Here is a 57,671-nt window from a genome sequence, read left to right as displayed (position 1 = left end):
TGAAGCTTGATATACCTTCTTTAAATCGCTCAAAAAACTCTTCGCATCTTTACTGGCCACATACTTCAGTGAGTTGCGTATCTGATGCACTATACACATCTGCACTTCCGCATTAGGAAAGACACTGTTTATAGCTGCAGGAAAGCTTTTCAGCCCATCAACGCAGGCAATAAGGATATCTTCTACTCCTCTTTCTTTGAGGTCATTTAGCACTCCCAACCAGAAGTTAGCTCCTTCACTTTCAGCCAAATAAAAACCTAATACTTCTTTTTTGCCATTTTGATCTATGCCTAATATGTTATACATGCATTTACTTACGCAATGCCCGTCCTCTTTGACTTTAAAAAACCATGAAAACTATCGGATATACAGACTGCAGCGGGCGACTACGCCATTCGTTGATTACTGGTAGCAATTTGTCAGTAATACTTGATATCTCTGCCACCGATATTTTGTGATCATAAATTTCCTCAACATGTGACACTATATCTCTATAGCCCATACCACTGGCAAATGTGCTCAAAATCTTCGTTTCAAGCTCTGGATGTAAGTTTGTTTGCCTTTTTTTGACTATTTGTGGTTCGAAACTTCCTTCCCTATCTCTTGGCGTCAAAAGCTCAAATGACCCTGCGCTTGTACGTAAAGTCTTTGCATTCCTCCCATTTCTTCGATTATTCTCTTCGCTTTCAGCCGACAAGTGGTTTTCTATTTCACCTTCCAGGCTTACCTCCAGCAACTTTTTTATAAACGGTGTTAATGCTCCATCTCTTCCTGTCAACGGTCTTCCTTCTCGTATAGACGACAGGATATTTGTTTCTAATTCTTTATAATCTACCAAACCGGTAGTTCTGTTTACTACTTTCTGACTCATTGTCAAACCTCCATTTTTTTATATCAATTTATTACTTTTTTTTCGGTTTGACACAGTTTATTTAACACTCCCTTTACCTCTTAATAAATGGTACTTCTGTGTCCTATTTCTGTGATGATTACTGTGTTCTCTAATTTATCTACTTTATAAATAATCCGATAATCGCCTACTCTTAATCTTTTACTTCCTACTAATCTACCACTTAATGGTTTACCAAGATTAATTGGATCAATTGTAAGCCGCTCGTCTATAGCTCTTCTAATTCTTGATCTTATTGTTGGTGGTAAAGTAAGGAAATCTCTCTCAAGAACCTTTTCTGAATAGATAATATTGTATTTCACTCATCTTTAATTGTCTTTGCAGATAATATTTTATCCCAATCGACATCCTCACTTCTGACCGTCTTTGCATCTGGCACATCACGTTCTTTTATAATTTCAGCCATCTCTTTCTCTGCTTCAAATTCTTCTTTCACAAGACACACTAAAACTTCTGGTATAGTTTTATTCCATGCTTTTGCGACCTCTGTAAGATACTGAGCAAATTCCCCCTCGAAACTTACATTAATATTGAGCTTTTTTTGACTTTGAGCCATATGATTAACCAGAAAACATCAACTATAGACTATAACATTTTTACACAATTTTGTCAATCCCCTTACTCGTTGAAATAACAATCTTTCTCTTTGGCTTCACACCTGCAACTTTTAACTCTGCTTTGATTCGTTGTCTTAAATCCAATAGATCTTTTATCTGAACTTCCCCATACCTAACCACATGATCGCCGTACGCAATTGATACTACTCTCTCTCCGCTCTGTAGCTTCTTTATCGCTTCTTCTACTTGAGTTAAATATTCTTGGTTGTACATCAACTTTTCTCACTCAACCATTGACTTCTTCTCACTCTCTTTGACTTTTTAGCTTTTTCACCTGCTAAACTTTCCCATTTACTCTCTGGCCAACGATCAATCCCCAGGGCAATAGACGCTGCTCTTGCGTAAATTCGGCAATCTAGTACTTCATTTCGGTCTCTTATCTTTTGCCACTCTTGTTTGGTATATCCTTTTACTACCTTGGTAATTAGTTGCTCTGCGGTTAGCTGCTTAAAATATTCAGGTGGATATTCGGGAAAATGACAATACCCCGGCGCCCCTTCTGTTAAAACATTAAGTAGCTGAAAAAGCTCGGACTTTAATATCGATACTCCAACTGGCCACAGCTTCATTCCTCTCTTTAGCTTTTGTCCGCTAACTGTTACATCTACTCTACTTGGGCTGCTAAGTGGCACTAGCGCTTTGTTTGCACCTTTCACTGCCATTACCCTCCCAGAGCCCTGGTGACCTCTTACCCAGTTGTATACTTCTTGTGTTGCATATCCAGCATCTACCGCCATCATACTTATCATGTATTCAAGCCCATTTTCACCGATAAAATGATGATTGAGTAGCTCCGAAAGTTTTCCCCATACTTCTTCTCCTCCCGGATCTCCCTCAAATACCTGGTAGTCTATTGACCAACTTTCTCGGTTTTTTCCCCATGCTACTACTTCTACTTCTAACCGATCTTTTTGTACATCAACCCCTGCCGTTAACACTATTTTTCCACCTTTTGGCACCGTACCTATCGGAAAATTTTCTCGACGCTCAAATAGTTGCTTCCAGTCTGGTACTTCTCCTTTATCTACCCAGGTTTCTCCGAGTGTTGTATTTATCCAAACTTTCAGTAATTGCTCATTTTCCTTTGCATGCAGATAATCTTCCACTGCTTGTTTCCAACTATACCAGCCTACTGGGCTATACAAGCTTGAAAGGTGGAATCCTATTTTTGCCCCTTCTTTTGCCTCTTTTTTTCCTTCTTTCCCTGTAGCTCTCCATTTTCCACGGGCTAGCATCTCTGTTTTCTGATGATTTTTTATTTCTCCCCTACACTCTATGCAAACGTAGTGGGCTGTTGAGGGATCTTTATCTTTCCACTTTATCTGTGGCCATTTTAACACCTGATAGTAATTACAATGCGGACATGGGAGAAAGAAATATCGTTTGTCTGAACTCTCAAATTCCTTCTCTATTCTGCTGATTCCATGAACCGTTGGTGTTGAAACTAAGAATATTTTTCGCCGCGTAAATGTATTAGTTCGCGCGATACTGAGAAGAACTGGATCTCCTTCTCCTCCTGAATCTCCTGGATATGCATCTACCTCATCTAAAAAAAGATATTTTACCGGCATTGAACGCAGACCTACTGGACTATTGGCACCTGTTACTACTACCGTTCCTCCCGGAAACTCTTTGCTCTGCACAGTATTCCCTGAATCTCTCGACCTTGGATCTTTTATTTTACTCCTTAAACATGGGGTATCTTCAATGAGCGGCGCAAATCTTCCCTTTGACCAACGCTTGCCCATTTCTACTGTTGGCTGTACTACCAGCATTGGCCCTGGCGTCTGATCAATAATATAACCTATCCAGTTATTCCCTGCTTCTGTTCCTCCAATCTGCGCTCCTTTCATGAATACCACCTTTTCAGCCGGTGAAGACGAAGATAGTGAATCCATTATTTCTCTAAGGTACGGCGTTCTCTCTGTTCTCCATTTCCCTGGCTCTGATGATGCTATTGTTGAAAGTTGACGATTCCTATCTGCCCACTCTGATACTTTAAGTAGCGGATCTGGCTTTAACCCTGTATAAAAGCTACTGCTATAGATCATAATGTTATTTGCTGCAATTGTTGCACTTTTAAGGAGAAAAAGAGGTATTTTTTGTCTGCAGTAAGTATCTGCTGACGCTTTACTTAAAATCATTATTGCAACTAATATAGGCTCACTAAGGCGATAAGACGCTTTTTTAGTAATTTATATGTAGTCATTAAAATACACTTTGTGTTAGTTCTTCCAATGCAACTCTGATTTCCTCAGTCAGTGTCTCATGGATCTTCTCTGTGTCGTTCATCGATGCTAGTAATGCTGATACTCTGTCTGGGATATTGAGGAGATTGTTTCTCACTACTCTTGCCACGTTAAATGCTTCAGTCTTTACTTCCTCTACTGAGATAAGTTCACCAATTTCAGCTTTTGCTTTTGCCTCCAGCAGTTTTCCCCGCTCCATCTCGTTTTTTATCCGGGTTTTAAGCAACATCGTGGAAAGTTCATTATTTCCTCTTTTTTCCCCTTCTTCTCCACCTTTTCTCCTCAGTGGTTGACTTGGATCTCTAATTGCTTCTATTGCTCTATTTGCTTGTTCTCGGTCAATCAAACCATCCTCCAGCTCAACTATTCCTTTCTTTACTAAGTAACAGACGTACTGCTTTGAAACTCCCAGTTCTCTTGCCCATTCCGTCTGCGTGATTTTTCCTCTTTCCACCTTTCTTTCCCCTCTTTTTTCCCTTATTTCGTCCCTTACTGTCTTGATTCTTGAATTTGTGCGAAAGTTTTACCAGAACCAAAAAGGGTGGAATCTCTTCCCGTATACACCTGCCAACGCTTTATCGTTACATCTACAAACGTAGGATCTAGCTCTATCGTCCTACAGATTCTTCCTGTCCTCTCACAGGCAATTAATGTACTCCCAGAACCACTAAATGGATCAAGAACTATGTCTCCTGGTCTACTGCTGTTTACTATCGCTCTCTCCATTAACTCCACTGGTTTCATCGTTGGGTGCAGCGAGTTGTACGTTGGCTTATCGTAAAACCATAGGTCACTTTGATTGCGTCCTCCATGCCACTCACGTTTATTGCCGTTTTTCCAACCGTAGAGTATTGCTTCGTATTGTCTTTGGTAATCAGATCTTCCTAGCGTAAAATGATTCTTTGCCCAAATGATGAATGTCGACCATCTTCCACCTGCTTCTTCAAATACTTTTTGCAAGGTCGAAAGCTCAGATGATGATGCACAAATGTAAATTGCCCCTTTGGTGTATGCTAAAACGTGAGTACAAATGTCATACAGAAAAAGTTCGTATTTTTCACCTTGATCATCGTTTAATATCTTCTTGTCTTCTCTCTCTTGACTGTCACCATATGCTACGTTATACGGAGGGTCACACACCGTAATATCTGCCATTTTATCGTCTAATACCGCTTTAAACGATTCAACCAGACAACTATCACCACAGTAGATTCGATGACCACCTAAAATCCACAGATCCCCTGGTTTTGTTATTTCCACTTTTTTGTCATCACCAGCTAAATCAGAAAATTTTTCTCCCTTTTCCCCTTGTTCTTCCCTTCCATCAAGATTATCAAGAAAGCGTTGGACTTTTTCTAGCTCAAATCCGGTCATTTTGAGGTCAAACTGTAAGTCTTCTAATTCTTGAATTTCTACCTTTAAAAGATCATCGTCCCACTTTGCCCAGTTAGCTGATTGATTTGCTAGTAACCGAAAAGCTTTGGTTTGGGCATCACTTAAATTATCACTGAGCACCACTGGAATACTCTCCATACCCAGTTTTCTTGCTGCTTTAAGCCTTAAATGACCATCTACCACAGTGCCATCGCTTTTTGCAACTATCGGAATACGAAAACCAAACTCCCGAATTGAAGCGCACATTCTGTTTACTACATCGTCATTCTTGCGAGGGTTGCGATCATATTCGACAAGATTTTCAATAGGATAGTAGTGTATTGCTAAATTCATATTCTTAATATTTTATTAAATTGCTATATTTAAATTCTTAACAACTAATTAAAAAGTTAATAATCAAAATACGTCTGACGCTAGAGAAGGTTTGGGCTTTTTGCTACCAAGTCAGCCTGGCTGGCGGGAAGGACCCATATTTCACTCTGGTCCTTTGTTATGAAAATCGTTATTTATAGTAGAATTAGTATTAAAACTCATTATGTAAAATATTAATATCACAGCATTCGCTAAAACTCATTATGTAAAACATTAATGCCAAAGCATCTGCTTCATTATCGTCTTGAGGAAAAAAACCTTTGCCTTTCACAGCTTCAATGACTTCACCCTTACTTGCATTGCCTTTGCCTGCTATGAAACGTTTTATCGTCTTCACCGGAACACCTTTGTATGGAATTTTTTCCCTCTCACACCAAGCAGCTAAAACGGCAAAGAAACCACCATAACAATGCGCAGCATCAGTTCCAAGGTGTCTTCTTACTTCTTCAAAATACACCACAGAAATGTCTTTCAAGGAATTAAGCCAATTACTAAAACTTAAGAAGCACATGCCACCTCCGCTGAAACGGCTACCATGAAAATTTTTGCTCCCACTTTGAATTACTCCATCTGTAAGAATAGCCCAGCCAGTTTGTTTGCCGAGGTCGAGTGTTAAAATAGACATCCTAAATTACAAAGACCCCATCTTGATAACGCAAAAAATGACTAAATCCTCCGAACTGTAGAACACGTTCATCACTTGCTTCTTCTGATCTAGATAAGTAAAATGCCCTATTATGCCACATATCTATATTTGTATCGTGTTTACACAGCAAAACAGCACAATTTAACGTTTTTGCTACAGCAACCCTGCATAAACTGCTTAAGGTGAGAGGAATTACTTTCATCTCCTCCAAATAAATCTAAAGCTGTATCTAACACCACAAGTTTTGATTGAAATAATTTAATATCTTCAAATAATTCATGAAAGAAAGGGCTATACCCTTATCGTTAAAAGTCATTAAGAGATTATCTCTTCTCCATCTCTTGCCAGAATCTGTATTTGGCTTTCAAATAAAGTTTCTTCAACTTGGTAAAGACATACACTGACGACGTATTATATCTCGTTTACTGCTCTCACAAAATACACCATATGCTTTAACCTGTTTGACATCCATATTGAGCAATGAGTAGCAACCGATGTCATTAATTGTTGAGCAAGAAGTGATTTACCAACTTCATGTTCACCTTTAAGAAACGATACTTCTCCTAGGGAAAGCCAATCTTGTACTATAAACTCTTTTTCAGGAGGTGAACCAACCCACTTTTACTCTTGAACAATCTATTGCATTTATCATAAAATTACCAAAACATTGACTACGAGCAGCACTAAATATCGTTTGGTTCCTTCAAAATACACTAGCAATTTATAGTTTTTTGCTGACCAACAACGGAAATCCAAGAATCATCCTACAAGGTAATCTGTTTCATTGCCCCTATACTAATGTATTACCGTGTTTCTCATGGTTTTTTATGATGAATTTGAAAAAAAAGTTAAAATAATTTTAAATTGCAAAGTTGATTGTCGGCTACGTAGCTGTGTTTTTACAATTTTTTCAAATTTTTCTTTACAAAGCATAAAAACCGTGGTAAACTTACAGGTAAGTTTATTTTGTAATAGCAAGGCTACTAAAAATACCTTTTATTCGGATTATAAGGGGTATTACAAGCGTTCTTTGATCAGGGGAGGTAATTTCTTTATCCTTGAAGTCACATCTAGCTTTAAAACGTGTTTTTTTGCCCTTTCTAAAAATTGAAAGCTTCTTCTCAAAGCAATTTCAATACAACTGAAGCTTATTGCCTTACGCGCGCGTAACTTGTTTTCAATTTGAGCTATTCATTTAAATTTCAAATTCCTGAGAAACATATTATTAAAAAATTAAATAATATAAAAACAGCATATAAATAGTTAGAGTATGTATCTTAAAAGTACATACTTTATTATTATTTATAATAATAGGGGTTCTTTTCAAAACTGAGGTATGGATAAAGTCAGCCAAATACCAGCCTTTCACAGTAATTGGGTAGTTTTCTTGAGTTGTAATCTTAAATTGTACTAAATTCCTCTAGAGTAGCCGACTTTTTGATTTAGTAAGATTTTATTTTGCAATCTAAACTGGCCTAAACTGCCCAAAACCGGCGTAATCTCGAATCTGATTCCAAACTTTTTTCAACTTTTTTTTCGAATTTTTCATAAAATTGTATGAGAAACACGGTAATACATTAATATAGGGCAGTGAAAAAACCCTATCAACTTCACATTCTTTTCATTTCATTAAAAAATTAAGTTACGCCTGAAGAGAGCTAGAAGTAAGCACTTAATAAATTTCATAGTGAGCAGCTTTAGTAGTGTTTTGCAAATATCTTTATAGGAGTTAATATGTATATTGTGCATGACAAACAAGCTTTATTTGAGAGGTCAGCAGAAGTAAAAGCAGAACTACTTTCAAAAATAGATTTGTGTTTATCCTATTTACTACCAAATGGTACTTTTCACGGTGGTAAATTCTATGTTGGCAACATTAGGGGAGATAGGGAAAAAGTTTAGTAGTAGAAACAAGAGGAGAAAGAGCTGGATTATGGCACGATTTTTCTACAGGTGAAGGCGGAGATATACTTAATCTCTGGTGGGATGTTACTGGTCAGACCAAGTTTCTTGATACCATAGAAGATATAGAAAAATGGCTTGGTCGCTCAACATCTCAACCAAATAAGTTAGAATATTTAAATAAATCAGAAACATATTGGGATTACCGCGATGAAAACAACCAAGTAATAGCGAAAATCTATCGTTACAATGATACTGCAGGAAAAAAACGATATAGCTGTTTTGATGTAAAAAACTCAAGTGATACTGCTCCAAATCCAAGACCTTTGTACAACATTCCAGGTATAATTAAATCCGATAAAATTGTTTTTGTTGAAGGTGAAAAATGTGCTGAAAGTTTAATAAATAAGGGCATAACAGCAACAACAACGATGTTTGGAGCGAATGCACCTATTGATAAAACAGATTGGACTCCGCTAAAAGGTAAACATATTATCATTTGGCCAGACAATGATGAAGCAGGTAATAAATATGCCAAAAACGCTGAAAAGAAGCTTTTAGACCTTGGGGTTGCATCACTTTCTATTTTAAAAATTTCCCAAGATAAACCAAAAGGCTGGGATGCTGCTGATTGTATTCAAGAGGGAATAGATGTTGAAAAGTTTTTAACTACAACTATTCGCATACCATGCAGAAAGAACGTTACATTTTTCCTTGCCAATCAATACCTAAATGAAAAGTCTCCTGGGCCAGAAGATATCGTTGCACCAAGGATTTTAACTCCAGGAGGTCTTTTGGTATTTGGCGGGGCTCCTAAGGTTGGTAAAAGCGATTTTCTTATCTCGTGGCTCGCACATATGGCAGCAGGCAAACCATTTCTAGAGATGGCTCCAACAAGACCTTTACGGATTCTTTATCTCCAGACAGAGATTGGCTATTTCTACATGTGTGAGCGCATGAAACAACTTAAACTTGATCCAGAGATTCTTGAGTTAGTCTCCTGTAATTTAGCCATTACGCCACAAACAAAGTTGATTTTAAACGAAGATGGCATTAAGGACATTGTCACTGAAGCAGAGAAGATCTTTGCTCCAAATACAGTTGATATTATCGCTATCGATCCATTACGTAACATTTTTGATGCTGATGAATATGGTAGCGAAAATGACAACAATGCTATGCTCTTCTTTCTCCAGGAGAGAATTGAAAAGCTACGATCTCTAATTAATCCTGATGCAGGGATTATTCTCATACACCACACGAAAAAGATGCCAAAGAAGTTACTGGAAGAAGATCCATTTCAAAGCTTTAGTGGTGCTAGCAGCCTAAGAGGATTTTATACTACCGGAATGATCATGTTTAGGCCAGATGAAAAGAACAGCAACCGTCAACTGATGTTCGAGCTACGTAATGGTAATTCCATTTCACCAAAGTGTGTTGATAAAGTTAATGACCGTTGGTATGAAGTTGGTTCTGAGTCACATAGGCTGATAAATAAGGACTATGGAGAAAAGCTAGATGCTGAACGTTCTCGTAGAGATGACATCATCTTGGATTTAATTTATGCAGAGGGGCATAGAGCAACGTTTATACAATCAATCAATTTTGTCAGGCATTTGAAAACAAAGAAGGTTTAGGTAGCAGGCATTCTATTCGTGATCGTCTTGATGTTCTTGCCACGAAAGGTTACATAAAATTCAACAAAGAAGGCAAAAATGCTGCAAGAAACAAATACGGGATACTCTGTGTTGAAGGTATGGAACTCGGAGAGAAAGTATTTGATCAGCAAAAGAACAAAAAGATCATGGTTTACAATAGGTTACTACCGACGCACTACAAATCACCGCATTACGGGAGCGTCATTCCTGTCGAAAATCCAAACGTTTGGGTTTATCACGGCTGAACTTTCCAAACATTAACATCCTAAATTTCTCTTAAAATTTTTTTACCAAGAATCATTATGACTTCAAAAAATTCCTATACTGGCATTGATCAGAAAATTGTCAAAAATATAAGACATTATGCAAAACGTCTTAGAAGAGATAAAGCTTTTGTTCATGAAGAAATCGAAGATATTGAGCAAGAACTCTTACTTGATTGTTTACCTGGCTTGGAGAATTACAATGCACTTGAAGAGCGGTACGATGCTTTAATTACTCAGTATGTAAAATGTCGCGCTCTCAATCTAAAAGAGAAACAACTACGTAAAAAACGTATCATTGATTTTGTTGACGAGACTGATTATGCATCAGGTGAAGAAGAAGGTGAGGACTTTGAATACGACTCTGCGGTGCGTATTGATGTAAATGAAGCAATTGAAAAATTACCTCCAAAGGCAAGAAAGATATGTAAGCTACTCATGAAATATGAAGTTAGTGAAATTTCTAGAAAGACCGGAATACCAGAACAAACAATCTATAGCACAATTAAAGCATTACGTAAGAACTTTGCCCACTTAAAAACGTACCTATTTAGTTAAACACACCTTACAGGAAAAAAATATGAAAATAATAAACAGCGAAGAAAGGGCAAAGATGGTTACAGGTGTGAAGATAGTAATCTTTGGACCTTATGGAATCGGCAAAACCAGTCTACTTAAAACTCTTGATGAGTCAACAACACTGTGTCTTGATTTTGAAGCAGGGCTTTTAGCAGTTCAGGACTGGAAAGGAGATTCAATCAGCGTTCGTACTTGGAACGAGGCAAGAGATATAGCTTGTCTTATTGGTGGGCCTAATCCTGCATTAAACCTGATCAAGCATATAGTCAAAGGCACTATGAGCATGTATCTGGCAAGTACAAAGACCTTTCTTCGGAGTTTTTTAAATATCATTGCATTTTTATCGATAGTATCACTGTTGCATCACGTTTATGCTTTTCATGGGCAAGAATGCAACCTGAAGCTTTTTCCGATAGATCGGGAAGAGAAGATAAGAGAGCTGCTTACGGCACACTTGCTCAGGAGATGATGGCTTGGTTAAATCAGTTTCAGCACATCAGAGATAAGGACATCATTATAGTTGGCACATTAGGTCAGTATCTTGATGATTGTAATCGTTCAACCTGGCTGCCTCAATGTGAAGGGGCTAAAACTGCCAGTGAAATTCCTGGGATTGTTGATGAAGTAATCAGCATGGTTGGCATCAAGAAAGATGATGGCACAGAGGTACGTTCATTTGTCTCTGTCAGACGATTAATTCTTGGGGATATCCAGCTAAAGATCGAAGTGGCTGCTTGAATATGGTTGAAGAACCACATTTGGGTAAGCTGCTTACAAAAATTAAAACCAAGGCTTTTTCTACTGCTACTCAACTTGGAGCATAATTTATGACACAAAGCTTTTTAAATATTGGTCAAAAAATTCCTTTCTTTAGTGTTAAGGAATATTTAGATGATCAATTGCCAATACCAGAAGACATTGTCTCGCCAAGAATTTTAACCAAGAGAGGTTTACTAGTATTCGGTGGCCCTCCTAAGATCGGAAAGAGTGACTTTTTGATTTCTTGGCTCATTCATATGGCTGCTGGAGTTTCGTTCCTTGGCATGACACCAAGTAGACCTTTGAAGATCTTCTACATGCAAACTGAAATTGAATACGAATATATGAAAGAACGTTTGCAACAACTTCAACTTGATAACGGGCTTTTGGATATAGCTGCCAATAACTTAATTATCACGCCGAGAGTGCAATTATCGTTCAATAGTGAAGAAATAGATGAAATCAAAAACACCGTTAAAGAGCGTTTTAAACCTGATATTATTGCAATTGACCCTCTTCGTAACATCTTTAGTAGTGAATATGGCAACGAAAATGATAACAGCGCTATGCTATTCTTTTTACAAAAAACACTTGAAAAACTTCGTAATGCTATTAACCCAGATGCTGGCATAATACTTACCCACCACACTAAAAAATTATCCAAGAAAATGCTAGAAGAAGACCCATTTCAAGGCCTGAGTGGTGCAGGGTCTCTTCGTGGTTTTTATAGTACAGGAATGGTCATGTTTGCACAAGATGAAGAGAGCACAGCACGTCAAATAGTATTTGAACTACGTAATGGTGAACGTGTGCCAAACAAGCTTGTTGATAAGATAAATGGCCATTGGCAACTCGTAGACCAGTGGAACAGCTAATTCAACTTTATTATGGGAGTATTTATGTTACAGGATTTAACTGATTTTAATACTGCAAAATCACAAAGTAATTTAATACCAAAAGGTACAGCGGTAAAAGTCAAAATGGCCATTAAACCTGGAGGTTATGAAGATTGGTTCACTAAAAGCTACGCTACTGGCAGCATCTATTTAAACGCTGAATTTACTGTCACTGAAGGGCCATATGCAAAACGTAAGATTTATCAAGTAATTGGTATTAAAAGTGGCAAAGCAAGCGTTGAAAGAGAGGATGTTTGGGGAGAAATGGGTCGTGCTATGATTCGAAGCATTTTAGAGTCAGCACGCAATATTCACCCACATGATAATTCAGAGAAGGCGGTACTTGCCCGTAAGCTTGGCTCAGTTGCAGATTTAAATGGTTTAGAATTCAGAGCAAAGGTAGGTATTGAAGCTGATCGGTATGGGGAAAAGAACAAGATCACTACAGTTATTACTCCACAGCAGCATCAAAATACTGAAATCGACTGGATTCCGTTTTGAAGTACGACGAGGAGAAGCTCTGGATTGCTGTCATTGAGAGGGCTATGAAAGATGCAGTAGGAAAAAACATAAAACTGAAAGAAGAAGCGATAAAATGGTTAAATTCAGAGTCTTTTGAAACTGTTTGTGAACTAGCTAACCTTGATTTTAAACTTGTGAAAGAACGCTGTATAGGGGTTCTCAAAACCAAAAAGAGCTGAGCAAAACCGCTTCTATCCGTAGATGACGTGAGAAAAAGAAATTTATGAGTGCTTAAAAAATTTTTCCACTTTTTTCATAAAAACCCATGGGAAACACGGTATATATATAGTAGAGGGATCAAACATGTCAATTCTCACCCAAACGGGAAGAGCAGCAATAGCAGCAAGTATAAAAGAGCAAGTTATACATCTTGCCTGGGGAACGGGTGATGAAAGCTGGGAAAGTCACCATAAAGTAGAGAATTTTTTCACCCTTGATGGCGAAATAAAGCTTGATCACACCACTATTAAAAACGTAAAAGTTTTTACAGGACAGACAACTTATCAGCCAAGTATAGACTATACAGTTGATAGCAGTACTGGTGTAATTAAACGTACGGCAAATGGTTCTATTGCAGCAGATGGTGCAGTTACCATAGAGTATACTCAAGATACATCACCAGAACTCATTACTTCTGCAACATTACTCAAGGAAGTTGGACGTCGTGTTGTTGATGAGATACTCTTCTGTGTTGGTGATGAGAATGGAGAGCTTGTTACTCCCTCTGGAAGGTTTAAATCTTCCGCTGTACCAACCAACAATCTCTACCTTAAATTCACTTTCGATTTCACGGACGCAGCAAATCAAGTGATAAGGGAACTAGGGGTTATGGTTGGTACAAAGCTTAGGGAAAATTTATCTCCTGGGCAGAGATATTTTGAACCAAAGGACATAGAAGACCCGGGAATTTTGTTAGTTTTAGAACACACGGTACCACTTATTAGAACTGCAGCAACCCGTGAAACTTTTTCATTTGTTGTTACATTCTGACAATTTCTTGAGATAAAATGACCCTGAATAACTATTATAATCGCTCTGACAAAGAATACGAGAAAAGTTTATTCTTAGCAGGAAGAGGTTTGCAGTCAGCAGAATTAAATGAGATTCAAGATTATGCTCTTTTGAGGCTCAAAGGCATAGGAGATGCGATATTTCGTGATGGTGATATTATAACGGGAAGCAATTGTATCATAGACGGGGAAAAAGTTACACTTGAAGCAGGAAAAATCTATCTTCGTGGAGCGGTTAGAAAAGTTGAAAAAGAAGAATTTACTATTCCACTGAATACTACAGTTCGCATAGGTGTTTATTACGTAGAATCTACCATTACAGAACTTGAGGATGAAAATCTTCGTGATCCTGCAGTTGGTACACGTAATTATCAAGAAGTTGGAGCTGCAAGGCTTAAAGTTTCCACCATTTGGGGTTATCAATCTGAAGGTTTTTTTCCACGTTTTTCTACAGGAGAGTTTTATCCAATCTATAACATTGAAAACGGAGTGTTGGTAGAACATTCACCGCCACCACAAGCAAACATAGTAACTACAGCTCTTGCTCGTTATGACAAAGAGGCAAATGGTTCCTACGTAGTAAATGGCCTAGAAGTAATGTTTTTACAGAGGGAAGAAAAAGGGGGAGAAAGAGGGGCACAAATATTTGTGATTAATGAGGGAAAAGCTCATATTGATGGCTATGAGATTGAACTTCCTCACAGTATTCGTGTTTATTTTGATGAAGATCCAGACATAAAAACAGTTAAATCAGAATTTCACACCTTTCAGCCAAATAGCCAAAGAGTAATGGAACTGAAAGTTCATGATTTTCCGGTTAGTGAGATAAAAAGGATAGATATAACTGTTCAGAAAACATTTGCCGTTACTCACGGTTCATATTCTGGAGTTGTTGATCCGATACCTGACTCTGCAGTTCAGGAGATTATTCAAGTTAAGCAAGGAGATGTAATTTATGAAAATAGTACAGATTACAAGCTCAGTGGAGGAAATGTTGATTGGTCATTACCGGGAAAGGAACCAGCGCCAGGAAGCAGTTACCTGATAACCTACCGCTTTCGCACTCATGTTAGCCCTGAAGATGTGGATGAACAAGGATGTAAAATAAAGGGAGCAGTGGATGGCAGTTTAGTTTCAGTTGATTACACCTGGAAGATGCCCCGCTTTGATTTAATCACTCTAGATGCAAAAGGGGTGATAAGGAGAATAAAGGGAATTGCCCACCCTTGGAGACCATCAATGCCAAAAGCCCCTAGCGGACAATTGCTACTTTGCTACATTCACCAAACGTGGAAAGAAGGGGAAGAGGGGAAAATAAAAGTAGTGAATAATGCTATCCATGCAGTACCGATGAACGAATTGGAAGCAATGAAGAGTGGAATAAGAGATCTTTATGCACTCTTTGCAGAGGAGCGTCTACGCAGTGATGCAAATTCAAGAGAGCCTACCACTAAAAAAGGAGTATTTGTCGATCCCTTCTTTGATGATGATATGCGCGATCAAGGAATTGTTCAGTTTGCAGCAATAGTAAATAAGGAACTGATATTGCCGATAAACGTGGAAATTATTGATGTTGAAAGAGGTAAGGAACCTTATTTATTGCCGTATGAACTTGAGCCAGTGCTTGAGCAGCTTTTACAAACTAAAGAGATGAAGATAAATCCTTATCAGGCATTTGATCCAGTACCGGCAAAAGTTACCATGAACAAAAACATCGATCACTGGACCAAGGTAAAGACCAATTGGTCAAGTCCAGTGACAAGAGAATTTACTACTTCTGAAGTTTCTGAACTTTTATCCAGTAGTACAAAAGAGGAAGAGTTTATGAGAGAAGCAATACAAGATTTTGAGATCGAAGGTTTTGAGCCAAATGAGAAGCTTAAAGAGATAAAATTCGATGGCATCGTCATTCAACCCGTGGCATAGGGGAAAAAAAAGTGGAAGCTAACAACCAGGGAAAATTAAAGGGAAAGGTGAAAGTACCGGCAAATATTCCAGCAGGTACTAAATTAGTACAGTTTTATGGGGATAAAGGAAGCTATGGAGAAGCAACATATACTGGTAAAAAAACTATTACCATAGAAGAACGAAGAAGAGTTTTTTCCAGCAAACGTGTTGATCCTTTAGCACAGACATTTACCTTGGATGAGAGTAGGCATATAGGAGGTGTAGAGCTATGGTTTACAAATAGCGGCAAAAGACGTGTTGTTGTGCAGATTCGGGAAACAACAGTTGGAGTGCCCTCGCAAACAGTTATCGCTGAAAATTCCATCGAGCCAACTAAGATCAATACTGATGGCACAGCAACACGTATAACTTGGTCACCAGTATTTTGCCATGGAGGGCAAGAGTATGCGATAGTTTTACTGACTGATGATGCAGATACAGCGGTAAAGATAGCAGAACTCAGCAAATATGATGCAGTAAACAGCCGTTGGGTAACCAGTCAGCCTTATCAGGTGGGAGTATTACTGTCATCGAGCAATGCAAGTACGTGGACACCGCATCAGAATTTTGACCTTACCTTTCGACTTTTAGCAGCGAAATTTACTGAAAGTTTTCACGTTATTGATCTTGGCAAAGTTACTGCAAATAATACATCAGACTTAATCGCTCTAACCAACATAGAAAAAGTGGGTTTTGATACTAATGTAGAATTTATCTTAACAGATGAGAAAGGAGAAGAAAATTTTCTGTCTGATAATTTGCCGCTCGCACTGCGCGCAAGAATAAGTGGAGAATTAACGGTAAAAGTAGCGCTCAAAGGATCGGGAAAAAAAGTCCAGTTCTCTACCCTGGGTTACAGCTAGTTATGGGGAATATTTCAGAGTCCGGAGATTATGTAACTAGGAGCATTACAGCAGGTTCCAACACTAAGATAACAATTACCTATGATGCGCTGATACCTGGTACTGCAGACGTTAAAGCATATGTGCAGAAGGGGGTGGAAAAAGGAGAAAAATGGCAGTTAGTAAATTTAACAACAGGAAAACCAATCGGAGAAAATTGGGTGGAAAGAACTCACGTGCTATCAAATTTTAATGGTAATGAGACAAGGGTAAAATTAGTGCTTAGCGGAACGGTTGTCTATCGTCCAAAGGTGAAGAATCTACGAGTAATTATCACGTAATGCCAAACGAAGAGACCAAAAGAGGATATCCTTTGCCGCATCCAGAGAACATAGCTGTAGAAGATGTAGTACGTATACGCAGAGCCATAGAAAAGATAGATGAAGATATGAGTGAAAGAGAAGATGAACTTAAAAATAATTTTGAACGATTTAGATTTGAAACTTTTTTGAATTTTTGGGAATGAAAGAAGCAATAGAAGCATTACACCAAAGGATAAAGGATTTAGCAGCAAATAGCACACCCGATCAACTGGCGTATCTTGCGAAATCGTTGGAATTGATAATAGATAAAAAAGCTATTTCCAACGTTGTGCAAATGACCACAATAAAAGAAATAATTGATGCACTACAAGGAAGGCTTAAGGATTTAGCAGCAAATAGTACACCAGATCAGTTAGCATATCTTGCTAAAGCATTGGAATCAATAGTCGACAAAAGTGCAGTGTCTGAAATTGTGCAGATGACAGATGAAAAGTTGAAAGAACTTCTAAACGCTGCAAGATCGCACTTGAATGATATAAATACTAACAAGGAAAATTCAATATCAGCGATAACTGGAGCAAAGACAGAGTCTGTAAATGAGATCAATACGCTAAAAACTAATACCCTGGATACTTTAAAAGCGTCATCAGATTCATATGTATCGCTACTTGATACTCGTAAAAATACCAATATTGCGGCAATAAACAGTATTAGCAACAATCATAAAGATGGTCTTAAAGGTTTAGTAGAAGATTTTCGTGGTGTAAATGATGTGCCAGATGGTTCATCGATCATGAAGGAAATAAAAACCAGGGAAGACCAGCTAAAAACACTAACAACCAAATTTAACTCCATCAATGATTTGCCAAGCGGTTCATCAATTATGAAGGAGGTAAAAACCAGGGAAGACCAGCTAAAAACACTGACAACCAAATTTAACTCCATCAATGATGTGCCAAGTGGTTCATCGATTATGAAGGAGGTAAAAACCAGGGAAGACCAGCTAAAAACACTGACAACCAAATTTAACTCCATCAATGATGTACCAAGTGGGTCGTCAATCATGAAAGAAGTAAAAAATCGAAATATGGTTGAACCAGGGTCATTACCTTTCTTGTTTGGAGTACTAAGTAGAGGAAATAATTACTATGGTCACGGAATTTTCACAACTGAGTTAGGTGGATGGAGCGGTGATATAACAAAAACCGATTACATGTTGCAATTACTTGCGGGTAGCCATACATACGATACAAGTTACGTTAGTTTTTATCGGCCAAGACAATTGAGTTTTATAGAGGGAAGTAAAGGTACATTTATTTACGGAGAGTTGTATACAAACAGTTTTTCGAGTAGTCATAATCAGATATATTACTACCCGTGTGCTGCACTTGGAGTAATGTTTGTAAAAAACACCACAAGTAGGGATATAACAAGAACATTAAACTTTGTTGGTACATCTTATTGGAGTTCAGGATATGAAGGAGCAGGAGCATTTGTGGGAACCCCTGATAATACCAATGCTAGTAAATCAAGAATTTCAAAAATAATGTGGAAAAATGTTTACAAATATGCGAGTTCTAATAGCAAATTTGCCGCATCTGGCAATGTAGAAATTCCAGCAGGAAAAACGGTTGCAGTGTTACTTTATACATCATCTTATCTACATTCCAGAACAAAAGTTAGTGAAGGTGCGTTTTCAGGTGATGTATATACCTATGGTCAATTTATCCAGTGGGGAATTTATAACATACGTAACAACTTTTTAACTGCAGGGCTTGAAATCGATGTAGAAAGAACGCTACGAGCTTGGCAATGTCCAGGATTAGATGCCACCCACAAAATCTGGAATTGATACCAGAAAACGGAGAAAACCAATGCCAATTTATATTCATTTTGAAAACAACAAGCAAATTGAAACAACAACGCTTGAAAGCAAGCCAACTGGGAATGATTGGTACGAAGCGCCAAAGAATTTCGACTGGCAAAAGAGTTATCGGTTAACAGAAGGAGGGAAAATTGTTGAAAGGAGTCAAGAAGATATTGAGCTGGAATTATTGGAAAATGCGAAACATACTGTAATTGCTGTTGAATAATGGAGAGACATACTCCATTATTTTGGCGCGAAGTAACAAATTCAGTAGAATAAGTTCTTCAAAAATAATTTAAACTTTTATAGTAGGAGTAGTCTCATGAAATATTATAGCGGATTAGATGTCTCACTCAAAGAAACTTTTATCAGTATCGTTGATGAGAAAGGAAAAATTATTAAAGAAGAAGTTGTTGCAAGTGAGAGTGATGCAATAGCTAAGTGCTTGCTTGGCCAAGACAAAGAATATGAAGTGATAGGGATAGAAAGTGGACAGCTATCAATATCAATGTGCAAAGAATTAAGGAATTTTGGATTACCAGTAATTTGTGTAGATGCAAGACATATGGCAGCAGCATTATCTGCAAGGATCAATAAGAATGATAAAAATGATGCAAGAGGTATAGCACAAATGATGAGAGCTGGGTTATACAAAGAAGTATTGGTAAAATCAGACGAATCTTGCAAAATTAAGGTAGCGCTTGGAAGCAGAAGGCAGTTAATATGCAACAAGCAGCAAATCATTGGAACAATAAGAGGATTATTGAAGATATATGGAATAAAGCTCGGTAAAGGAGCAAAATTTGAAATTTTTGCCTTAAGAATACAAGATGCAATGAATAATTTGGATGAAATCAGTAGGAGTTCAATAGAAGCATTAGTTTGTAGTTTGGAAACAATAGAAGAATCAATAAGAAAACTTGACAAAATACTTTCAGGACAAGGCGAAAAAGACGAAGATTGCAAATTGTTAACTACTACCCAGGAGTTGGTATGATAGTAGCAATGACATTTAAAGCTGCAATAGATAATCCATATAGATTTGAAACATCTTATACAGTTGGAGCCTATATAGGATTGACACCAAGGCAGTACGCTTCTGGGGAGGTTAATCATCATGGCAGTATATCAAAAATGGGACCAGTGGAGTGCAGAAGTATGTTGTATGAGGCTGCACAAGTCTTACTTGTAGTCAATAAGAAGAAATTTAAGTTAAAAAGCTGGGGATTAAAGCTAGCAAAGAAAAAAGGGATGAAAAAAGCAATTGTAGCAGTAGCGAGAAAATTAGCTGTAATTATGCACAGGATGTTGGTTGATAAAACAGAATTTTGTTATCAATAAACAAGAGGAGTATAGAACAATAGTTTTATTGAAAGTGAAGATAGTAATGCCGATGGAAGGGACAAGCAAGAGCAGAAAGTGAAGCTTAGACTTCGTGCGAAACATGTTGCCGTCCACTTCCGCCTAACAAGTATAGTGCGGCTTGGCGAACTAAAGTTTTAGCCATATTGGACCGCGGAGAGAACTTTGGAAGCATGCTACTTTAACTTATGTAAAATCACTAGGATTATGAGGAAAGTATGACACCTTAATTTTTATGAGTTTAATGAATATGTGAATAAGTACTTTTAATGTGTGTGGACGTACTTATCCACATATTCATTAACTATATTGATTTAGAAAGGTCATTAAAAATTTAGTACAGGTGTTTTTTTGCCAATAAAGCGATTTGTAGTTGAGTAAGATAATATAATAGCAGATAAAATTTGTACTATAGCCAGGCTTGATGTCAGAAAATATTTTTAATGATATAAAAAATTATTATTGACTTTTATGCAATTAGAGAACTTTCTGCATTTTCTAGTCTTCGTGCTTATTATGATAACTATACTCACCAATACACAGGATATTCTCATCAGAAGTCTAAGTCGTATGAAATACAAGCAAAAGCCGCAGAGAACATTTTAGCAGCACCAGAATCTATAGACGAAAAAGATGCAGAAATCGTAGAACCTTTAGCAAAAGTCCGTGAAATTTCAGTAGTAGAAATGGCAAGAATAATTAAGGAAAAAGCAAAAAAAGCAATAGCCAAATGTGAAGAATTGGAAGATATAGCCAAGAGGAAAATTGAAGAAGTCAAAAGTGAAGTAGAGCTACAGGCTTTGCTCGACGATTTTAAACAAAGAATGCAAAAGGTTTTAGAAAAGGGCACTTCGTAAAGTAAGGGGAAAAAGGGGGGAAAGATGTTTTTACATGGGATAAATGTTATAGAGGTTACCTCTGGAGCAAGAACAGTATGCACAGCAAAATCATCAGTGATAGGTGTAATTGGTACTGCGCCTGATGCTGACGAGCAAAAGTTTCCACTCAATAGTCCAGTATTAATAGCGGGAAGCTTAAAAGAGGCAGCAAAACTTGGAAAAAGAGGAACTTTGCCGTCTGCAGTAAATGGAATATTTTCCCAAGCTGGTGCAACAGTAGTAGTTATTCGAGTTGAGGAATCAGAAGAGACGCTGAAAAACATCATTGGAGGAGTTGATGAAGAAACCGGGGAATATCAAGGGATTCAAGCATTCCTCAGCAGTGAAAGTATAGTCAATGTTGCGCCAAGAATACTGATTGCCCCTCAGTTTACTCATCAATTACCCGAAACAGATAGCGAAGGGTCTGTAAATCCAGTGATTAGCGCTTTAATTCCTATAGCAGAAAAGCTAAGAGCAATAATAGTAGCAGATGGGCCAAATACCAATGATGAAGAAGCAATAAAGTGGAGAAAAAGTGTAGGTAGCTCAAGAGTTTACGTAGTTGATCCATGGGTTAAAGTGTTTGAAGGGGAAGAAAAACCGCCAAGCCCATTTGTAGCTGGTTTAATAGCCAAAGTAGATAGTGAGCAAGGCTTTTGGCAATCACCTTCAAATAAAGAGATAAATGGTATTGTTGGGACAAGTAGGGCTATTGATTTTACCCTCGGTGATACAAGTTGTCGAGCAAACCACTTAAATGAAAATGAAGTAACAACGATAATCCATCAAAATGGCTACAGACTCTGGGGAAATAGGACATGTTCAAACGATGAAAGATGGGCTTTTCTGTCGGTGAGGCGTACTGCAGATCTAATCAATGATAGTCTACTGCGAGCTCATTTATGGGCAGTTGATCGAAATATCACCAAAACTTATATAGATGATGTGATTGAGGGGGTGAATTCTTATCTTGCCCATTTAAAAGCCCAAGGAGCAATTATCAATGGAAGATGTTATGCGACACCAGAGTTAAATACACCGGCAAATATTGCAAGCGGGAAAGTGTATTTTGACTTTGAGTTTACACCACCATATCCGGCTGAACAGATTACTTTCCGTTCGCATCTCGTGAATAGCGAAATATTGTAAATTTTACAAAGGGGAAAAGAAGGGGAAAAAGATGTTACCAAAGATTTTAAAGAATTTTAACGTATTTGTTGATGGCCGAGGATATGCAGGAAAAATAGATGAAGTAACCTTGCCAAAACTTACGATAAAAACCGAAGAATATAGAGCTGGTGGTATGGATATTCCAATAAATATCGATATGGGCATGGAAAAGCTCGAAGCTGATTTTACTTTTGCCGAATATGATTCAGAGCTTTTTAGGCTGTTTGGTTTAATAGATGGAAATTCGGTTTCTTTGACGCTAAGGGGTGGTCTTCAAGGCAGTGGAAGTAATGATATTGAAGGAGTAATTATCAACCTTAGGGGAATATTTAAAGAGTTTGATTTTGGCAGTTGGAAGCCGGCTGAAAAAGCAACGCTGAAGTGTACCGTAGCTGCGCATTATTACAAACTTACTATCGGTACTAGAGAACTTATCGAAATCGATGCTGAGAACATGATTCGCAAGATTAATGGTGTTGACCAGATGGCTTTGTTACAAGCAGTTTTAGGAATTTGATGTAGTTTACATATTTTTTTATTGAAAAATTCAGAGAAATGTTGTATAATTATTGTGGTATATTTTGGTAAAACATATGGCAGACTTAGGAATTAACATAGCACTTGACCCAAAAACTTCACATCACCTTACTAGATTAGCTGAAGTTACCAAGGAGCCTATTCAAGAATTAGCAAAAAGGCTAATCATAGAAGGAATTGAATGTGAGATAGAGGAGATTGCGTTATCTGATACTGTCAAGGAGAGTGATGTTCCAGACGCAGAAACAATTAAGTATGAAGACTTCAAGAGGGGATAAAGTATTTACGAAATTGAACTCTTAAAGAGGTATGCTAAAAAGGATTTTCCAGCTTTACCAGAAGAAATAAGATTGGGTATTGAAGAAGCTATAGAAAAGGAACTCAAAGTTAACCCAAATAAAGCTGGTAAACCATTACGTGGCAAGTTACGAGGATATAGAAGACTGAGATTTGATAACTATCGCCTTATCTATCGTGTGAATATTCCAAAACGCAAAGTATTTCTCGTTACAGCAGGACATAGAGATAACATTTATAAACGGGCAGGATTGTTAGACTTACTACCAAAACTTTAAATATATTTTTTGTTGAAAAAGTTTAGAAAAGGTGTGGTCACTTCAATAAAACACAACTTCTGCAATTCAAGTAAAAAATTAGTTATGTAAAAGCCACGAAGACTTTTATTTAATTAACTTTTAGGGGGAAACATGACAACAGTAAAACTTGATAACCCAATAACAGTAGATGGAACTCCGGTTTCGGAATTAACTTTTAGACCAGTCAAAGTAAGAGACTTCCTAGCAATGGAACGTGCCGGTAGTAGTGATTTTGAAAAAGAAGTTGGATTAATAGCAAACCTTGCATCTGTAACAAAAGAAACAATTTGGGAGTTATATTTTGCAGACTACATGAAAATACAGGAAGCGTTGAAAGATTTTTTTCCATCGGTTACACAAAGAACTTAAGATTAAATGTACTAATGCTCTGTTCTGTTGTAGGTGGCGGAATTGAGCAGGTACTTGAGATGGAAATAAACGAATTTATTTTATGGGCCAAAGCTGCGGGAGAGTTTAAATGTCAACATTATCAGTAAAAATAGGTGCAATACTAGATGGTAGCTTTAATAGCGCAATGGCAGGAAGTAGTGCTCAACTTTCCCGTCTTGGGGGTACAATAAGGCAACTTGATGCATCGATGAAATCGGTATCAAAATTTAAGGAGTTAAGTCGTAACACATTAGTTGCCAAGAGATCCTGGAAAGGCTTAGAAGTGCAAGTAACGTCCTTGGCTAAGCAAATGAAAACAACAGCAAAGCCAAGTAAAGATTTAAAGGCTCAGTTTGATAAGGCTAAGGAATCGGCAATAAAGGCCAAAACAGCGTACTTACAGAAGAGAGACACTTTACATGCGCTCAGTGAAGAATTTAAGAAAAGTGGAAAGAATATACAGTCTTTGATAAGAGATCAAGATAAACTAGGTGCTTCTGTAGGTAGGCTGAGAAGTCAATATAGTAAGTTAAACTTTGCTACCAAAGCATACCAGAGATTTTCAGCACAAAGGACACACTTTAAATCACAATTACTAGAAACAGGGGCACTTGCATTAACATTTGGAACTCCATTTAAAGCTGCAATTGATTTTGAAAGTGTTATGGCTGATATCAGGGCAGTGAAAAAATTTTCTAAAGAGAAGGAAGCCAATGATAGAGGATTTATGGAACTTGGCCAGGGAATAAAGGAGTTATCCCGTACAATACCACTATCTGCTGCAGAGTTAGCACAAATAACTACAAGTGGTGCTCGACTTGGTATTGAAGAAAAAAAGATCTTCTAGAATTTACAGAAACAGTATCGAAAATGGCAGTAAATTTTGGTATGACCGCAGAAGAAGTAGGAAGTGCTGCTAGCAAGCTCTATAAAATTTTTGGAACAAAAATAGAAGATCTAAAAGAGTGGGGAGATACGATAAATCATCTATCAAGTAATACTACTGTTGAGGCAAAAGATCTGATGGCAGCAATGACGATAGCTGGCGGGGCAGCAAAACAGTTTGGTTTGAATGTTGATCAGATAGCTGGTTTATTAAACGCCTTCATTAGTTTAGGAAAACAACCCAAAAAAGCAGCAGAAATGATAAGTGGTATGCTGGTTAAACTTCAAACGGCAGGGAAGCAAGAAGATGAATTTAGAGAAACACTAGAAGAAATCGGGATAGATATAGAAGAGCTTGAAGAGAGTATCAAGGAAAACCCTCACAAAGCACTACTAGATTTTTTTGAAATTTTAAAAAAAATAGATAAACATGATCGGGCTGGCATTCTGCTAAAGCTCTTCCAACAGGGAGCAGAAGATGATATAGCGCTACTACTTGAAAACTCAAAAGTATATGAAAAGGTGCTGGATTTATTAGCTGATGAAGGGGAACGTGCAAATTCATTGCAGGAAGAATTTAATGACCGTGTGAGTACTACAGCCAACCAATTGCGATTGCTAAAAAATTCAATAGCAGAAGTAGGAATGAATCTGGGTTCAGTGATGTTACCTATTTTAAAACCTATAGCTGAAAGGTTAAAATGGGTAAGTGAACATATAGCCTCATTTGCAGAAAAATATCCCACTGTAACTACAGCAATCATGGGTACCATAGCAGCACTAATAAGTCTTAAAGTTCTATTAGTAGGTGGTGGTTACATACTTAGTTTATTTATGGGAACAGCTTGGAGTTTAGCAGCAAAAGCAATAGCAGCATTTTCTGTTCTATCGACATACGCTATTCCAGCAGTAATTACTGGACTGAGTGTTTTAAAAGCTACGACTCTGAGCCTAGCAACATCAGCTATTCCAGCAGTCACAGCAGGAGTGAGATTTTTGACGGCGGCAATAGTGAGTAACCCTATAGGAGCTATTATTGCTTTACTTATATCTGGTGCAATACTTGTGATTAGTAACTGGGGAAAAGTAAAGAGCTTCTTTGCTAGTTTTTGGGAATATATAAAATCGATAATAAAGCCCATCGGAGAAATGTTTTCATGGATGGGAAATACTGTTGGTAGCATATTTGGAAAGGTTGCCGAAAATAGTCCACTGAAAGAATTTGAAAAAAGAAAAAGTATTGTTGCTGAAATACATACTCCCCTTAAGAGCAGCATTTCTAGTAATTTGTCAAATAATAGTGCGATTAAAGAAATGTCTGAGAGGAGCAAGAATAATGTAAAAATCAAAAGTGTTATCGAGGAGAAAAAATCCATAGAAGATAATCAAAACAAAATTGATAAAGCATTTGAGAAAAGTAGATTTGAGAAAAAAGAATTAAAAACATACAACCAAACCTTTCATCAAACGTTTAACATAAATGTGAAAGCAGAGCCTAACCAAGGCGCCCGTAGCATTGCTGATGCAGTAATAGAAAGATTTAGAGAACAAGCAAGAGGGGCTCTTTTTGATGTTGTGGAGGAAATAAATTAAGTGTTACTTGGGCAATTTAAATTTGATCCAGTGAGCCTCAGGCGTAGTAAAGAGCATAGGTGGCATACAATTGAATGTATCGAGAAGACATCACTGCAGAATATCGGCTCAGGAATTGAGAATATTGATTTAACAGGAGTGATTTATCCACATCGTCAAAATAGTAGTTTAGAACAACTAAGAAATATGCGTGACATCAAAGAACCAAATGTTTTAGTTTATGGTTCAGAGGTACTAGGAAACTTTGTGATTACTCATATAGAAGAAAGACAGAGATCATATCTTCCTTGTGGACTACCAAGAAAGATCGAGTTTCAATTGAAGTTAAAAAGCTACAACAAGTGATTTACTATTTTACCAAGGATAAAGAAATGCTGGATTATATTTGTTGGAGGCATTATGGTTACAGTAGTGGAGCAGTGGAAGTGGTCTTGGAAAAAAATCCTGGACTTGCAGAGTATGGAAGCTTTTTGCCTGCAGGGTTGAAAATTAAGTTGCCTAAGATTCAAAAGATATCACAGAAGTCTGTTGTAAAAATTTTAGATTAATGAAGCCAGATTTTAACATAATAGCAGAAAATAACTCTATTACAGAGGCCTTAAGGAGTAGCTTAATATCTCTGCATATTACTGATGAATCAGGGACAACGAGTGATGAAGCTGAAATATGTCTTGAATATGGAAGTAATGAACTCAAGGGTGAGTTGAAAGTTTTTCTGGGGTATAAAGAGACCGGGCTATTGTCTATGGGGGTTTATACAGCAAGTGAGATCACTATACAAAGTCCACCACAGATTTTAAGGGTCAAATGCCAAGCAGCAAACTTAAGAGGATCGCTGAAAGAAAAAACATCAAAAGAATGGAAAGAAATTACTTTAGGTGATTTAGTAAGAGAGATAACAAAAAAGCACGGATATGAAGCTAAAATTGCGCAAAAATTTGAAGATATATTTATATCACACATCACTCAAACAGATGAAAGTGATATGAATTTTTTGAAAAGGATAGGAGATGAACATGAAGCAACGGTAAAACCTATAGGAGGACACATAATTTTTATTCCCAAAGGAGGAGGAAAATCAGCAACAGAGAAGGTTTTAGGTACAACAGTACTTACACCTAAAGATGTAATAAATTGGAAAGTAAATTTTAATGTACGTAGTAAATATGGATCAGTTATAGCAAAATGGTACAGCTATGAAAGAGGAGAAACCATAGAAGAAAAAGTAGGCAATGAAGAACCAAGTTATCCGATATATAAGCTTTATCCTACTGCAGAATCAGCGATCAATGCAGCAAGCGCTAAGCTCAGACGATTAAAGCAAAATGAAGCAAAATTAAACGTGACAATACCTGGCAATCCAGAGTTATTTGCAGAAGCTAAAATTAACTTATCAGGGTTTTGCCAAGAAATAGATGGCGAATGGGTAATAGAAAGGGCGGAGCATATTTTAGATAATAGGGGATACCAAACTACAATAGAAGCAGCGATAAGCAGAATTAATTAAGAAAAATTCAACAAACAATTGCTATACGCAAGGCAGAGTATTGCAACAAAAGTATGCCAAGAAGAAATCGCCGTTATTATCAAGAGCACTGTCATCATCAAGATTGCTATTATCACCAAAATTGGATGTATTGGATAGAAATTATACCTGGGTTGATAGCATTTGGTGCTGTTGTTGCAGTTATTATAAGTTTCTTTGTCTTTGATACTAACAGAAAGGCTGAATTAGCAAATGCAGAAGCAACCAAGAACTATAAAAAGATAACATCGATTGCTGTTAGAAATTGTGATTTAGAGGTTGTGAAATTTTTGACAGAGAGGAACTTAGTAGATATTCATAATACCCTAGTCTTTGAAGAAAGGTTGTTAGGATATGCTGCAGAAAAAGAGTGCCTAGAAGGTATTCAGTTTTTGATAGAAGAGAAAGTTGATATCAATTCTACGAGCGGTGATTCAAGTCACAGAACAGCCTTACACTACGCTGCAGAGCATGGTAACTTAGAAATTGTCAGATTCCTGTTACAAAATAGTGCAAATCCAAATGCCAAAGAATTTAGGGGAAAAAAGCCAAGGGATTTAGCTGTTATAATGTTACGGCACAATAAAAATAATAAGCCCTACAGAGAAATTATAGATCTATTGTATAACGCAGAAAAGCAGTACAAGCCAGGACAGTAAATCATACGTACAACACACAGTAGAAATTTTCAATAATTATCTACAATAAATTATTACATTATGCAAAATCAAAAAATACCATTAGCAGTAATTGTAACGATGTTAATACAGACGGTAGCGGCGATATGGTGGCTTGCCAAGCTAGATTTACGGGTACACATGCATGATAAATTTATAGAGCAGAACAACGGATTGACTGTTACGGTATATCGCCTGGAAGAACGGGTAAAAAATCTTTCTGAGGAATTGGATGAATTCAAAGCTAACTCGAAGTACAAGTAATTATTTTTCTGCTAATGGTATATAAACCTCAGATTGAGATTGACGATCTTTCCAATTTTCAACGTATTGTTCAACTAATGAAGGGCTTCCTGTTATAACCAGTAGATTCTCAGCATTTTTTTTCTGTGCAGCATCGGAAAAATTAAAAGATCCAGTTATGATTTTTTGATTATCAATGATCATAATTTTGCTGTGTGAAATTGCAGGTTTATAGTCTATGTATATCAGTATTTTTTGCCCAAATAATTCATTGATGACACTGTATTTTGATCTGACCTGTGATTCATCTAGGATAACCTTAATATCAACACCACGTTTTTTTGCTCTAATTAAAGATTGTGCAATTGGCTTTGAAGTAAACGTGTATGCCTGAACTAATATGGATTTTTGAGCTTGATCTATAGCATTGGTTATTTGATTAGTACAATTTTCTCTAGGTGTAAAACAAACTGTAGCTTTTGGACAAGGAACACATCCTGATAAAAGTGAGCAAGTCAACAGAACTAATAAATATCTAAACATGACAAAATATATACTTTCAGTAGATGGCGGAGGCATAAGAGGAATAATACCAGCGATAATACTAGCAGAAATAGAAAAAAGATCAAGAAAAAAGGTAGCAGAAATCTTTGATCTGGTGGCTGGTACATCAACAGGCGGTATTGTTGTTGCTGGGTTATGCAAGAAAGATAACCAAGGAAATCCTCAATATTCAGCTAATGATTTAGTTGAGCTTTACCAGGAGTATGGAGCATATATTTTCAAGTCTTCATTTTTTAGACAATCAATACTGTCTTGGTTTAACTGCGCACAATACCCATACGAAAACATCGAATCAGTACTGGATAAGTATTTTGGTGAGGATATTCTAAAAAATACTTTAAGCAAGGTACTGATAACAAGTTATGATATTCACAATAACTGTCCATTTTTCTTCAAAAGCTGGAGAGAAGACAGAAATTTTATCAAGTTGAAAGATGCACTCAGAGCCACAACAGCAGCACCAACATACTTTGCACCTAAGTATTTAGAAGTGAACAAAGATACAAGAGTACTAGTGGATGGCGGTGTTTTTGCCAATAACCCAGCGGCTTGTGCATATGCAAATAGCAAAAAACTTTTCCCTAATGAAGAAATAGTGCTGGTATCAATTGGCACAGGTCGGCTATCTAATCGAATAAAGTATAGGAAATTAGGAAAGATAGCCTGGATAAAGCCGCTGTTAAATGTGATGTTTGCATCAAGCCTTGATGTAGTAAATTACCAGCTAGGTAACGTAATGGACGACAGATACGTAAGAATACAATCACAACTGACAATAGCGTCGGCTGAGATGGATAATGTAACACCTAAAAATATTAAATGTCTGCAGCAGGAGGCAAATGCAATGATAGAAGGTAATCAAAAAGTAATCGATAAATTTTGCGATATCGTATCTTAATTTACATAAAAATGCCAAGCAGACTAAAGAAATTATACCACAAAGCAAAGAAAGGTTTAAAAAACATAGTTTCGCCCAAAAAGCATAAAACTGTGACTAAGGGGCAAGAAGCTAAAATTTCAAACGATAAGCCAAAACCGCTACATGAGCAACCTCTAAAGTTGATGGAGAAGACCTCTAAAGTAAAAAAAGATAAAAAAGGAATAAAAGAGAAAATAAAAAGCTTAAAAACAAAGAAAGCAAAACCCGTAGAAAAAGAGCTGAAAAAGGGCAACGTGTTCAAAAAAGGCTTCAAAAAGCTAAAAGGGAAAATAAAAAAATTAAACCCCATAAAGGTTAAGAAAAACAAGATAATCGGGAGCAAGAAGTTAGCATTTTTACTGACATCTGGCACGATTGTGGCAATTTTGCCGATGTTCAATTTAGCTCCTCTTCCAGCATTAGCAATAACTTCTGCATGTGTTTTCAGTATAAACTTTATCGCAGTCAAAACATTGAAGAAATTTATCAAACAACGCAAATTAGCAGCAGAATCTAAAGAGGCAGTATCTAAAGAAGAGTCAACTCTAGCTGAACCAAACAAGCCGGAAGAAGAAATTCAAGATGTGTCAATTGAACCAGTAAAAGAAAATTCTAAGCAAATTTCCAGAGAATAGATTGGCAACTTCTAATGCAGACATATTTTCAGTGTAGCAAATAAAGAAAAGGAAACAAATTTTGCTTGTAAAGTCTCCTCTTCGTTATCCTGGTGGCAAGAGTCGTGCCGTTTCTCAAATTATTAATAAATATATTCCAAAAGGGTTACCTACGCTTTGTGCTCCTTTTGTAGGTGGAGGAGTTAGCATTAGCCAGCAGAGGAACAAAAGTTTATGGCTATGACGCCTTTGAACCATTAGTAAAATTTTGGCAGGTGCTTTTAGAAGATGCTTCTTGTCTTGCAGAGGTAGTGCGGAAATACCAAAATATGACATCTTCCATGTTTTATAGCCTACAAAAAACATTTTTCACCTTGAAAGATAGAGTTGAAATTGCTGCAGCATTTTTTGCATTAAATCGCTCATCTTTCAGCGGTACAACATTGTCGGGCGCCAGGACACCCACGTTTTACACTAAGTTCAATAGAAAGATTGCTCAATTAAAAATCTTACTGTGGATTTAGCTGACTTTAAAAAAAGTATTCCTAAACATGCAAATATATTGTGATCCTCCTTATTTAATTGATCAAAAACTATACGGAAGAAGAGGTAGAGATTTTGACCATGAAGAAACTTTTGTCGACTCGTGATGTTATCGTATAATGATTGTGAGGAAATACGGGATATGTATACAGAATACCACATCATTGAACCCAAATGGAGTTATGGAATGGGCAACTGAAAAAAATCGAATGAGGTTTTAATCTTGAGTAAAGACTATAGCAAGTTTCAGTATCGCGGTCAAAAAAACCAGTAAGTAAAGAAAATTCAGAGCAAATTTCTAAGGAATAGATTTCTATATTCATATATTACCTTAAATACTTTTCTATTTCTATTTAAATATTATCTATTGAATATAAAAGTAGTAGTAAAGCGAGAATTACGTTTGTAAAATGCATGCAAGACGTACGCAACGGTTAATAATTTCAAAACATTTATCGCTGCATACTCTAATACAAACACATTTTTTGTGGGGTTGCTATGACAGTAGAAAAGATTTTAGATGAAGCATCAAAGAAAATCTATAAGTTTAGAAATCCTAGCCTCTTTTCTTTATTAGTTAGTGCAGTCTTCAAATGGATCATAAATAGTAGATTGGGTGTTCGTTTTTTACATTTTGCTGCAGAAAAGAACTTTTATAATATCATTCGATTCCTTGTCAAACATGGTGCTAACGTTGATGCTGCAGATAGAGAAGGCAATACAATACTACACATTGCTTCCATACTTGAGTTTATAGAAATAGTACGAATTGTTGTAGTAAGGACTAAAAATATTAATGTCCATAACATTTATGGTGATACTCCTTTACATTATTCAATAAAGTATAAGCTTTTGGAAGTTATGCAGAAGTTGTTGCAATGTGGTGGGGATATTGATTGCCTAAATCGTTTAGGTAAATCTCCCCTTCATTTGGCTGTACAATATGCTGATGGAGTAATGTTGGGGTTGCTGATAAAAGGGGGAGCTTTTCTCGAAGCTAAAAATATAGAAGGAAGTACTCCTCTTCTCCTTGCAGTTTCATTGAATAAAAAAGATCATGTGGAGCTTTTATTGCAAAATAGAGCAGATGTTAACGCAATCGGAAGAGATGGTTGTACTCCGCTACATCTTCCTGTTATGAATGGCAATAAAGAAATTGTGGAATTATTGCTAGAGAAAAAGGCAAACGTTCATCTGAAATGTTCTTATAACTCTGAAGAAGGTTACACAGCGCTAGAAAACGCTGAAGCGAATAAAAACGAAGAAATTATAGAATTATTTATGCTTCATGGAATCATTTTAGAGTAGTGGAGATGTCTTACGAGCAGATCGTTATATACGGTACAATATTAATTATTGCTATTAAAATATTTCTTTTTTTTAGGGGAATATACAAAAACCTCGTCAGAACATTTCATTTGAGAGAGAGTGAAAAGAAAACAGATCAAGTTGAGAATCATGACATCCAGGTCTATAAAGAAAATCTAAAAGTAGTCGATATTGTAAAGCCAGTGGGTAAGTGGACAAAAATGGTTATACTGAATGATGGGTTGATGCAGCGTTTGGTTCAATTGATAGCAGAAGAAGGCGATGAGAAGGGATATTGGGAGCTATTTGTAAAAGCTCAAGCTTCAACCCAGGGTAAGTATAAGGGAAGGAGAAGATAGCTCCATTTGACGCATATGTTAGCGCTGCTATCTGTAGTCTCTCAAAGTGTCTGTTCTTCTTCACAAATTTTTGCAATCTCAGATAAAAACGAACAAATGGTATTCTGTAGTCTTTCGTTCCTTATATTTTGATACCCTCTCATAAAACTTAATACTTTTTTTTCTCCTTCAGTATCTTCATCTTCATAATAAATTTCGTCTTTTGATCTTGGCAGTAGTGCTCCATTACTCAATGATAATGCTTTTTCCATTTCAGATATCCTGTTAAATGATATGTCATTTACTCCTTGCTCATATCTGTGTATTTGCTGAGGTGATAACCCTGCTTTGTCTCCTAAATCCGTTTGAGTACACACTTGTACAAACCTCCAATCTTTTAACTTTTGTCTTATTTTGTTGCTCAAAGGCTTTGTACCAGTTATACTCTTGTTTATTTGAGTACCTTCTGATAAAATCTTGACTAGTACACATAATGCATTGCGAAGTTCTTGGTCCTTAAATTTTTTAAAATTTTGCACTACACTTAATGCTTTCTCATCTTTGCTGTTAATACAATTTTCTTTTATTAATTTAGAAAATGTAGCTTCAACATCAATTGATAATACTTTTAAGATATCCTCAAATTTTTTAGGCGAAAGGCTATCTCTCCCTTCTTCATATCTTCCCATCTGTCTCTTTGAGACACCGATTTCTTTTGCTACATACGCTTGAGAGTATCCTTTTAATAACCTCAAATTTTTTATCTCTTGAATTATTTGGTCACTTAGAGAGCCAGCAGCAACTTTCTTTTCGGTAGTGGTCATTTTTTGCACAATTGCAGAACAAATATAATACAGTATTATTGAGTTTTATTAAAGTTTTACTACTTCATAATGTACGTAATTAAATACTTTCCTATTTCTATTTAAATATTATATATTGAATATAAAAGTAGAAGCAAAGCGAGAATCTTGTTTATAAAATACATGCAAAACGTACGTAATGGTTAATAATTAATTTACAACTGACGCTGTATACTGAAACAGTGGTTGAGGTAAAAATTATGACTGAAAATACATTAAAACTACAAGAAGAAATAAAACGCCACAACGAGTTGTACTATCGGGAAAATAGGCAAGAAATAACCGATGCAGAGTACGATGAACTGGTAAAAAAGGTAGATATTCAAACCGTTGGTACTGCGCCTGACGATAGGTTTTCCAAGGTACAGCATATTGTGCCTATGCTCTCGTTAAACAAAGTTTACAGCCAAGAAGACATTGAAGAATTTATTGCTAAGTCCAGAGAACTCCTAAATACAGATGAGCTGAAGATAATGTGCGAGCTGAAAATTGATGGCTTAAGTTTCACTGCAATTTATGAGGATGGTATGTTCATTAAAGGTTTAACTCGAGGTGATGGCCATTACGGTGAAGATGTAACAAAAAATGTTGCAACTATAGAAGGATTGCCTAAAGTTTACCTGATGTAAAGGGTAGATTAGAGGTGAGAGGGGAAGCATACATAAGTAATGACGACTTTTTAAAATTAAATAAGAATTTCTCAAATCCACGCAACACAGCGTCAGGCTCACTAAGACACCTAAATCCAGAGGTCACCGCTAGTAGGCCACTGAAGTATTTTGCCTATTCTTTAATTGGTGGAACAGAAAATACCCAGTCTGAAGTATTAAATACGCTGAAAAAGCTTGGATTCTGTGTAAATGAACATCAATGCTTAGCAAAAAATGTGGACGAAATGCTGGGGTTCTATAACAAAATCTACGATAATCGCCATGAATTAGGTTATGATATTGATGGCATAGTATATAAAATCAACAACTTAGAGTTGCAAGATCATCTAGGTAATACCAGTAAAGCACCAAGAGGAGCTATAGCACACAAGTTTCCAGCAGCTCAAGGAAAAACTAAGATAGTTGAAATATTAATACAAGTAGGCAAAACGGGCAAATTGAATCCTGTTGCTAAATTAGCTCCGATAAATGTAGGTGGGGTGATCATTACTAGAGCAAATCTGTATAATAAAGATGAAATCAAGCGTAAGGACATAAGGGAAGGTGACATTGTAGTAGTGAAACGAGCGGGTGACACAATTCCTCAGATAGTCGAAGTGGACAAAAAGTTTCGTCCTCGTAATACACCAAAGTTTGTTTTTCCTGATATTTGCCCGGAATGTGGCAGTAGAGTTGATGACTGGGGAACTATAGCTATATGTTCTGGAGGAAATGATTGCCCAGCACAGCGAATAGGAAAGTTAAAACATTTTGTGGAAGTTCTTGACATTAAAGGTTTTGGCGATAAGCAAATAGAGTTCTTTTATGACCTTGGTTTGATAAGGAAAATATCTGATATTTTTGCTCTCGAAGAAAAACTCAAAAATTTCAACTTAAGTGAGCTAAATGGATGGGCTGAGAAATCCGTATCTAATCTATTGAATTCTATCAATAGCAGAAAAACCATAACTCTTGAAAAATTTATATCTTCTTTGGGAATTAGATTCGTAGGACCACACGTAGCAAAATTACTAGCAAAACATTATGGCTCATATGAAAATTGGTATTCTGCTGATGAAGAAGAATTAATGAGCATAATAGGCGTAGGCGAAGAGACCATAACTTCCTTGGAGGAATTTTTCTCTGATGAGGATAATATTGAAATGGTAAGTGATCTTACTAATCAATTAACTATTCTGTCTGTAAGTGCTAATGTTAGTAATTCCCCGCTCAGCGGTAAAATAGTGGTTTTTACTGGCAAGCTGTCAAGGGAGAGAAAGGAAGCGCAAGCAAAAGCCGAATCTTTAGGTGTAAAAGTTAGCTCTAGTGTGTCCAAAAATACGGATTTTGTGGTTGTAGGTAAAGATCCAGGGTCAAAGTATCACAAAGCTTTAGAACTAGGTGTTAAAATTTTAACTGAGGAAAAATTTAATAAATTAATCTTGGGAGAAGAATAAACCCTTCTCGATCAATTCTTGTATCTACTGCGTCATTTCCTCTGCACAAATAATAGTCCGATTTTATTTGCTAGGTCCTTTTGGGTATATCCTCGCTTTAACCTACAGCTTCTTACTTTTTGTGCTATTTCATACCTTGTAGCACACTTTGTGTTATTGTTAGCTTTTTTTGAAACCATAAGCTCTATATGAAATTCTTGCTATGGATGCCTATTTGGTTTCAAGTTCCTCTACAGTTAAGCCAGTTATCTCGGGGATAATATCGATGGGAATGCCCAATATAAGCAGATTATTTGCAACTTTGATCCCCTCTGCTTTGTCGATCTTTTCTTTGTAAATTTGCCTTCTTTGGGATAAAAATTCTATTAGTATGTTCAGTTCATCTCTTGATTCCTGATTATCAATTCTTTTGAATTCTCTCATCGAACTTAATAGCTCATTTTCTACTTCCTCGTCTTCACTTTCATAGTAATCTTCTTCCGTTATTAGATCTTCAGCATCTACTGATAATATTTCTGCTGCTTTACATGCCACCTCGCTCAAAAAGGTACTCTTCCCTTGTTCATAGTTATGTATTTGTGAACTTGCTACACCTAGCTCTTTTGCCAATTCCTCTTGAGTATATTCCCTTATTATCCTCCATTTCTTCATCTCTTGTCCTTCCTTGTGACGCTCACAGACAACTAGCTCTTTGTTATCATATTCATCTATTGATAAGCCTGTTGCTTGGTAGATAATATCAGCATCAAATTCTAACTCGAGCATATTTTTTGCCATTCTTATTCTTGCTGCTTTTACATCACTTTCCTCTTGAGCTCGAATAAATTTGGTTAATGCATTAATTGCCTTGCGTGGTTCTCTCTCACTTATTTTCATGTATTTTCCTATGAAATTATATGTCTCTTGCGTCTTATCTTTATCAAAACAACTGTTTCTCTCAGTGGTTTTCGTTCAAGAAGTAGATTACTAACAGAAATTGACAATGCTTTTGTTATGCGCTTTAACTTTTTAGTTGGAATGCCAGATTTCCCTTTTACATACCTTAGCAGCGTATAGTATTTTATACCTGTTTCATTTGCCAAATCTTTTGCGTTATATTTCCGCTTTAATATCCAGCTTCTTATATTTTGTGCTATTTTGTGCCTTATGGAGGCAGTAGATCTCGTCATTAGTGGCTACACATTTGCTATAAGAAATTCTAGCGCTTTCATTTATTCGAATAGCTTGCGAATAAGTGATCAACCCTTTGTAAAATTTTATTGTTATAAGTTGGAGTAGAGAAGGAAGAAAAGATCTCCTTCCCATAGTAATTCAACGTTTTATAGAAGTTGTTTTACTATCCTCACTTACCTTACCTACCCACGATAATGTTTCACTTGAGCTATCAACCGCCTTTATTTTCTCTGTGGCCTGTTCTTTACTCAACTTGCCATTTCTCAAGAAGCTCCTTCCTTTATTGCCTCTTCGACTGTCTTTCCTCCAAAAAGGCAACCTTTTCCTACAACTTCGCCGCGTTTTTGTAGCTCATCCACATTTCTTTATTTTTTACTATCATTTGTACTCGGTCTGCATCGTGATTCAATATAATATTTAGCTTACCGATACTCGTAGGAAGTTCTAACATAACGGCGTCACCGGATAAATCGGTATAGTTTCTTTTACCTCCTTTTTCGCTGACTTCGATTTCGCTGTCACCTATTTTTATAATGTTGCCACCTAGTTCCACACATCCTGTGTTAGACCTAACCTTCTTGCACCTTCTAGCACTTCCACAGGCTTTACTGTGCTATCTTTAGAAAACTTCATATAAAATGTTTTGTTATCTATACATACATCTTCTACTGATTCCTCCTTGAACAGCATTTTCTCCGGCCTCCTTCAGTTCTTTAAGCCGCTCGTCTATCTGTGGCTTTACCTCTTGGTACAGTTTGTTGTGAACTTCACTTATTCGCTTATCCTGCAATAGATCGTAACTGAACATTGCTCCACTTAGCATCAATTCACATATTATATCTTCCTTCTCATTTTTTTTTGCATTGGATCGAAAGCATTTTCAATATTACTGCATCAGCAAAACTCGTCTGTCCTTCACTATATGCGTTTATCCTGATTCCAGCATCTAGTGCTTGATCTACAACTTTGTTCAGTTCACTTACACTTTTTACCTTTACCACTGCATTTTTAAACCATATCAATTCTGCATTTTCAATTGCACTCGGCTCTATCTTGTTTAAAGCTGGAATAAATGGATTTGAACTTTGACGATTTAAAGATTTTGTGTTATAAAATCCACGTCCTTCTCCAAAATTGATTGACTTGTCACGAGGGGAAGGCATACCTTCAGTCTTTACATCCTAGCCTTCTTATTCATGACTTTGCTTAAAAGGACAGACAACGGGGTTTTCTTATCAGTTTGCTTTTCAATAGCATCCAATATTCCCGCTAATCTGCTTACAGTTTCCTTCATGACTGCTTGATGGTACGACTCATACCTCTAATAGCATCCAATATTCCATTTTTCGACAATCTGTCAAGATCTATGGTTAACTTCGTACGTATTTCCCTCTTTATCTTTAAAAGGTACAATTACTTTATTATTCATATAAACCTCCAATATTAAAATATTATCTAAGTATACATTGTCATTTGTTGCTTTATTATTAATTCACCATGTGAATATTATAGACATTATAAATGAGCATTCTATATTATGCAACTCTTTTCAATACAAGTTTAGCAAAGCAGATCTTTTTCTTAAAACTGAAATGTTTTTTACCTGATATAAGAATGTGATCCTCTAGCTCCATTCTCACGCCTTGACATACTGCCGCTAATTCACTCGTCATAGCTTTATCCTCCTTCTGATGGCTTTAAACTTCCTCCTGGATGGTTGTGCGATTATACATATTGATACTCCTATAAAAAATTTGGGTTGTTGAGTTTACCATTTTTAAAATCCATAAGGGTTCTAACAGTTTCTGGTCTATCTTCAAATAAATACTTGCCTCTGGTTTTGCTATAGTCTTTTTGTATTTTTATTTTATCTCTCCTTATTCTATCGTAAAGCCACTGCCTGGAAACTTCAAGGATTTTTGCAACTTGTGAAATAGTAAGGTAGCCAGGCACTTTAATGGGGTGTGATTGCTCCTTTTTTCGCATAATATTATTTTTTAACCGAATATTTTTTACTGTATTTTCTAAAACAATATTCTTTGATTGTGAGGGAGAACGATACCCTTGTGTTTCTAAGTACTTGGCAATTTCTATATCCGTTTTACCCTCTTTACTTGACTTTATTATCGATTGCTCCATTTCTGTTGCAGTAGTCAATGCACGAAAGGAGCTTACTGGAATAGGAGCATGGAAAGTGGTAGTTTCTCTACCATGCCATACAATACGTATCTGCAAGCAATCACGCATGATTCGGTGTGCTACTACCTTATCAATCAGACAACGAACAAAAGATTTTCTTTGCTGACGTGACAGAACTGACTTATGCCAAATTTCTGGTAGTTTCTTACCTACATCTAAAAATATTGTTTTCAGTTCCTCGGATAATTGAGGAGTAGGTTTACTTGGATACTGACGTTCAAATGTAATTTCCGCTTGCTTGAGTTCATTCAATGCCTGTTCCCAACGTCTTTCAAGTTCTGCAGCTACAAGACGATTGTCAGGATCAACTTGATTAAATTGTCGTTCTGCCAATCTTACTTGGTATCTTAAGCGTTCTAATTGTTGTAAATGAGCTTTATTAATTTCTTGTTCAGATTGTAGCTGCGAGTTAATAGCCTTAGTATAAGCATCTAGCTCAATTTGACTAAGTGCTGCAAAAAATTTAGGAATTACTTCATTATCAATAATATCAGCAGGTAAAAACTGACATGAAGGGGAAAGATCACGTTGATGTTGGTAACTGCATTTATAATGATTTCCTCCTTTATACTGTACTATCATTTTGTGTCCACATTCTCCACAATAGATTATTCCATGTAATAATGCTGCACCTGGTCTAGCTATTCCACGTGTTCTACAGCGACGGTAATCCGCATGATTATCTTTAAGTATGATCTGAATCTTTGTAAAGGTTTCCCAATCTATGTAAGCTGGGTATTTATCTTTAATTAGAACTTTCCATTCTTCCATTGGTAGTCTTTTTGTTGTTTTATTAGCAGAAGATAGTTTGTGACGCGTAGTACAAGAACGACCATAAGCAAATGCTCCAGCATAAGCAGGGTTTTTGAGCATTGAGATAATTGCGTCAAAAGTTGGTTTTTTCCAATGCACTTCTTTAAAATTGTCATACCTAGGAATGGTAAGTTGGTTATTGTTAAAATACCTTACAACTTGTGCTGCTGTTCGTTTTTCTAGAAAAGTGTCAAAAACAAGCTTAATATGCTGCTGAACTTCAAGGTTAGGATCCTTACTCACGGAATCATCAATGTTACGAACGAAACCCACTGGAAGAGATAAGGCTAAATCTCCTCTGGTTGCCTTATTTACTAGTCCAGCATTTAGTCTGGCTCTTATAGTAGATAACTCCATTTCAGCAAGCTGTCCTTTCAGACCAAGTAACAACCGACCATTAATAGTACCAGGGTCATACACACCATCCCGATCAGCTATCAAACACTGTTTATAGCCACATATATCCAATAACGGATACCAATCAGAACAATTACGTGACAAACGAGTCACATCGTAGGATAGGATAATCCCTACCTTTGATAAAGTGACTTTAGCGAGAATCTCTTTATACCCTTCACGCTTTTCAGCACTAGCACCTGTTAAGCCGAGATCATTATCAATAACAACAATATTATCAGCTTTCCACCCAAGATCAATAGCTCTTTGTTTCAGCGCATACTGTAACTCCAAACTTTCTTGATTGCTCAGTGCTTGATGAGGTGTTGATTGTCTTATGTAAATTATCGCTTCGCGTGTTAAATGTTGTGCTGTAATTAGCTCTGATGTATTCATGGATGACCTCTTTGGACACTAATAATATGTTTTCTAAAATTTCTGATTTGAGACATTGCGGCATTTTTTTCCACACTCTATTTGGTTTACATGGCATAATTTATACTCCTTTGCTAAAGAAACAAATTCGTATAATGAATCCCATGTTAATTTACTTGTGAGAAAATCTTGCTTACTGGCTAAGTTGGTAGCAAGAAACGGGATACGCAGAATTATGTTATTACGATGAATAACAAATACATTACTACTACAATGGGCTCTTGAACTGATAAAGGATATAGGAAAAGTTCTGCCAAATAGCGGATGAGTTGGATCTGTAACTGTAATCTCTTTTTGGTTGTTGAATGGGGTATTAAGGTGGTTGATCGTGCGATAATTTTTATTGATGCTCGCTTCCTTATTAATGCCTTTCTTGTCACTTTTTCTTATGTAAAAAGGTACCCTTTATCTATCTGTACCAATAAACACTTCATTCCCTTTAGACGGTGCTTTTGATCCAAGATATATTATTTTCAGCTTTTCCTGCTGAATAACCTATGTTTACCCTTAAATATTTTACGATAGTTTCCAGTTATCCATTACAGGTCCTTCTTTAATCCTTCTCTGGTACTCTTTATGCAGCTTCCTTTACGCATAAATTGCTAGCTGTAAGTTCAGTTTATTCCTTCTATCAGTTTTCAAATCATCTATTTCCTGGCCTAAAATCCTCCTATTCCAACAACTATCTATTAAGCTTTCTAGCAATAATTCGAGCTTCTTCCCCTTTTATGCACTGCACTTAGAAACGTTTCTATTACTTCACGATCAAATAAAGCACTTTCCTTCGCTTTGTAATACTCTATTCTATTTCTTCTGTAATTTATTTCTTATTATTCATAAAAATTTCCCTTCTAATAACAAAATTTTTTTTAATTTTTTACTGCTGTTTTTTATCAGCATTGGCATAAAGCCATAGCTTGTGAGTGAAGTCAAATCAATTTTTCAATCTTTTTTACTTATTTTTTCATCAATAAGTTAAAGATATTAATAGATACTGATTTTTTATTTTAAATTTGTTGAATTTCGTCTAAAGAGATGCCCACTGTTTTTAAAATAATATTGATAGAAATTCCCTCCTTAACTAAATTCTTTGCAATTTTCATCTTTTCTACTTTCTTAACTTTCTTTTTGCAAATTTGTATACTTTCAAACAGAGATTTTATTAGTACATTACGTAGTTCTTGGCTTTCAATCTTTTTGTATTCTTCTATTAATCTTGATAGCTCTGCTTCACTATTCTCATTTTCTCTTGTTTCTGGAAGCAGATCTGTAATATTAATTAATAGTACCTTTGCTATTTCATCTAACATTTCAAGTGAAACAGCAGCTCGTCCTTGTTCATATTCATATATTCTTTGATTTATTATGCCTACTTTACTTGCTAAATCTTCTTGAGTGTATCTTTGCCTCAACCTCCATTCTTTTATTCTTTGACCTACTTTATACGGAATGGAAATTTTTTTCTCATCATTATCATATTCACCAATAGATAAATTAGTTGTTCGAGAGATAACATGAGTAGAAACTCCTTCCTTAACTAAACCCTTTGCTACTTCTATTTTTACCGCCTTTCCACTTTCTTCCTCACTAATACGGATGAATTTAGTTAATAAATAAAACGTTTCTCGTAATTCTTGATCCTTAATCTCTTTATGTCTTCTTACTAATCTCTTCTTCCTCATACCTTTCCTCATTTGATACTTCTTGTCCGCAAGCTAGATCTCTAGCAGTTGTTGATAATGCTTCTGCTAACTCATATAATTTCTTAATTGAAATTCTGCGTGTTCCTTTTTCATATTGCAGTATTACCTGATATGTTGTACCGATTTTTTTTGCTAAATCTTTTTGAGTATATCCCTTTGCTAATCTACGATTTCTTACTTCCTGTCCTATCACTTTGTAATCTAAAAAATTAGAGCATTTATTCTCTTTTTTCAAATTTTATACTCCATAATCAGAAGAGCTGTTACGTATACTTAATTGGCAACCTTTTTGACAAACTGAACTCATCTCCTTTCAAACAATTTTTCTATATCACTTAGTTTCATTTCTATATACGTTGGTCTTTCATGACCAGAATATGGAGTTTTCTCAATTTGTCTTAGTATCTCATTCATCTCTTCCAATTTCATTTTTCTTCCTGCTCCATGGCAAGCGATTGTGGCTGATATTTTATTCACCTTATCCTCTATTGGCAACGTATCTTCCATTTCCGTTAACTTGTCTACTATATCAACTAGCATCTCTTTTATATCTATTGTTCCCAAGATTGAAGGTATTTCTTTCACCATTATCTTCTGATTCTATTTCAATACCAAAACCCATTTCAAAAAGCTTATCTTTATACATTTCAACCATCTCCATTCCTGCTTGGTTTTTAATCTCAACTGTTTCAGGAAGAAGAAGTTTTTGTCTTTTTATGCTTGATTTTTGCTTTAAGCACTCGTATATCAATCTCTCATGAGCTGCGTGCTGATCTACTATAATTAATTTGCCTTTAGCCTCAGCAATAATGTAAGTACTGTGGACCTGACAGCGTGCATACCCTAGAGGATGATCCTCTATTAAATCAATTTGCTCCCTTTCTAAAACCATAGTCTCCGCTTGTAGTGGTAATCTCTGTATACCAGTATAGTCAAATGATTCTGACCGTTCTGATAAGCCTTTCTCTCCTGCATTTGGCAAGTTGAATTCTTTCATTAGCTGATTCTCAAAAGGACTTGGCCTTCTTTCGTAAAATTCTTTTCGACCCTTTACTTCTCTGCTTTTTCCATTATTAACACGCTCATTATTCCTTTGACTTTCACTAACATCAAAAGACGAACCACCCAGTTCTTCTCCAATACCTTGACACCTAGATCCATCAATATCACTCACTGAAGAGGTACCTATTCTCATTGACAACGCTTTTATTAGCCCTCTTCTCACTATTTCATATACTAGCCTCTTGTTCTGAAACCTTACCTCTGATTTATTTGGATGCACATTTACATCTACTTGATCGTATGGTATCTCTAAGTGCAGCATTGCAAAAGGATACCTCCCACTTGGAATAAAGTCCTGATACGCATATCGAATTGCACCAATAAGTAGATTGTCTTTTATTGGCCTGCCATTAACAAACGTATAGATCTGAGTTGAATTACCACGACTAATAGTTGGTTTACAGATGTGTCCCGTAAGTTTGATGCCGTCTTCTTCCTCTTTAACTTCCAGCGAATTGCTCTGAAATTCTTCTTCTGTTTCACATAGTCTGTTAAAGAATGAAGTTTGTTTAGCATATTTTAAGAGCTTTTTATTACTGGAAGTGAGAGTAAACTCAATACTATAGTTAATCATTGCTAAGTTATTTACAATATCAACAATGCTTTGTGTTTCTGCTCTTTCAGTTTTTAGAAATTTTAGTCTATTTGGTGTTGCAAAAAATAAGTCACGAACTTCAATATATGTACCCTGCAATAAAGAACAAGGGATAACCTCTCCTATTTTTTCTCCTCCCTCATAACTTATAGACCATGCTTCCTTTGCTCCACTTGCCTTAGACGATAATTTCATTCTGCTTACTGCTGCAATTGAAGGCAAAGCTTCTCCCCTAAACCCAAGGTGCTTGATTTCTATTAACTCATTATCGCTTAATTTTGAAGTGGCATGCCTCGTAAATGCTAATTCTAGATCGTTCTTTTCTATTCCATTTCCATCATCCGTTACAGTTATAAGGTTACGCCCACCACTTTCTATCTTGATCTCTATCTCTGAACTTCCAGCATCTATTGCATTTTCTACTAATTCCTTTACTACACTTGCTGGCCTTTCAATTACTTCACCTGCTGCTATATGGTTTATTGTTTTTGTATCTAAAAGAATTATTGCCATATTTTCAACTCTCAGCTTGATCAAGATATAGCTTTAATATCAATACAAATCAAGTATGTTTCACTAAGCTGGCCTTTCTAAGGAGGATTATAGAAGTAGTTGTAAGAAGAAATAAAAAACCTGCTTGGCTAAGTCCTTCTGAGCAGATCATTCTCCTACTAACATGTTTGAATTTTAGTTGAATATTTCTTCACAATTGTGTATAATTATTAATGCTTTCTAGGTTAACTCGTCATGGCTTTTTCTAAATTTCTTGATGCGCGTAATGATTATGCCTTCAAAAGAATATTCGGTACTGAGAAGAATAAAGATATCCTCATTCATTTCCTAAACGATATTTTGGGCTTCACTGGCTTAGCTGCTATTCACGATGTTGAATTCTTAGCTACCATTTTGGATCCTGAGATTGCCGCTAAAAAGCAGAGTATTGTCGATGTTCTTTGTAAAGACTCTCAAGGTTCAAGATATATTATAGAAATGCAGTTCACTAAGACCAAGGGCTTCGAAAAACGTGCTCAATATTATGCTGCCAAAGCCTACTCAAGTCAAGCTGATCAAGGTGATAATTATCATAATCTCAAGGAAATTATCTTTATTGCTGTTGCTGATTGTATTATTTTTCCAGATAAGGCTGATTACAAATCTAATCATGTCATTTTAGATCAAAATAGCTTTGAACATGACTTGAAGGATTTTTACTTCGTATTTATAGAGCTACCAAAATTTACAAAGACAAAAGAAGACCAATTAGAAAATATAGTAGAAAAATGGTGTTATTTTTTCCGATATGCAGCAGAAACAAGCGAAGAGGACCTAGATAAAATAGTTGGTAGTGACGTAATAATAAAACGAGCTTATGAAGAGATGAATAAGTTTAATTGGTCAGAAGAAGAGTTACTAGCATATGAACAAATGAAAAAACGTATAATGGATGAGATTGCTGCTTTCGCTCAAAAATTTGATGAGGGTCTTAAAGTTGGTCAAGAAAAAGGTAGACAAGAAGGCATCCTCATCGGCGAAGAAAAAGGTGAAATGAAAGCTAAAATAGCAGTGGCTAGGGGAATGCTTGCTGATAAAATGGACATTAATACCATTGCCAAATTCACTGGATTATCCATTAATGAAATTAAAAAACTTCAAAAGGATGCTGACCTCCTTCTTAGCTGATTGTCTAATGCTACACTATTTAAGGTAGTTTTTGGTGATCGCATTTCTATGTTTAGAGCATTGAAAAGAGGTGTTACTTCTTTAAAAAAACTTCCAACATCAATTCTAGTCCCTGCAACATTTAAGTGACCATTTTGTGCCGCTACGTGTAGAGGAATATTGCCATTCCTATTTAAGTCTGGCTGTACATTATTTAAACTTTCGCTTTCAGCGTTACTTTGCTGTAGTGTACTATCATAATTTTTGTCAGTACCATCTAAGTCATGTGAAATAGGTGAACATGAGCCTTTTCCTCGTTCTAATGAACTACTGCTATTTTGTTCTAGTGAACTGTAAACGCTTTCTTCATCACCAAAGCTCTTTTCACTAATATCATTTGAAGCAGTGTGTTCTACTTCTTGAAAACTTGGACTATTCGGCTGTGAGTCACTTGTCTCTGGGCTGCTTTCTTGACTACCTGACCGCAAGTTATTCTCCTCTGTATCGCTTTCTTGACCATAGGACGGATGAGGAGTACAGAGTTTACTCCTGTTTTGCTCCAGTAAGTCCCTTATTTCATGAGATAGATTATGGCCATTAAGCAATCCATCTAGTTCTTCCATTAGAGGAAATCTGTCCAGATAAATGAAAAATCTTGCTTGAGTGCAGTTATCAACTAAAGTTTTCAGTATACTAACATTACCTGCAATGGCAGCCGATTCAACGAGGTCTTCAAAATTGTAAAAATCAACTTTAGCACCTTTACTAAACAAAAATTCTGCAATTTCAGTATTATTTTTTTTAATAGCATAAAAGATAGCATTCTTGCCTGAACAAGATTCTTTAATATTAACATCGACTTTACATTCATCGACTAGAAATCTAACTACTTCCTCATCACATTTTTGAGCAGCTTCTAGAAGAGGAGAACAAGAATGCCCTATATGTCCAGGATTTTCACCCTCTCTAATAAGAGCTCTTAACAATTGAATCCTATTTTCTGCACCTTCTTCGATAACACGGCAAATCTTGGTATGCCAGAAGCCTTTTCCTCGTTCTAATGAACTACCGCTATTTTGTTCTGGTGGACTGTAAACACTTTCTCCATCACCAGAGCTTCTCTCACTAATATCATTTGAAGCAGTGTGTTCTACTTCTTGAGAACCTGAGCTACTTGACAGTAAACCACTTATTTCTGAGCCGCTCTCTCGACTTGAGTCCTGTTGTTCATCTGATTCATCATTGCCAACATTTGATTTTATTTTTACTTCTTGTCTAGAACTATCAGATTGTGCAACTTTTTTTACTGGTGGTTTTTGTGTATTTCCATTACTAATACGTGGTCTTTTTTTCGAATACGACGATGTAGGACCTTCACTCTGAGAACATGGGTTATTATCATCTTTCACAGCTTCTGAATGAGAATGCGTCTTTTTAGTAATTAACTCTTTATTACGCTGTTTCTTCCTTCCTTCAACACGGCCTTTTGTTTGTAAATCATCTAAACTATAAACATTCCTCTTTTTAGAACCACTTGCTTGTTTTGCAAGATCAAGATAATACTGGCTTTGTTCTAGATTCTTTATGTATTTTAATAGCTCATGAAAAACTTCCCAACTATCATAGGAAATAGCAATGTCCAGCGCATTCTCATTATCATTGTTTACAAATCTAATATAGTTTTCTTTTTCATCTTCTCCAACGCATTGTAGTAACCTCTCAACAGCTTTTACATTACCACTCATAGCAGCAAAGTGTAGTGGTGTTTCACCTTTATTGTTTTTGCTTTGAACATAACCTTCTTTTGCTTCCGCACCTACAAACTCTAATAATTTATTAATAACTTCTACATTGCTACCCCAAGCAGCAAAATGCAGTGGTGTACATTTATTACTGTTTTCATGCTTAACATACCCTTCTTTATCATTTACATACTCTAATAACTTCTCAACAACTTTTACATTACCACTCCTAGCAGCAAAATGCAGTGGTGTACATTTACTACTGTTTTCATGCTTAACATACCCTTCTTTATCATTTACAAACTCTAATAACCTCTCAACAGCTTTTACATTACCATTTTTAGCAGCAAAATGCAGTGGTGTACATTTCAATCATCATTTTATCGGTGAAAATGGGCTTGAATACATGATAAGTATGATGGCGGTAGATGCTGGATATGCAACACAAGAAGTATACAACTGGGTAAGAGGTCACCAGGGCTCTGGGAGGGTAATGGCAGTGAAAGGTGCAAACAAAGCGCTAGTGCCACTTAGCAGCCCAAGTAGAGTAGATGTAACAGTTAGCGGACAAAAGCTAAAGAGAGGAATGAAGCTGTGGCCAGTTGGAGTATCGATATTAAAGTCCGAGCTTTTTCAGCTACTTAATGTTTTAACAGAAGGGGCGCCGGGGTATTGTCATTTTCCCGAATATCCACCTGAATATTTTAAGCAGCTAACCGCAGAGCAACTAATTACCAAGGTAGTAAAAGGATATACCAAACAAGAGTGGCAAAAGATAAGAGACCGAAATGAAGTACTAGATTGCCGAATTTACGCAAGAGCAGCGTCTATTGCCCTGGGGATTGATCGTTGGCCAGAGAGTAAATGGGAAAGTTTAGCAGGTGAAAAAGCTAAAAAGTCAAAGAGAGTGAGAAGAAGTCAATGGTTGAGTGAGAAAAGTTGATGTACAACCAAGAATATTTAACTCAAGTAGAAGAAGCGATAAAGAAGCTACAGAGCGGAGAGAGAGTAGTATCAATTGCGTACGGCGATCATGTGGTTAGGTATGGGGAAGTTCAGATAAAAGATCTATTGGATTTAAGACAACGAATCAAAGCAGAGTTAAAAGTTGCAGGTGTGAAGCCAAAGAGAAAGATTGTTATTTCAACGAGTAAGGGGATTGACAAAATTGTGTAAAAATGTTATAGTCTATAGTTGATGTTTTCTGGTTAATCATATGGCTCAAAGTCAAAAAAAGCTCAATATTAATGTAAGTTTCGAGGGTGAATTTGCTCAGTATCTTACAGAGGTCGCAAAAGCATGGAATAAAACTATACCAGAAGTTTTAGTGTGTCTTGTGAAAGAAGAATTTGAAGCAGAGAAAGAGATGGCTGAAATTATAAAAGAACGTGATGTGCCAGATGCAAAGACGGTCAGAAGTGAGGATGTCGATTGGGATAAAATATTATCTGCAAAGACAATTAAAGATGAGTGAAATACAATATTATCTATTCAGAAAAGGTTCTTGAGAGAGATTTCCTTACTTTACCACCAACAATAAGATCAAGAATTAGAAGAGCTATAGACGAGCGGCTTACAATTGATCCAATTAATCTTGGTAAACCATTAAGTGGTAGATTAGTAGGAAGTAAAAGATTAAGAGTAGGCGATTATCGGATTATTTATAAAGTAGATAAATTAGAGAACACAGTAATCATCACAGAAATAGGACACAGAAGTACCATTTATTAAGAGGTAAAGGGAGTGTTAAATAAACTGTGTCAAACCGAAAAAAAAGTAATAAATTGATATAAAAAAATGGAGGTTTGACAATGAGTCAGAAAGTAGTAAACAGAACTACCGGTTTGGTAGATTATAAAGAATTAGAAACAAATATCCTGTCGTCTATACGAGAAGGAAGACCGTTGACAGGAAGAGATGGAGCATTAACACCGTTTATAAAAAAGTTGCTGGAGGTAAGCCTGGAAGGTGAAATAGAAAACCACTTGTCGGCTGAAAGCGAAGAGAATAATCGAAGAAATGGGAGGAATGCAAAGACTTTACGTACAAGCGCAGGGTCATTTGAGCTTTTGACGCCAAGAGATAGGGAAGGAAGTTTCGAACCACAAATAGTCAAAAAAAGGCAAACAAACTTACATCCAGAGCTTGAAACGAAGATTTTGAGCACATTTGCCAGTGGTATGGGCTATAGAGATATAGTGTCACATGTTGAGGAAATTTATGATCACAAAATATCGGTGGCAGAGATATCAAGTATTACTGACAAATTGCTACCAGTAATCAACGAATGGCGTAGTCGCCCGCTGCAGTATGTATATCCGATAGTTTTCATGGTTTTTTAAAGTCAAAGAGGACGGGCATTGCGTAAGTAAATGCATGTATAACATATTAGGCATAGATCAAAATGGCAAAAAAGAAGTATTAGGTTTTTATTTGGCTGAAAGTGAAGGAGCTAACTTCTGGTTGGGAGTGCTAAATGACCTCAAAGAAAGAGGAGATACCGTCTTGTTAGTCAACAAAAAAATTATAAAAATTTCCCAAGTTGCATCATAAAATCAAAAAATACTTCCAATTGTGTAACAGTACACAGATTATAGTTAGTGGATATGTTGATAAGTAAACTTCATCTGTTTTGTGCGTATAAAACTAATTTACTTATCAACATATCCACTAACCAACAACATTCAATAAATTTGTGTAAGATACCACTTTACATAAGATAGATAGGAAGCATTTTTGATTTTAAAGTACTAAACCTTCAGTCAACCTCCTAGCCCTGTAGTTTTTGATATGGTTAGGATCAAAAGCACTTTTGGATGTCAGAATACCGAAAATGATATGGAGTAGCTTACGCATTGCAGCACCAACGATGGCCATATTATGCTTACCCTTTTCCTTTAATCTTTGGCAAAAGCTCATAATGATAGGATTGTGATTCTTAGCTACTATGGCAGGAAAGAAAAGTGCCTTACGTAATGTTTGTGAACCGGATTTACTTAATCTGGGTTTGGCATATACAGAGGAACCTGACGTCATATTTCGTGGTATAACTCCTGTATATGCTGCCAATTGCCTGGCATCTCTAAAAACCTCTATATCAGAAACTTCAGCTAAAATAGCTATTGCTGATTCTTCTTGTATCTTGTCAAAAGCATCTAATGTTTTAAGCTTAAGCATTAGGTGGAGAAGGGAGGAACTCTGTGCTTCTTCTTAGATATAAAATCTGTAGAGGAGATAAGAATTCCCTTCTCAAAAGTATAGGCTGGACGGTATCGTAGAAAGACCTGAATGGTTCTAATTCTGTATTCACAAGACTAGCCTTACTTTTCATTTTTAATGGTAACGTATGGGGTTATATATGATCAACAACTTTTTGGGCATAGATATATCAAAAGATCGCTTTGATGTTTTTCTCTCATTTATAAGCAAAAAAGGAAAGCGTGAAACTAGAAAAAGAAGCTTTAAGAACGATGGTTTCAAAGTCTACTGAATTTTCTACACAAACATAATGTAGAAAAAGTAAAAACCTGCATGGAATCTACTGGTTGTTATAGCGAAGCACTGGCTGAATTTCTACACAATGCTGGACATTTTGTAAGTGTTGTAAATCCTTATTGCATAAAATCTTATGCAAGGAGTAAGCTGATACGACAAAAGAATGATCAGACCGATGCAGAAGTTATTGCTGATTATTGCCAAAGACAGGAACCTTCTAGTTGGACACCACCTTCTCCTGAAATGAAAAAATTAAAACATCTTTATCGTTGCTCAGTTGCGTTAAAAGATGAGTTAACATTAGTAAATAACCACTTAGAAAAAAAGAGAGACTGCCTAAAGAAGTTGCAAATGCTTGGGAAGACCTTGCAATGAATATAGCTCAAAAAATAGAAACAATAAAAAACTCCGTACGTGAACTATTAAATCAACACAAAGAATTGTTGGAAAATTTTCAACTTCTATTGACTATTCCAGGCATAGGAGAAGAATCAGCAATAGCTATTTTAGCTGAAGTTTCTGATATAGAGGTTTTTAGAGATGCCAGGCAATTGGCAGCATATACAGGAGTTATACCACGAAATATGACGTCAGGTTCCTCTGTATATGCCAAACCCAGATTAAGTAAATCCGGTTCACAAACATTACGTAAGGCACTTTTCTTTCCTGCCATAGTAGCTAAGAATCACAATCCTATCATTATGAGCTTTTGCCAAAGATTAAAGGAAAAGGGTAAGCATAATATGGCCATCGTTGGTGCTGCAATGCGTAAGCTACTCCATATCATTTTCGGTATTCTGACATCCAAAAGTGCTTTTGATCCTAACCATATCAAAAACTACAGGGCTAGGAGGTTGACTGAAGGTTTAGTACTTTAAAATCAAAAATGCTTCCTATCTATCTTATGTAAAGTGGTATCTTACACAAATTTATTGAATGTTGTTGGTTAGTGGATATGTTGATAAGTAAATTAGTTTTATACGCACAAAACAGATGAAGTTTACTTATCAACATATCCACTAACTATAATCTGTGTACTGTTACACAATTGGAAGTATTTTTTGATTTTATGATGCAACTTGGGAAATTTTTATAATTTTTTTGTTGACTAACAAGACGGTATCTCCTCTTTCTTTGAGGTCATTTAGCACTCCCAACCAGAAGTTAGCTCCTTCACTTTCAGCCAAATAAAAACCTAATACTTCTTTTTGCCATTTTGATCTATGCCTAATATGTTATACATGCATTTACTTACGCAATGCCCGTCCTCTTTGACTTTAAAAAACCATGAAAACTATCGGATATACAGACTGCAGCGGGCGACTACGCCATTCGTTGATTACTGGTAGCAATTTGTCAGTAATACTTGATATCTCTGCCACCGATATTTTGTGATCATAAATTTCCTCAACATGTGACACTATATCTCTATAGCCCATACCACTGGCAAATGTGCTCAAAATCTTCGTTTCAAGCTCTGGATGTAAGTTTGTTTGCCTTTTTTTGACTATTTGTGGTTCGAAACTTCCTTCCCTATCTCTTGGCGTCAAAAGCTCAAATGACCCTGCGCTTGTACGTAAAGTCTTTGCATTCCTCCCATTTCTTCGATTATTCTCTTCGCTTTCAGCCGACAAGTGGTTTTCTATTTCACCTTCCAGGCTTACCTCCAGCAACTTTTTTATAAACGGTGTTAATGCTCCATCTCTTCCTGTCAACGGTCTTCCTTCTCGTATAGACGACAGGATATTTGTTTCTAATTCTTTATAATCTACCAAACCGGTAGTTCTGTTTACTACTTTCTGACTCATTGTCAAACCTCCATTTTTTTATATCAATTTATTACTTTTTTTCGGTTTGACACAGTTTATTTAACACTCCCTTCACTAAGGTTATCTTGAATGTTCTAACTTGTATTTTTCTATGGAAGGCATTTTTATTGAGTGAGCAAGTGTCTTTCTAATATTGAATTCCTCATTTTTTTCATTTCGTTGCAGTAAGTTAATGTTATTTATTTTATTTACTAAATCTTTCCCTTTCTCCAGAGTCTTTAAATCACTTTCGTTAATGTGATGTTCATTGTAAAATTCTGCAACAATTTCTTTTCTTTTCGGGTGAGTATTTAAAAATTCCGACACCTGATGTTTAGCAACAGCTTGAATAAATTTCTTATTAAATCTTGAATCGTTATATAGATTTTCCAAACTTTTGTCATAATGTTTTGCTTCGTTTATAGTGAGTTTTATTATCTCTTCTATACCACTTAGAAGTTCCCTATACAATTTGTCATATCTATTGCCTGACACATGTGTAGCGAATGTTTGTTCAATGTATTTTGTTATGTAATTTTGCAGTGTGTTGTCTATTGTGCTTATGTTCATCAATCTACCTCAATGTTATATTAACTATTTTACATGTAGAAAGGTTAATATTGAGTTAATAGGGTACTTCTGAAGTCAAATTTTACTGAAAATTATAGTATTTAATATATAATTGTTAGCATGAAATAAAAACATAAATAAAATGGATCTTGTAACAAAAGTGAAGCTCAAGATAAAGATGAATAAGGGCAAAATCATAAATATACTTGTCATTTGTGGTGTAATTTTTTTCATATACCTTATTCATGAGCCAGTTGTAGATATGGTAGAAAAAATTATAAGTAAAATAAAAGGTCTCTTTTAAAAATAGAAAAAGTGAACTTTTTCCATCATCCAAACTTGAACCTGGAAAATTTAGTTAATGCATAAACTACTTATGTTGGCTATGAGTTCAACTGTATAAAATTCCGGTAAATTAAAATAAGTATTCATAAAAATATTGTTTTCTATAAACAGAGTATCTATAATACTAGCTTTGGGGTAAAGTACTGCAGAGGAATTTTTTAATCTGGTTGTTGGCGTCACTGTTTTATGCGTACCAATATATATTACGCGTAATTCCAAACATAATTGCGCCTGGATTGATAACAAAATTTAACATAAGTATTACAGATGTTGGCCAGTTTGGTGGGTTATACTATGTAGGCTATACGCTAGCTCATATACCTGTTGGTCTTTTCCTTGATAGATTTGGGCCAAAATTTGTTTTGCCTGCTTGTATTGTTTTAACATTTACCGGAACATTACCGCTTATATGTTTTGATGAGTGGTATTATTCAATACTTGGCAGAATAGTCGTTGGAATTGGGTCGTCCGCTTCAGCAATTGGGCTTTTTAAAGTTGCAAGCATGTATTTTGCGCAAGAAAAATCAGCAAGAATGGCTAGTTTATCCATAATTATAGGAACTTTGGGGGGATATGTGGCGGATTACCGTTAGACTTCTTACTCAATAAATTTGGCTGGAATTATGTTATCTATACCTTCTCAGCATTCGGGTGTTTACTTGCTCTGTTACTGTTCTTAGTAACGCCTGAAAGCAATGCTCAACAGGAAAAAGTTAGCATTAGAGACTTGAAAAACATACTTTTCAACAAGCATATTATTCTAATTAGCTTTTTTGGTGGACTCATGGTCGGTCCAATGCAAGGTTTTGCTGATGGTTGGGCGAAAGCATTCTTTTTTGAAGTATATGAAATGAATGAAGGCTTGGCATCTTCTCTCTCTTCCGTAATATTGATAGGAATGTTAACAGGATCATTCTCTTTGGCTTATTTATTGGAAAAGTATAAAAATAAGCATTATGAAGTAATAATTTCATGCTCATTTGCAATGATCGCCGGTTTTCTATTACTTTTTACTCAGATTAGTGGCTTGTATGTTGTATTACCTACGCTTTTTATTATCGGCTTTGCATCTGGATATCAAGTAGTTACAATTTATAAAGCACTAAGTTATGTAAATAATAACTTAGTAGGCTTAGCTACAGCTGTGTCAAACATGATAGTCATGGGTTTTGGCTATTTTTTTCACACTGGAATCGCAAAAATAATAAATTTGTGTTGGGATAGAACAGTAATACAAGGAAATCCTGTGTATAGTGCTGAATTGCTGATAAAAGCAACATCTATTATTCCTGTATGTTTGCTAATAGCTGTTTTTGGGCTCTTATGGTTAAAAAAGCAGGATAAGTAGTCTTAAAATTGCTTGTGCATCTTAAAATTAAAGCGAGGTTTGATCTATGATGAGTGTTTTAAAAAAAATCTGTGGCTCTAAAAATAGTTTAAAGTCTTTTGATAACGAGGTTTATCAGTTTATAGAAAAAGAGTTACAACGTCAAAAGTCACAATTGCAATTAATTGCATCAGAGAATTTTGCAAGTAAAGCAGTAATGGAAGCACAAGGCTCTTTTCTGACTAATAAATATGCAGAAGGCTATCCAGGCAAAAGGTATTACTGTGGTTGTGAGCATGTGGACAAAGTTGAAAGTCTAGCTATAGAAAGACTTTGTAAGCTGTTCGGTGTTAAATTTGCAAACGTTCAACCTCACTCTGGTTCTCAGGCAAATCAGGCGGTATTTGCTTCACTGCTTACTCCAGGCGATACAATACTTGGATTATCACTGAGTTGCGGTGGACATCTAACTCATGGTGCGGCACCAAGCTTTTCTGGTAAATGGTTTAAGTCAATTCAGTATACAGTTAACAAAGACACTTATCTGCTCAATATGGATGAGATAGAAAAGCTGGCGCTGGAGCATAAACCAAAATTGATCATAGCTGGTGCTTCTGCTTATCCGAGAAAAATGGACTTCAAACGCTTTCGCGAAATTGCAGATAAAGTTGGTGCTTATTTGCTTGCAGACATTGCTCACTATGCAGGGCTTATTGCAGCGGGCGAATATCCATCTCCTGCTGAATATGCACATGTTATGACTTCCACGACTCACAAAACTTTGCGTGGTCCTCGTGGTGGAATAGTGATGACCAATGATGAAATATTACACAAAAAAATTCAATCTGCAGTTTTTCCAGGATTGCAGGGCGGGCCACTTATGCATGTAATAGCTGCAAAAGCTGTTGCATTTAAAGAAGCATTAGCGCCAGAGTTTAAGACTTATAGCAAGAAAATCGTGGAAAATGCGAAAGTACTAGCTCAAGAATTGCAAAAGCATGGACTCGACATTATAACCGGTGGCACTGACTCTCATATAGTGCTAGTTGACTTAAGATCGCAGAAATTAACTGGAAAAGACGTTGTAGATAGCCTTGAGAGGGCTGGCATTACCTGCAATAAAAACTCTGTACCATTTGATACAGAAAAGCCAACCATCACTTCAGGGCTCCGTTTTGGCACCGCTGCTGAGACAACACGCGGACTTGAGGCAGAAAATTTTAAAGAGATAGCCAGCCTAGTAAATGAAGTGGTTCAGGGATTAATCAGCGGAAATAGCTCAAGTGTCGAAAAAGCAGTAAAAACTAAAGTTGAAAAGATTTGTAGTAATTTTCCTATTTATTAATTTATGTGGTGTCATCCAAGTAGCTGGTAGAAACGAAAAAACTTACTTGACAAACTCCGCCAGCCCCCTTATTATGCTTACTATTACCCACAAATATAAATGTTTGTTGCATAGCTCTTAATGGCATAACTTTTGCTTGAAATAACTGTTTATATGGTGCAATTTACAGCTTTTAGTTGCTAAAATTATAACTCTTAGTTTAATAATTTTAATCCAATAAGCTTTCAGGTTAATAAAATTAAATTATTTGAGTAAATACAATACTATGTTTTTATTTGTGGGTAATAGTAAGCTTATTATGACGATAAGGGTATTTATGACTCAAAACTTGTTTTTGACCTGCAGGCTCAATGACAAAATTCAGTAAAAAACTCAGGGTATTTTTTGGCGGATTACATAAAATTATAGCGGCTGCATGTCTTTTAAATTTTTTCTACATTCAGCCAAACCGCGCTTATTTTAAGCGTTAGCACATTATTACAGCGCCACTTACAGTAATATAGAGTCAAAACTCGCACCACGGGAGTTCTTTGCCTTTTTTTTCATTTGGTAAATTTCTTAATGTTTATAGCTAAAAGAGCCCAAGAGAGGTGTCATCCCGCTGCTTGTTAGCGGGATCTATGTTAAGAGATACCGCGAATGAATCGCGGTATGACGTAGGACTGCTGTCATCCCAGTGCCCAGACACTGGGATCCAGTTTTCCATATAATCTCATCGAAAATGTTGTAACCACTTTCTATGCTAGTTTGCTTGCTTACAAGCAAACTTTTCTGGATCCCAGTGTCGGGGCACTGGGATGACACCATTCTTTTTCCTGGATCCAAGTAGTCTGGGCACTGGGATGACAAAAAAAGGGGCTACTTGGATGACACCCTGACAATCGTCATCCCGCTGCTTGTTAGCGGGATCTATGTGAGATACCGCGGCGGTATGACGGTTAATTATTCCGCGCGGGATGACAAGAAAGGAGCAGCAGGATGACACCTCACCATGTCATTCCAGCGCGTGGCACACATCTGTACGAACATTGTTATAATAAGAGTTCATGAAAGATGTCATCTGGAATCTTGTTCCAATGTTAAACAACACAAAGTTGAAAAAGTAGAGCAAGAATTACTTACAATTCAATAA

The 57,671-nt window shown here is 36.3% G+C and carries 55 protein-coding genes and 16 pseudogenes (2 of these 71 cut by a window edge); 43 read left to right on the top strand and 28 right to left on the bottom strand.

Annotation, left to right across the window (positions count from 1 at the left end):
* The 10 genes and pseudogenes from NMD99_RS04365 to NMD99_RS07980 all read right to left on the bottom strand — a co-directional run.
* Window positions 1–871, bottom strand: a pseudogene (locus tag NMD99_RS04365) (IS256-like element ISWpi15 family transposase) (it extends 360 nt beyond the left edge of the window).
* 80 nt (window positions 872–951) lie between these two features.
* Window positions 952–1,212 (bottom strand): type II toxin-antitoxin system RelE family toxin, encoded by a 261-nt coding sequence (locus NMD99_RS04360; RefSeq protein WP_253303276.1) that lies wholly within the window; start codon window positions 1,210–1,212, stop codon window positions 952–954.
* A complete protein-coding gene (locus tag NMD99_RS04355; protein ID WP_264688165.1) occupies window positions 1,209–1,466 on the bottom strand; it encodes a hypothetical protein in 258 nt (85 codons plus the stop codon). Before NMD99_RS04355 ends, NMD99_RS04360 begins: the two co-directional genes overlap by 4 nt.
* A 40-nt stretch (window positions 1,467–1,506) precedes the next feature.
* Window positions 1,507–1,740: a gpW family protein gene (locus NMD99_RS04350; protein WP_265017265.1), complete on the bottom strand. Its 234-nt coding sequence runs from the start codon at window positions 1,738–1,740 to the stop codon at window positions 1,507–1,509.
* Window positions 1,740–3,578: a phage terminase large subunit family protein gene (locus tag NMD99_RS04345; protein ID WP_309166936.1), complete on the bottom strand. Its 1,839-nt coding sequence runs from the start codon at window positions 3,576–3,578 to the stop codon at window positions 1,740–1,742. The genes NMD99_RS04350 and NMD99_RS04345 overlap by 1 nt, the downstream gene beginning before the upstream one ends.
* Window positions 3,579–3,735: 157 nt before the next feature.
* Complete coding sequence (locus tag NMD99_RS04340; protein ID WP_309165612.1) at window positions 3,736–4,230, bottom strand: hypothetical protein; 495 nt, start codon at window positions 4,228–4,230, stop codon at window positions 3,736–3,738.
* Between the two features lie 35 nt (window positions 4,231–4,265).
* Complete coding sequence (locus NMD99_RS04335; protein ID WP_265016392.1) at window positions 4,266–5,504, bottom strand: DNA modification methylase; 1,239 nt, start codon at window positions 5,502–5,504, stop codon at window positions 4,266–4,268.
* A gap of 190 nt (window positions 5,505–5,694) precedes the next feature.
* Complete coding sequence (locus NMD99_RS04330; protein WP_265016391.1) at window positions 5,695–6,168, bottom strand: crossover junction endodeoxyribonuclease RuvC; 474 nt, start codon at window positions 6,166–6,168, stop codon at window positions 5,695–5,697.
* 1 nt (window position 6,169) lies between these two features.
* Window positions 6,170–6,391 carry a hypothetical protein gene (locus NMD99_RS04325; RefSeq protein ID WP_264688197.1) on the bottom strand — a complete coding sequence of 74 codons (222 nt, stop codon included), beginning with the start codon at window positions 6,389–6,391 and terminating at the stop codon, window positions 6,170–6,172.
* Window positions 6,392–6,600: 209 nt separating this feature from the next.
* Window positions 6,601–6,786: pseudogene (locus tag NMD99_RS07980) on the bottom strand (AAA family ATPase); the annotation flags it as partial.
* A gap of 1,137 nt (window positions 6,787–7,923) precedes the next feature.
* On the opposite strand from NMD99_RS07980, the gene NMD99_RS07975 reads away from it, so the two are divergent.
* From NMD99_RS07975 to NMD99_RS04190, 28 genes and pseudogenes are all read left to right on the top strand, one after another.
* A complete protein-coding gene (locus tag NMD99_RS07975) occupies window positions 7,924–8,091 on the top strand; it encodes a hypothetical protein (protein WP_373457539.1) in 168 nt (55 codons plus the stop codon).
* A 326-nt stretch (window positions 8,092–8,417) separates the two neighbouring features.
* Window positions 8,418–9,728, top strand: coding sequence for an AAA family ATPase (locus tag NMD99_RS07970; protein ID WP_373457538.1), 1,311 nt, complete (start codon window positions 8,418–8,420; stop codon window positions 9,726–9,728).
* 323 nt (window positions 9,729–10,051) lie between these two features.
* On the top strand, window positions 10,052–10,570 hold the full coding sequence (locus tag NMD99_RS04315) for a sigma-70 family RNA polymerase sigma factor (protein ID WP_264688194.1): 519 nt from the start codon (window positions 10,052–10,054) through the stop codon (window positions 10,568–10,570).
* A 22-nt stretch (window positions 10,571–10,592) separates the two neighbouring features.
* Window positions 10,593–11,415, top strand: a pseudogene (locus tag NMD99_RS04310) (ATP-binding protein).
* 3 nt (window positions 11,416–11,418) lie between these two features.
* Window positions 11,419–12,225: an AAA family ATPase gene (locus tag NMD99_RS04305; RefSeq protein WP_309165607.1), complete on the top strand. Its 807-nt coding sequence runs from the start codon at window positions 11,419–11,421 to the stop codon at window positions 12,223–12,225.
* Between the two features lie 24 nt (window positions 12,226–12,249).
* A complete protein-coding gene (locus NMD99_RS04300; protein WP_309165606.1) occupies window positions 12,250–12,747 on the top strand; it encodes a hypothetical protein in 498 nt (165 codons plus the stop codon).
* Window positions 12,744–12,947, top strand: a complete 204-nt coding sequence (locus tag NMD99_RS04295) for a hypothetical protein (RefSeq protein ID WP_309165605.1) — start codon at window positions 12,744–12,746, stop codon at window positions 12,945–12,947. The genes NMD99_RS04300 and NMD99_RS04295 overlap by 4 nt, the downstream gene beginning before the upstream one ends.
* Window positions 12,948–13,071: 124 nt before the next feature.
* Window positions 13,072–13,758: a hypothetical protein gene (locus NMD99_RS04290; RefSeq protein WP_265016585.1), complete on the top strand. Its 687-nt coding sequence runs from the start codon at window positions 13,072–13,074 to the stop codon at window positions 13,756–13,758.
* Window positions 13,759–13,775: 17 nt separating this feature from the next.
* A complete protein-coding gene (locus NMD99_RS04285) occupies window positions 13,776–15,704 on the top strand; it encodes a DUF4815 domain-containing protein (protein ID WP_309165604.1) in 1,929 nt (642 codons plus the stop codon).
* A gap of 11 nt (window positions 15,705–15,715) precedes the next feature.
* A pseudogene (locus NMD99_RS04280) lies at window positions 15,716–16,908 on the top strand (hypothetical protein).
* Complete coding sequence (locus NMD99_RS04275; RefSeq protein WP_264688187.1) at window positions 16,908–17,093, top strand: hypothetical protein; 186 nt, start codon at window positions 16,908–16,910, stop codon at window positions 17,091–17,093. The pseudogene NMD99_RS04280 and the gene NMD99_RS04275 overlap by 1 nt, the downstream one beginning before the upstream one ends.
* Window positions 17,090–18,742: a hypothetical protein gene (locus tag NMD99_RS04270; protein WP_309165602.1), complete on the top strand. Its 1,653-nt coding sequence runs from the start codon at window positions 17,090–17,092 to the stop codon at window positions 18,740–18,742. Before NMD99_RS04275 ends, NMD99_RS04270 begins: the two co-directional genes overlap by 4 nt.
* 22 nt (window positions 18,743–18,764) lie before the next feature.
* Window positions 18,765–18,959 (top strand): annotated as a pseudogene (locus NMD99_RS04265) (hypothetical protein); the annotation flags it as partial.
* Window positions 18,960–19,079: 120 nt separating this feature from the next.
* A complete protein-coding gene (locus NMD99_RS04260) occupies window positions 19,080–19,754 on the top strand; it encodes an IS110 family transposase (RefSeq protein ID WP_309165601.1) in 675 nt (224 codons plus the stop codon).
* Window positions 19,751–20,098, top strand: a complete 348-nt coding sequence (locus NMD99_RS04255) for a transposase (RefSeq protein WP_309165599.1) — start codon at window positions 19,751–19,753, stop codon at window positions 20,096–20,098. The genes NMD99_RS04260 and NMD99_RS04255 overlap by 4 nt, the downstream gene beginning before the upstream one ends.
* 503 nt (window positions 20,099–20,601) lie before the next feature.
* Window positions 20,602–20,976, top strand: a pseudogene (locus NMD99_RS04250) (hypothetical protein); the annotation flags it as partial.
* 24 nt (window positions 20,977–21,000) lie between these two features.
* Window positions 21,001–22,149, top strand: a complete 1,149-nt coding sequence (locus NMD99_RS04245; protein WP_309165597.1) for a phage tail sheath subtilisin-like domain-containing protein — start codon at window positions 21,001–21,003, stop codon at window positions 22,147–22,149.
* Between the two features lie 31 nt (window positions 22,150–22,180).
* Window positions 22,181–22,687, top strand: a complete 507-nt coding sequence (locus NMD99_RS04240; protein WP_309165596.1) for a phage major tail tube protein — start codon at window positions 22,181–22,183, stop codon at window positions 22,685–22,687.
* Between the two features lie 76 nt (window positions 22,688–22,763).
* Entirely contained in the window at window positions 22,764–22,985 is a 222-nt protein-coding gene (locus NMD99_RS04235; RefSeq protein WP_309165595.1) for a hypothetical protein, read from the top strand.
* Between the two features lie 3 nt (window positions 22,986–22,988).
* Entirely contained in the window at window positions 22,989–23,282 is a 294-nt protein-coding gene (locus NMD99_RS04230) for a type II toxin-antitoxin system RelE family toxin (RefSeq protein ID WP_319803107.1), read from the top strand.
* A 132-nt stretch (window positions 23,283–23,414) separates the two neighbouring features.
* On the top strand, window positions 23,415–23,672 hold the full coding sequence (locus NMD99_RS04225) for a phage tail assembly protein (RefSeq protein WP_309165594.1): 258 nt from the start codon (window positions 23,415–23,417) through the stop codon (window positions 23,670–23,672).
* A gap of 109 nt (window positions 23,673–23,781) precedes the next feature.
* On the top strand, window positions 23,782–24,540 hold the full coding sequence (locus tag NMD99_RS04220; RefSeq protein ID WP_309165593.1) for a phage tail tape measure protein: 759 nt from the start codon (window positions 23,782–23,784) through the stop codon (window positions 24,538–24,540).
* A 23-nt stretch (window positions 24,541–24,563) separates the two neighbouring features.
* Entirely contained in the window at window positions 24,564–26,171 is a 1,608-nt protein-coding gene (locus NMD99_RS04215) for a phage tail tape measure protein (protein ID WP_309165592.1), read from the top strand.
* Window positions 26,172–26,516 carry a phage tail protein gene (locus NMD99_RS04210; protein ID WP_264735750.1) on the top strand — a complete coding sequence of 115 codons (345 nt, stop codon included), beginning with the start codon at window positions 26,172–26,174 and terminating at the stop codon, window positions 26,514–26,516.
* On the top strand, window positions 26,513–26,719 hold the full coding sequence (locus tag NMD99_RS04205; RefSeq protein ID WP_373457537.1) for a tail protein X: 207 nt from the start codon (window positions 26,513–26,515) through the stop codon (window positions 26,717–26,719). The genes NMD99_RS04210 and NMD99_RS04205 overlap by 4 nt, the downstream gene beginning before the upstream one ends.
* On the top strand, window positions 26,719–27,678 hold the full coding sequence (locus NMD99_RS04200; RefSeq protein WP_264688179.1) for a phage late control D family protein: 960 nt from the start codon (window positions 26,719–26,721) through the stop codon (window positions 27,676–27,678). The genes NMD99_RS04205 and NMD99_RS04200 overlap by 1 nt, the downstream gene beginning before the upstream one ends.
* Before the next feature lie 53 nt (window positions 27,679–27,731).
* Entirely contained in the window at window positions 27,732–28,355 is a 624-nt protein-coding gene (locus NMD99_RS04195; RefSeq protein WP_265016457.1) for an ankyrin repeat domain-containing protein, read from the top strand.
* A 60-nt stretch (window positions 28,356–28,415) separates the two neighbouring features.
* Window positions 28,416–28,637, top strand: coding sequence for a hypothetical protein (locus NMD99_RS04190; RefSeq protein ID WP_264688177.1), 222 nt, complete (start codon window positions 28,416–28,418; stop codon window positions 28,635–28,637).
* Here NMD99_RS04190 and NMD99_RS04185 read toward each other — a convergent pair whose 3' ends face one another.
* The gene (locus NMD99_RS04185) at window positions 28,638–29,159 is read right to left on the bottom strand and encodes a phospholipase D family nuclease (protein ID WP_264688176.1); all 522 of its coding nucleotides are present in this window, start codon (window positions 29,157–29,159) and stop codon (window positions 28,638–28,640) included.
* Here NMD99_RS04185 and NMD99_RS04180 point away from each other — a divergent pair.
* The 5 genes from NMD99_RS04180 (at window position 29,158) to NMD99_RS04160 (ending at window position 32,923) form a co-directional block, all read left to right on the top strand.
* A complete protein-coding gene (locus NMD99_RS04180; RefSeq protein WP_265016458.1) occupies window positions 29,158–30,078 on the top strand; it encodes a patatin-like phospholipase family protein in 921 nt (306 codons plus the stop codon). The genes NMD99_RS04185 and NMD99_RS04180 overlap by 2 nt on opposite strands.
* Window positions 30,060–30,734 (top strand): hypothetical protein, encoded by a 675-nt coding sequence (locus tag NMD99_RS04175; RefSeq protein WP_309165588.1) that lies wholly within the window; start codon window positions 30,060–30,062, stop codon window positions 30,732–30,734. The genes NMD99_RS04180 and NMD99_RS04175 overlap by 19 nt, the downstream gene beginning before the upstream one ends.
* A 173-nt stretch (window positions 30,735–30,907) precedes the next feature.
* The gene (locus NMD99_RS04170; RefSeq protein WP_253308912.1) at window positions 30,908–31,237 is read left to right on the top strand and encodes a DNA adenine methylase; all 330 of its coding nucleotides are present in this window, start codon (window positions 30,908–30,910) and stop codon (window positions 31,235–31,237) included.
* A 517-nt stretch (window positions 31,238–31,754) separates the two neighbouring features.
* On the top strand, window positions 31,755–32,564 hold the full coding sequence (locus NMD99_RS04165) for an ankyrin repeat domain-containing protein (RefSeq protein ID WP_309165587.1): 810 nt from the start codon (window positions 31,755–31,757) through the stop codon (window positions 32,562–32,564).
* A 5-nt stretch (window positions 32,565–32,569) separates the two neighbouring features.
* Entirely contained in the window at window positions 32,570–32,923 is a 354-nt protein-coding gene (locus tag NMD99_RS04160; protein WP_265016460.1) for a hypothetical protein, read from the top strand.
* Window positions 32,924–32,964: 41 nt separating this feature from the next.
* Here NMD99_RS04160 and NMD99_RS04155 read toward each other — a convergent pair whose 3' ends face one another.
* Complete coding sequence (locus NMD99_RS04155) at window positions 32,965–33,726, bottom strand: helix-turn-helix transcriptional regulator (RefSeq protein WP_253308909.1); 762 nt, start codon at window positions 33,724–33,726, stop codon at window positions 32,965–32,967.
* A gap of 239 nt (window positions 33,727–33,965) precedes the next feature.
* Between NMD99_RS04155 and ligA the strand changes: the two are divergent.
* Window positions 33,966–35,872: pseudogene (gene ligA, locus NMD99_RS04150) on the top strand (NAD-dependent DNA ligase LigA).
* Between the two features lie 210 nt (window positions 35,873–36,082).
* Here ligA and NMD99_RS04145 read toward each other — a convergent pair.
* From NMD99_RS04145 to mutL, 10 genes and pseudogenes are all read right to left on the bottom strand, one after another.
* A complete protein-coding gene (locus NMD99_RS04145; RefSeq protein ID WP_309165585.1) occupies window positions 36,083–36,748 on the bottom strand; it encodes a helix-turn-helix transcriptional regulator in 666 nt (221 codons plus the stop codon).
* A gap of 8 nt (window positions 36,749–36,756) precedes the next feature.
* Window positions 36,757–37,041: a helix-turn-helix domain-containing protein gene (locus tag NMD99_RS04140; RefSeq protein WP_309165583.1), complete on the bottom strand. Its 285-nt coding sequence runs from the start codon at window positions 37,039–37,041 to the stop codon at window positions 36,757–36,759.
* A gap of 142 nt (window positions 37,042–37,183) precedes the next feature.
* The gene (locus NMD99_RS04135; RefSeq protein WP_309165582.1) at window positions 37,184–37,363 is read right to left on the bottom strand and encodes a hypothetical protein; all 180 of its coding nucleotides are present in this window, start codon (window positions 37,361–37,363) and stop codon (window positions 37,184–37,186) included.
* A gap of 7 nt (window positions 37,364–37,370) precedes the next feature.
* Window positions 37,371–37,598: a hypothetical protein gene (locus tag NMD99_RS04130; RefSeq protein WP_309165580.1), complete on the bottom strand. Its 228-nt coding sequence runs from the start codon at window positions 37,596–37,598 to the stop codon at window positions 37,371–37,373.
* A complete protein-coding gene (locus NMD99_RS04125; protein WP_309165578.1) occupies window positions 37,589–37,735 on the bottom strand; it encodes a hypothetical protein in 147 nt (48 codons plus the stop codon). The genes NMD99_RS04130 and NMD99_RS04125 overlap by 10 nt, the downstream gene beginning before the upstream one ends.
* Window positions 37,736–37,893: 158 nt before the next feature.
* Complete coding sequence (locus NMD99_RS04120; protein WP_309165577.1) at window positions 37,894–38,208, bottom strand: hypothetical protein; 315 nt, start codon at window positions 38,206–38,208, stop codon at window positions 37,894–37,896.
* Between the two features lie 372 nt (window positions 38,209–38,580).
* A pseudogene (locus tag NMD99_RS04115) lies at window positions 38,581–38,721 on the bottom strand (hypothetical protein); the annotation flags it as partial.
* A gap of 67 nt (window positions 38,722–38,788) precedes the next feature.
* A complete protein-coding gene (locus tag NMD99_RS04110; RefSeq protein ID WP_309165575.1) occupies window positions 38,789–40,849 on the bottom strand; it encodes a recombinase family protein in 2,061 nt (686 codons plus the stop codon).
* 1,046 nt (window positions 40,850–41,895) lie between these two features.
* Window positions 41,896–42,826, bottom strand: a pseudogene (gene wmk / locus NMD99_RS04105) (WO male-killing family protein Wmk).
* A 68-nt stretch (window positions 42,827–42,894) separates the two neighbouring features.
* Window positions 42,895–44,761, bottom strand: a pseudogene (gene mutL / locus NMD99_RS04100) (DNA mismatch repair endonuclease MutL).
* Window positions 44,762–44,995: 234 nt separating this feature from the next.
* Between mutL and NMD99_RS04095 the strand changes: the two are divergent.
* Window positions 44,996–45,928: an Rpn family recombination-promoting nuclease/putative transposase gene (locus tag NMD99_RS04095; RefSeq protein WP_309165574.1), complete on the top strand. Its 933-nt coding sequence runs from the start codon at window positions 44,996–44,998 to the stop codon at window positions 45,926–45,928.
* Here the strand turns inward: NMD99_RS04095 and NMD99_RS04090 are convergent.
* On the bottom strand, window positions 45,898–48,021 hold the full coding sequence (locus NMD99_RS04090; RefSeq protein ID WP_309165572.1) for an ankyrin repeat domain-containing protein: 2,124 nt from the start codon (window positions 48,019–48,021) through the stop codon (window positions 45,898–45,900). The genes NMD99_RS04095 and NMD99_RS04090 overlap by 31 nt on opposite strands.
* Between NMD99_RS04090 and NMD99_RS04085 the strand changes: the two are divergent.
* From NMD99_RS04085 to NMD99_RS04065, 5 genes and pseudogenes are all read left to right on the top strand, one after another.
* A pseudogene (locus NMD99_RS04085) lies at window positions 48,020–48,592 on the top strand (terminase gpA endonuclease subunit); the annotation flags it as partial. The gene NMD99_RS04090 and the pseudogene NMD99_RS04085 sit on opposite strands and share 2 nt — an antisense overlap.
* Complete coding sequence (locus NMD99_RS04080; protein WP_265017265.1) at window positions 48,592–48,825, top strand: gpW family protein; 234 nt, start codon at window positions 48,592–48,594, stop codon at window positions 48,823–48,825. The pseudogene NMD99_RS04085 and the gene NMD99_RS04080, both read left to right, overlap by 1 nt.
* Window positions 48,826–48,865: 40 nt before the next feature.
* Window positions 48,866–49,123, top strand: a complete 258-nt coding sequence (locus NMD99_RS04075; protein ID WP_264688165.1) for a hypothetical protein — start codon at window positions 48,866–48,868, stop codon at window positions 49,121–49,123.
* Entirely contained in the window at window positions 49,120–49,380 is a 261-nt protein-coding gene (locus NMD99_RS04070; protein WP_253303276.1) for a type II toxin-antitoxin system RelE family toxin, read from the top strand. Before NMD99_RS04075 ends, NMD99_RS04070 begins: the two co-directional genes overlap by 4 nt.
* A gap of 80 nt (window positions 49,381–49,460) precedes the next feature.
* Window positions 49,461–50,163 (top strand): annotated as a pseudogene (locus NMD99_RS04065) (IS256 family transposase); the annotation flags it as partial.
* A 228-nt stretch (window positions 50,164–50,391) separates the two neighbouring features.
* On the opposite strand, the pseudogene NMD99_RS04060 reads toward NMD99_RS04065, so the two are convergent.
* Window positions 50,392–50,790 (bottom strand): annotated as a pseudogene (locus tag NMD99_RS04060) (transposase); the annotation flags it as partial.
* Between the two features lie 217 nt (window positions 50,791–51,007).
* On the opposite strand from NMD99_RS04060, the pseudogene NMD99_RS04055 reads away from it, so the two are divergent.
* A pseudogene (locus NMD99_RS04055) lies at window positions 51,008–52,022 on the top strand (IS110 family RNA-guided transposase).
* A gap of 228 nt (window positions 52,023–52,250) precedes the next feature.
* Here NMD99_RS04055 and NMD99_RS04050 read toward each other — a convergent pair.
* Together NMD99_RS04050 and NMD99_RS04045 are read right to left on the bottom strand one after the other, a co-directional pair.
* A pseudogene (locus tag NMD99_RS04050) lies at window positions 52,251–52,952 on the bottom strand (IS256 family transposase); the annotation flags it as partial.
* Between the two features lie 81 nt (window positions 52,953–53,033).
* Window positions 53,034–53,522: a hypothetical protein gene (locus NMD99_RS04045; protein WP_253309502.1), complete on the bottom strand. Its 489-nt coding sequence runs from the start codon at window positions 53,520–53,522 to the stop codon at window positions 53,034–53,036.
* Between the two features lie 488 nt (window positions 53,523–54,010).
* On the opposite strand from NMD99_RS04045, the pseudogene NMD99_RS04040 reads away from it, so the two are divergent.
* Together NMD99_RS04040 and glyA are read left to right on the top strand one after the other, a co-directional pair.
* A pseudogene (locus NMD99_RS04040) lies at window positions 54,011–55,215 on the top strand (MFS transporter).
* A gap of 46 nt (window positions 55,216–55,261) precedes the next feature.
* Complete coding sequence (glyA, locus tag NMD99_RS04035; protein WP_264688225.1) at window positions 55,262–56,539, top strand: serine hydroxymethyltransferase; 1,278 nt, start codon at window positions 55,262–55,264, stop codon at window positions 56,537–56,539.
* A gap of 618 nt (window positions 56,540–57,157) precedes the next feature.
* Here the strand turns inward: glyA and NMD99_RS04030 are convergent.
* Together NMD99_RS04030 and NMD99_RS04025 are read right to left on the bottom strand one after the other, a co-directional pair.
* Window positions 57,158–57,388, bottom strand: a complete 231-nt coding sequence (locus tag NMD99_RS04030; protein WP_264688224.1) for a hypothetical protein — start codon at window positions 57,386–57,388, stop codon at window positions 57,158–57,160.
* Between the two features lie 265 nt (window positions 57,389–57,653).
* Window positions 57,654–57,671 carry the end of an AAA family ATPase gene (locus NMD99_RS04025; protein WP_309165569.1) on the bottom strand. 1,533 nt of this gene lie beyond the right edge of the window, so only the last 18 of its 1,551 coding nucleotides appear in the window; its start codon lies beyond the right edge, outside the window; it ends in the stop codon at window positions 57,654–57,656.

Source organism: Wolbachia endosymbiont of Listronotus oregonensis, assembly GCF_031205055.1.
Classification (GTDB): domain Bacteria; phylum Pseudomonadota; class Alphaproteobacteria; order Rickettsiales; family Anaplasmataceae; genus Wolbachia.
This window is presented reverse-complemented; position numbering and strand designations above follow the sequence as displayed.

Excerpts from the sequence above, each read along its gene's own strand:
- NMD99_RS04120 (WP_309165577.1), bottom strand. The coding sequence starts at position 38,208 with ATGCCTTCCCCTCGTGACAAGTCAATCAATTTTGGAGAAGGACGTGGA.
- NMD99_RS04145 (WP_309165585.1), bottom strand. The coding sequence starts at position 36,748 with ATGAAAATAAGTGAGAGAGAACCACGCAAGGCAATTAATGCATTAACC.
- NMD99_RS04215 (WP_309165592.1), top strand. The coding sequence starts at position 24,564 with ATGGCAGTAAATTTTGGTATGACCGCAGAAGAAGTAGGAAGTGCTGCT.
- NMD99_RS04245 (WP_309165597.1), top strand. The coding sequence starts at position 21,001 with ATGTTTTTACATGGGATAAATGTTATAGAGGTTACCTCTGGAGCAAGA.
- NMD99_RS04075 (WP_264688165.1), top strand. The coding sequence starts at position 48,866 with ATGGCTCAAAGTCAAAAAAAGCTCAATATTAATGTAAGTTTCGAGGGT.
- NMD99_RS04140 (WP_309165583.1), bottom strand. The coding sequence starts at position 37,041 with ATGACGAGATCTACTGCCTCCATAAGGCACAAAATAGCACAAAATATA.
- NMD99_RS04270 (WP_309165602.1), top strand. The coding sequence starts at position 17,090 with ATGAAAGAAGCAATAGAAGCATTACACCAAAGGATAAAGGATTTAGCA.
- NMD99_RS04335 (WP_265016392.1), bottom strand. The coding sequence starts at position 5,504 with ATGAATTTAGCAATACACTACTATCCTATTGAAAATCTTGTCGAATAT.
- NMD99_RS04325 (WP_264688197.1), bottom strand. The coding sequence starts at position 6,391 with ATGAAAGTAATTCCTCTCACCTTAAGCAGTTTATGCAGGGTTGCTGTA.
- NMD99_RS04110 (WP_309165575.1), bottom strand. The coding sequence starts at position 40,849 with ATGAATACATCAGAGCTAATTACAGCACAACATTTAACACGCGAAGCG.
- NMD99_RS04225 (WP_309165594.1), top strand. The coding sequence starts at position 23,415 with ATGACAACAGTAAAACTTGATAACCCAATAACAGTAGATGGAACTCCG.
- NMD99_RS04305 (WP_309165607.1), top strand. The coding sequence starts at position 11,419 with ATGACACAAAGCTTTTTAAATATTGGTCAAAAAATTCCTTTCTTTAGT.
- NMD99_RS04315 (WP_264688194.1), top strand. The coding sequence starts at position 10,052 with ATGACTTCAAAAAATTCCTATACTGGCATTGATCAGAAAATTGTCAAA.
- NMD99_RS04330 (WP_265016391.1), bottom strand. The coding sequence starts at position 6,168 with ATGTCTATTTTAACACTCGACCTCGGCAAACAAACTGGCTGGGCTATT.
- NMD99_RS04080 (WP_265017265.1), top strand. The coding sequence starts at position 48,592 with ATGTACAACCAAGAATATTTAACTCAAGTAGAAGAAGCGATAAAGAAG.
- NMD99_RS07975 (WP_373457539.1), top strand. The coding sequence starts at position 7,924 with ATGTATATTGTGCATGACAAACAAGCTTTATTTGAGAGGTCAGCAGAA.
- NMD99_RS04240 (WP_309165596.1), top strand. The coding sequence starts at position 22,181 with ATGTTACCAAAGATTTTAAAGAATTTTAACGTATTTGTTGATGGCCGA.
- NMD99_RS04275 (WP_264688187.1), top strand. The coding sequence starts at position 16,908 with ATGCCAAACGAAGAGACCAAAAGAGGATATCCTTTGCCGCATCCAGAG.
- NMD99_RS04285 (WP_309165604.1), top strand. The coding sequence starts at position 13,776 with ATGACCCTGAATAACTATTATAATCGCTCTGACAAAGAATACGAGAAA.
- NMD99_RS04095 (WP_309165574.1), top strand. The coding sequence starts at position 44,996 with ATGGCTTTTTCTAAATTTCTTGATGCGCGTAATGATTATGCCTTCAAA.
- NMD99_RS04195 (WP_265016457.1), top strand. The coding sequence starts at position 27,732 with ATGCCAAGAAGAAATCGCCGTTATTATCAAGAGCACTGTCATCATCAA.
- NMD99_RS04235 (WP_309165595.1), top strand. The coding sequence starts at position 22,764 with ATGGCAGACTTAGGAATTAACATAGCACTTGACCCAAAAACTTCACAT.
- NMD99_RS04200 (WP_264688179.1), top strand. The coding sequence starts at position 26,719 with ATGAAGCCAGATTTTAACATAATAGCAGAAAATAACTCTATTACAGAG.
- NMD99_RS04125 (WP_309165578.1), bottom strand. The coding sequence starts at position 37,735 with ATGCTGTTCAAGGAGGAATCAGTAGAAGATGTATGTATAGATAACAAA.
- NMD99_RS04300 (WP_309165606.1), top strand. The coding sequence starts at position 12,250 with ATGTTACAGGATTTAACTGATTTTAATACTGCAAAATCACAAAGTAAT.
- NMD99_RS04220 (WP_309165593.1), top strand. The coding sequence starts at position 23,782 with ATGTCAACATTATCAGTAAAAATAGGTGCAATACTAGATGGTAGCTTT.
- NMD99_RS04355 (WP_264688165.1), bottom strand. The coding sequence starts at position 1,466 with ATGGCTCAAAGTCAAAAAAAGCTCAATATTAATGTAAGTTTCGAGGGG.
- NMD99_RS04190 (WP_264688177.1), top strand. The coding sequence starts at position 28,416 with ATGCAAAATCAAAAAATACCATTAGCAGTAATTGTAACGATGTTAATA.
- NMD99_RS04260 (WP_309165601.1), top strand. The coding sequence starts at position 19,080 with ATGAAATATTATAGCGGATTAGATGTCTCACTCAAAGAAACTTTTATC.
- NMD99_RS04045 (WP_253309502.1), bottom strand. The coding sequence starts at position 53,522 with ATGAACATAAGCACAATAGACAACACACTGCAAAATTACATAACAAAA.
- NMD99_RS04165 (WP_309165587.1), top strand. The coding sequence starts at position 31,755 with ATGACAGTAGAAAAGATTTTAGATGAAGCATCAAAGAAAATCTATAAG.
- NMD99_RS04155 (WP_253308909.1), bottom strand. The coding sequence starts at position 33,726 with ATGACCACTACCGAAAAGAAAGTTGCTGCTGGCTCTCTAAGTGACCAA.
- NMD99_RS04185 (WP_264688176.1), bottom strand. The coding sequence starts at position 29,159 with ATGTTTAGATATTTATTAGTTCTGTTGACTTGCTCACTTTTATCAGGA.
- NMD99_RS04350 (WP_265017265.1), bottom strand. The coding sequence starts at position 1,740 with ATGTACAACCAAGAATATTTAACTCAAGTAGAAGAAGCGATAAAGAAG.
- NMD99_RS04255 (WP_309165599.1), top strand. The coding sequence starts at position 19,751 with ATGATAGTAGCAATGACATTTAAAGCTGCAATAGATAATCCATATAGA.
- NMD99_RS04345 (WP_309166936.1), bottom strand. The coding sequence starts at position 3,578 with ATGATCTATAGCAGTAGCTTTTATACAGGGTTAAAGCCAGATCCGCTA.
- NMD99_RS04160 (WP_265016460.1), top strand. The coding sequence starts at position 32,570 with ATGTCTTACGAGCAGATCGTTATATACGGTACAATATTAATTATTGCT.
- NMD99_RS04180 (WP_265016458.1), top strand. The coding sequence starts at position 29,158 with ATGACAAAATATATACTTTCAGTAGATGGCGGAGGCATAAGAGGAATA.
- NMD99_RS04290 (WP_265016585.1), top strand. The coding sequence starts at position 13,072 with ATGTCAATTCTCACCCAAACGGGAAGAGCAGCAATAGCAGCAAGTATA.
- glyA (WP_264688225.1), top strand. The coding sequence starts at position 55,262 with ATGATGAGTGTTTTAAAAAAAATCTGTGGCTCTAAAAATAGTTTAAAG.